Source organism: Pseudomonas sp. NFACC46-3 (genome assembly GCF_900114515.1).
Taxonomy (GTDB): domain Bacteria; phylum Pseudomonadota; class Gammaproteobacteria; order Pseudomonadales; family Pseudomonadaceae; genus Aquipseudomonas; species Aquipseudomonas fluorescens_Q.
On record NZ_FOTH01000010.1, the window covers coordinates 1 to 56,350 of the forward strand.

General features: G+C 60.9%; 55 protein-coding genes, 2 tRNA genes and 1 pseudogene (1 of these 58 cut by a window edge). 35 read left to right on the forward strand and 23 right to left on the reverse strand.

The annotated features are described in order from the left end of the window. Positions 1 to 115 precede the first annotated feature (115 nt). Both BM300_RS12415 and hutC read right to left on the reverse strand, forming a co-directional pair. Positions 116 to 685 carry a HutD/Ves family protein gene (locus BM300_RS12415; protein WP_092222283.1) on the reverse strand — a complete coding sequence of 190 codons (570 nt, stop codon included), beginning with the start codon at positions 683 to 685 and terminating at the stop codon, positions 116 to 118. Next, on the reverse strand, positions 682 to 1,392 hold the full coding sequence (hutC, locus tag BM300_RS12420) for a histidine utilization repressor (protein WP_170845945.1): 711 nt from the start codon (positions 1,390 to 1,392) through the stop codon (positions 682 to 684). The genes BM300_RS12415 and hutC overlap by 4 nt, the downstream gene beginning before the upstream one ends. A gap of 143 nt (positions 1,393 to 1,535) precedes the next feature. Between hutC and BM300_RS12425 the strand changes: the two genes are divergently transcribed. Beyond that, positions 1,536 to 2,900 (forward strand): formimidoylglutamate deiminase, encoded by a 1,365-nt coding sequence (locus BM300_RS12425; protein WP_092146450.1) that lies wholly within the window; start codon positions 1,536 to 1,538, stop codon positions 2,898 to 2,900. 121 nt (positions 2,901 to 3,021) lie between these two features. Here the strand turns inward: BM300_RS12425 and BM300_RS12430 are convergent, their stop codons facing one another. Next, the gene (locus tag BM300_RS12430; protein WP_072345109.1) at positions 3,022 to 3,591 is read right to left on the reverse strand and encodes a lipocalin family protein; all 570 of its coding nucleotides are present in this window, start codon (positions 3,589 to 3,591) and stop codon (positions 3,022 to 3,024) included. Between the two features lie 106 nt (positions 3,592 to 3,697). Further along, positions 3,698 to 3,952 carry a hypothetical protein gene (locus tag BM300_RS12435; protein ID WP_003196877.1) on the reverse strand — a complete coding sequence of 85 codons (255 nt, stop codon included), beginning with the start codon at positions 3,950 to 3,952 and terminating at the stop codon, positions 3,698 to 3,700. Positions 3,953 to 4,234: 282 nt separating this feature from the next. Between BM300_RS12435 and BM300_RS12440 the strand changes: the two genes are divergently transcribed. After that, positions 4,235 to 6,127 (forward strand): methyl-accepting chemotaxis protein, encoded by a 1,893-nt coding sequence (locus BM300_RS12440; RefSeq protein ID WP_218190627.1) that lies wholly within the window; start codon positions 4,235 to 4,237, stop codon positions 6,125 to 6,127. Between the two features lie 113 nt (positions 6,128 to 6,240). On the opposite strand, the gene BM300_RS12445 is transcribed toward BM300_RS12440, so the two are convergent. From BM300_RS12445 to BM300_RS12465, 5 genes are all read right to left on the reverse strand, one after another. Continuing rightward, the gene (locus BM300_RS12445; protein ID WP_092146454.1) at positions 6,241 to 6,837 is read right to left on the reverse strand and encodes a DUF924 family protein; all 597 of its coding nucleotides are present in this window, start codon (positions 6,835 to 6,837) and stop codon (positions 6,241 to 6,243) included. A gap of 3 nt (positions 6,838 to 6,840) precedes the next feature. Next, entirely contained in the window at positions 6,841 to 7,851 is a 1,011-nt protein-coding gene (locus BM300_RS12450) for a class 1 fructose-bisphosphatase (RefSeq protein WP_014336119.1), read from the reverse strand. 230 nt (positions 7,852 to 8,081) lie between these two features. Continuing rightward, complete coding sequence (locus tag BM300_RS12455; protein ID WP_092463017.1) at positions 8,082 to 9,458, reverse strand: DUF3999 domain-containing protein; 1,377 nt, start codon at positions 9,456 to 9,458, stop codon at positions 8,082 to 8,084. Next, positions 9,455 to 13,078: a DUF2339 domain-containing protein gene (locus BM300_RS12460; protein ID WP_092463018.1), complete on the reverse strand. Its 3,624-nt coding sequence runs from the start codon at positions 13,076 to 13,078 to the stop codon at positions 9,455 to 9,457. Before BM300_RS12460 ends, BM300_RS12455 begins: the two co-directional genes overlap by 4 nt. Before the next feature lie 229 nt (positions 13,079 to 13,307). After that, a complete protein-coding gene (locus BM300_RS12465; RefSeq protein ID WP_092345432.1) occupies positions 13,308 to 15,758 on the reverse strand; it encodes a glycogen/starch/alpha-glucan phosphorylase in 2,451 nt (816 codons plus the stop codon). Between the two features lie 106 nt (positions 15,759 to 15,864). On the opposite strand from BM300_RS12465, the gene BM300_RS31050 reads away from it, so the two are divergent. Continuing rightward, the gene (locus BM300_RS31050) at positions 15,865 to 16,005 is read left to right on the forward strand and encodes a hypothetical protein (RefSeq protein ID WP_155767778.1); all 141 of its coding nucleotides are present in this window, start codon (positions 15,865 to 15,867) and stop codon (positions 16,003 to 16,005) included. Between the two features lie 6 nt (positions 16,006 to 16,011). After that, positions 16,012 to 16,449, forward strand: coding sequence for a YkgJ family cysteine cluster protein (locus BM300_RS12470; protein ID WP_092146462.1), 438 nt, complete (start codon positions 16,012 to 16,014; stop codon positions 16,447 to 16,449). A gap of 224 nt (positions 16,450 to 16,673) precedes the next feature. On the opposite strand, the gene typA is transcribed toward BM300_RS12470, so the two are convergent. Both typA and thiI read right to left on the reverse strand, forming a co-directional pair. Then, entirely contained in the window at positions 16,674 to 18,494 is a 1,821-nt protein-coding gene (gene typA, locus BM300_RS12475; RefSeq protein WP_047226918.1) for a translational GTPase TypA, read from the reverse strand. Positions 18,495 to 18,632: 138 nt separating this feature from the next. Continuing rightward, positions 18,633 to 20,087, reverse strand: coding sequence for a tRNA uracil 4-sulfurtransferase ThiI (gene thiI / locus BM300_RS12480; RefSeq protein WP_092146464.1), 1,455 nt, complete (start codon positions 20,085 to 20,087; stop codon positions 18,633 to 18,635). A gap of 328 nt (positions 20,088 to 20,415) precedes the next feature. On the opposite strand from thiI, the gene glnA reads away from it, so the two are divergent. The 6 genes from glnA to ntrC all read left to right on the forward strand — a co-directional run bounded on the left by glnA (position 20,416) and on the right by ntrC (position 26,607). Beyond that, entirely contained in the window at positions 20,416 to 21,822 is a 1,407-nt protein-coding gene (glnA, locus tag BM300_RS12490; protein WP_003196860.1) for a type I glutamate--ammonia ligase, read from the forward strand. Positions 21,823 to 21,943: 121 nt separating this feature from the next. Continuing rightward, complete coding sequence (locus BM300_RS12495; RefSeq protein ID WP_092146466.1) at positions 21,944 to 22,507, forward strand: chorismate mutase; 564 nt, start codon at positions 21,944 to 21,946, stop codon at positions 22,505 to 22,507. 188 nt (positions 22,508 to 22,695) lie between these two features. Continuing rightward, a complete protein-coding gene (locus tag BM300_RS12500; RefSeq protein ID WP_092146468.1) occupies positions 22,696 to 23,214 on the forward strand; it encodes a DUF4124 domain-containing protein in 519 nt (172 codons plus the stop codon). Next, positions 23,211 to 23,834, forward strand: coding sequence for a DUF4124 domain-containing protein (locus BM300_RS12505; RefSeq protein WP_092146470.1), 624 nt, complete (start codon positions 23,211 to 23,213; stop codon positions 23,832 to 23,834). Before BM300_RS12500 ends, BM300_RS12505 begins: the two co-directional genes overlap by 4 nt. Before the next feature lie 254 nt (positions 23,835 to 24,088). After that, positions 24,089 to 25,174: a nitrogen regulation protein NR(II) gene (gene glnL, locus BM300_RS12510; RefSeq protein ID WP_053117539.1), complete on the forward strand. Its 1,086-nt coding sequence runs from the start codon at positions 24,089 to 24,091 to the stop codon at positions 25,172 to 25,174. Further along, positions 25,171 to 26,607 (forward strand): nitrogen regulation protein NR(I), encoded by a 1,437-nt coding sequence (gene ntrC / locus BM300_RS12515; RefSeq protein ID WP_013692071.1) that lies wholly within the window; start codon positions 25,171 to 25,173, stop codon positions 26,605 to 26,607. The genes glnL and ntrC overlap by 4 nt, the downstream gene beginning before the upstream one ends. Positions 26,608 to 27,098: 491 nt before the next feature. Here the strand turns inward: ntrC and BM300_RS12520 are convergent, their stop codons facing one another. Beyond that, positions 27,099 to 27,539, reverse strand: a complete 441-nt coding sequence (locus BM300_RS12520) for a hypothetical protein (protein WP_086936680.1) — start codon at positions 27,537 to 27,539, stop codon at positions 27,099 to 27,101. Between BM300_RS12520 and trmL the strand changes: the two genes are divergently transcribed. Continuing rightward, entirely contained in the window at positions 27,538 to 27,993 is a 456-nt protein-coding gene (trmL, locus tag BM300_RS12525) for a tRNA (uridine(34)/cytosine(34)/5-carboxymethylaminomethyluridine(34)-2'-O)-methyltransferase TrmL (protein WP_092463019.1), read from the forward strand. The genes BM300_RS12520 and trmL overlap by 2 nt on opposite strands. A 118-nt stretch (positions 27,994 to 28,111) precedes the next feature. On the opposite strand, the gene secB is transcribed toward trmL, so the two are convergent. Genes secB through BM300_RS12540 form a run of 3 tightly spaced genes read right to left on the reverse strand, consistent with a single transcriptional unit; the run spans position 28,112 to position 29,303 of the window. Further along, a complete protein-coding gene (secB, locus tag BM300_RS12530; protein ID WP_063323358.1) occupies positions 28,112 to 28,594 on the reverse strand; it encodes a protein-export chaperone SecB in 483 nt (160 codons plus the stop codon). A gap of 39 nt (positions 28,595 to 28,633) precedes the next feature. Next, positions 28,634 to 28,888, reverse strand: coding sequence for a glutaredoxin 3 (gene grxC, locus BM300_RS12535; RefSeq protein ID WP_063323359.1), 255 nt, complete (start codon positions 28,886 to 28,888; stop codon positions 28,634 to 28,636). 1 nt (position 28,889) lies between these two features. Beyond that, a complete protein-coding gene (locus BM300_RS12540) occupies positions 28,890 to 29,303 on the reverse strand; it encodes a rhodanese-like domain-containing protein (RefSeq protein WP_092146476.1) in 414 nt (137 codons plus the stop codon). Positions 29,304 to 29,455: 152 nt separating this feature from the next. Between BM300_RS12540 and gpmI the strand changes: the two genes are divergently transcribed. The 4 genes from gpmI (at position 29,456) to BM300_RS12560 (ending at position 34,741) form a co-directional block, all read left to right on the forward strand. After that, positions 29,456 to 30,985, forward strand: a complete 1,530-nt coding sequence (gene gpmI, locus BM300_RS12545; RefSeq protein WP_092146478.1) for a 2,3-bisphosphoglycerate-independent phosphoglycerate mutase — start codon at positions 29,456 to 29,458, stop codon at positions 30,983 to 30,985. Between the two features lie 333 nt (positions 30,986 to 31,318). After that, positions 31,319 to 32,611: a murein hydrolase activator EnvC family protein gene (locus BM300_RS12550; RefSeq protein WP_092345424.1), complete on the forward strand. Its 1,293-nt coding sequence runs from the start codon at positions 31,319 to 31,321 to the stop codon at positions 32,609 to 32,611. Positions 32,612 to 32,643: 32 nt separating this feature from the next. Then, positions 32,644 to 33,960 (forward strand): S41 family peptidase, encoded by a 1,317-nt coding sequence (locus BM300_RS12555; protein ID WP_063323363.1) that lies wholly within the window; start codon positions 32,644 to 32,646, stop codon positions 33,958 to 33,960. A gap of 1 nt (position 33,961) precedes the next feature. Next, a complete protein-coding gene (locus BM300_RS12560) occupies positions 33,962 to 34,741 on the forward strand; it encodes a divergent polysaccharide deacetylase family protein (protein ID WP_092146482.1) in 780 nt (259 codons plus the stop codon). A 78-nt stretch (positions 34,742 to 34,819) separates the two neighbouring features. Here the strand turns inward: BM300_RS12560 and BM300_RS12565 are convergent, their stop codons facing one another. The 7 genes from BM300_RS12565 to BM300_RS12595 all read right to left on the reverse strand — a co-directional run bounded on the left by BM300_RS12565 (position 34,820) and on the right by BM300_RS12595 (position 40,618). Beyond that, positions 34,820 to 35,566, reverse strand: coding sequence for a substrate-binding periplasmic protein (locus BM300_RS12565; protein ID WP_092146484.1), 747 nt, complete (start codon positions 35,564 to 35,566; stop codon positions 34,820 to 34,822). A 63-nt stretch (positions 35,567 to 35,629) separates the two neighbouring features. Beyond that, complete coding sequence (gene hisF, locus BM300_RS12570; protein WP_003196830.1) at positions 35,630 to 36,400, reverse strand: imidazole glycerol phosphate synthase subunit HisF; 771 nt, start codon at positions 36,398 to 36,400, stop codon at positions 35,630 to 35,632. 9 nt (positions 36,401 to 36,409) lie between these two features. Continuing rightward, positions 36,410 to 37,147, reverse strand: coding sequence for a 1-(5-phosphoribosyl)-5-[(5-phosphoribosylamino)methylideneamino]imidazole-4-carboxamide isomerase (gene hisA, locus BM300_RS12575; protein ID WP_063323366.1), 738 nt, complete (start codon positions 37,145 to 37,147; stop codon positions 36,410 to 36,412). 42 nt (positions 37,148 to 37,189) lie between these two features. Further along, positions 37,190 to 37,444: a DUF2164 domain-containing protein gene (locus tag BM300_RS12580; RefSeq protein WP_003186749.1), complete on the reverse strand. Its 255-nt coding sequence runs from the start codon at positions 37,442 to 37,444 to the stop codon at positions 37,190 to 37,192. After that, entirely contained in the window at positions 37,444 to 38,082 is a 639-nt protein-coding gene (hisH, locus tag BM300_RS12585) for an imidazole glycerol phosphate synthase subunit HisH (RefSeq protein ID WP_018606318.1), read from the reverse strand. The genes BM300_RS12580 and hisH overlap by 1 nt, the downstream gene beginning before the upstream one ends. Further along, the gene (hisB, locus tag BM300_RS12590) at positions 38,082 to 38,675 is read right to left on the reverse strand and encodes an imidazoleglycerol-phosphate dehydratase HisB (RefSeq protein WP_003186751.1); all 594 of its coding nucleotides are present in this window, start codon (positions 38,673 to 38,675) and stop codon (positions 38,082 to 38,084) included. Before hisB ends, hisH begins: the two co-directional genes overlap by 1 nt. A 281-nt stretch (positions 38,676 to 38,956) precedes the next feature. Further along, positions 38,957 to 40,618 (reverse strand): OFA family MFS transporter, encoded by a 1,662-nt coding sequence (locus BM300_RS12595; protein WP_092146486.1) that lies wholly within the window; start codon positions 40,616 to 40,618, stop codon positions 38,957 to 38,959. 261 nt (positions 40,619 to 40,879) lie between these two features. Between BM300_RS12595 and panM the strand changes: the two genes are divergently transcribed. From panM to BM300_RS12640, 9 genes are all read left to right on the forward strand, one after another. After that, positions 40,880 to 41,278, forward strand: coding sequence for an aspartate 1-decarboxylase autocleavage activator PanM (gene panM, locus BM300_RS12600; RefSeq protein WP_092146488.1), 399 nt, complete (start codon positions 40,880 to 40,882; stop codon positions 41,276 to 41,278). A 273-nt stretch (positions 41,279 to 41,551) separates the two neighbouring features. Continuing rightward, entirely contained in the window at positions 41,552 to 43,783 is a 2,232-nt protein-coding gene (locus BM300_RS12605) for an AsmA family protein (protein ID WP_092463020.1), read from the forward strand. Continuing rightward, positions 43,780 to 44,847, forward strand: coding sequence for an A/G-specific adenine glycosylase (mutY, locus tag BM300_RS12610; protein ID WP_092146490.1), 1,068 nt, complete (start codon positions 43,780 to 43,782; stop codon positions 44,845 to 44,847). Before BM300_RS12605 ends, mutY begins: the two co-directional genes overlap by 4 nt. Next, positions 44,844 to 45,116 carry an oxidative damage protection protein gene (locus BM300_RS12615; protein WP_003196814.1) on the forward strand — a complete coding sequence of 91 codons (273 nt, stop codon included), beginning with the start codon at positions 44,844 to 44,846 and terminating at the stop codon, positions 45,114 to 45,116. Before mutY ends, BM300_RS12615 begins: the two co-directional genes overlap by 4 nt. Positions 45,117 to 45,218: 102 nt before the next feature. After that, positions 45,219 to 45,294, forward strand: a tRNA-Phe gene (locus BM300_RS12620). A gap of 116 nt (positions 45,295 to 45,410) precedes the next feature. Next, complete coding sequence (locus tag BM300_RS12625) at positions 45,411 to 45,740, forward strand: DHCW motif cupin fold protein (RefSeq protein WP_063323371.1); 330 nt, start codon at positions 45,411 to 45,413, stop codon at positions 45,738 to 45,740. 61 nt (positions 45,741 to 45,801) lie between these two features. After that, positions 45,802 to 46,209, forward strand: coding sequence for a hypothetical protein (locus BM300_RS12630; protein WP_063323372.1), 408 nt, complete (start codon positions 45,802 to 45,804; stop codon positions 46,207 to 46,209). A 223-nt stretch (positions 46,210 to 46,432) separates the two neighbouring features. After that, the gene (locus tag BM300_RS12635; protein ID WP_092463022.1) at positions 46,433 to 47,482 is read left to right on the forward strand and encodes a PDDEXK nuclease domain-containing protein; all 1,050 of its coding nucleotides are present in this window, start codon (positions 46,433 to 46,435) and stop codon (positions 47,480 to 47,482) included. Between the two features lie 176 nt (positions 47,483 to 47,658). Then, entirely contained in the window at positions 47,659 to 48,105 is a 447-nt protein-coding gene (locus tag BM300_RS12640) for a hypothetical protein (protein WP_092146494.1), read from the forward strand. 9 nt (positions 48,106 to 48,114) lie between these two features. Here the strand turns inward: BM300_RS12640 and BM300_RS12645 are convergent, their stop codons facing one another. Further along, positions 48,115 to 48,564 carry a peptidase associated/transthyretin-like domain-containing protein gene (locus tag BM300_RS12645; RefSeq protein ID WP_092463024.1) on the reverse strand — a complete coding sequence of 150 codons (450 nt, stop codon included), beginning with the start codon at positions 48,562 to 48,564 and terminating at the stop codon, positions 48,115 to 48,117. Between the two features lie 241 nt (positions 48,565 to 48,805). Here BM300_RS12645 and vapB point away from each other — a divergent pair, with 241 nt between their 5' ends. The 11 genes and pseudogenes from vapB to BM300_RS12700 form a co-directional block, all read left to right on the forward strand. Then, positions 48,806 to 48,988 (forward strand): type II toxin-antitoxin system VapB family antitoxin, encoded by a 183-nt coding sequence (vapB, locus tag BM300_RS12650; RefSeq protein WP_371914661.1) that lies wholly within the window; start codon positions 48,806 to 48,808, stop codon positions 48,986 to 48,988. Further along, a pseudogene (locus BM300_RS12655) lies at positions 48,957 to 49,199 on the forward strand (PIN domain-containing protein); the annotation flags it as partial. The gene vapB and the pseudogene BM300_RS12655, both read left to right, overlap by 32 nt. A 258-nt stretch (positions 49,200 to 49,457) precedes the next feature. Further along, entirely contained in the window at positions 49,458 to 49,868 is a 411-nt protein-coding gene (locus BM300_RS12660) for a hypothetical protein (RefSeq protein ID WP_177344947.1), read from the forward strand. A gap of 301 nt (positions 49,869 to 50,169) precedes the next feature. Next, positions 50,170 to 50,943, forward strand: coding sequence for an ABC transporter ATP-binding protein (locus BM300_RS12665; RefSeq protein ID WP_014336086.1), 774 nt, complete (start codon positions 50,170 to 50,172; stop codon positions 50,941 to 50,943). 13 nt (positions 50,944 to 50,956) lie between these two features. Continuing rightward, positions 50,957 to 51,712 (forward strand): ABC transporter substrate-binding protein, encoded by a 756-nt coding sequence (locus BM300_RS12670; RefSeq protein WP_072342838.1) that lies wholly within the window; start codon positions 50,957 to 50,959, stop codon positions 51,710 to 51,712. Positions 51,713 to 51,790: 78 nt separating this feature from the next. Continuing rightward, entirely contained in the window at positions 51,791 to 52,486 is a 696-nt protein-coding gene (locus tag BM300_RS12675; RefSeq protein ID WP_063323379.1) for an ABC transporter permease, read from the forward strand. Continuing rightward, complete coding sequence (locus BM300_RS12680) at positions 52,483 to 53,172, forward strand: ABC transporter permease (protein ID WP_092146498.1); 690 nt, start codon at positions 52,483 to 52,485, stop codon at positions 53,170 to 53,172. Before BM300_RS12675 ends, BM300_RS12680 begins: the two co-directional genes overlap by 4 nt. Continuing rightward, positions 53,153 to 54,406, forward strand: a complete 1,254-nt coding sequence (locus tag BM300_RS12685; protein WP_092463027.1) for a methyltransferase — start codon at positions 53,153 to 53,155, stop codon at positions 54,404 to 54,406. Before BM300_RS12680 ends, BM300_RS12685 begins: the two co-directional genes overlap by 20 nt. Before the next feature lie 310 nt (positions 54,407 to 54,716). Next, positions 54,717 to 55,541, forward strand: a complete 825-nt coding sequence (locus BM300_RS12690) for an FkbM family methyltransferase (RefSeq protein WP_092463029.1) — start codon at positions 54,717 to 54,719, stop codon at positions 55,539 to 55,541. Positions 55,542 to 55,616: 75 nt separating this feature from the next. Continuing rightward, positions 55,617 to 55,692 (forward strand) — tRNA-Thr (locus BM300_RS12695). A gap of 208 nt (positions 55,693 to 55,900) precedes the next feature. Further along, positions 55,901 to 56,350: the start of an AAA family ATPase gene (locus BM300_RS12700; RefSeq protein WP_092463030.1), read on the forward strand. 708 nt of this gene lie beyond the right edge of the window; the window shows 450 of its 1,158 coding nt (coding positions 1–450); its start codon is at positions 55,901 to 55,903; its stop codon lies off the right edge, out of view.

A 56,350-nucleotide genomic window follows, 5' to 3' on the forward strand; every position in this document is an offset into this window, starting at 1 on the left:
AGCCCCCTCTCAAGCTCACTCAATCAACCTGATCCACCGCGTCGCCGGGTTTTAGGGCCGCTGCGCGCCCCAGCGGGAGCAAGCTCCCTCGCCACAAGAGTGTGTTAGCCGGAAATCAATGGGCCGTCAGCTCAATCACGCAGCATTGACCGTGAGTGGAGACATCCACCAACCCGGTGTTACCGCTCAGTTGCAAACAGTCGTAGAGACCCAAGTCCACAGCGGACTCACCAATCTTGATAGCCAGCCCCGGGGCGGCACTGAACACCAGCAGCGTTTCCGCGTCACTGAAAAACCGCTGCTGGCCGCCCAACCACTGCAACCGCGTCCGGTAACGTTGCGGCGCGTAGATCAGGTTGAAGTCACGAATCGGTCCGCCCAGCAGCGTACAAAACACATGGCTCTCGCCGCTGAATGCAAAAGGGTCCAGCGGATGCAGAGGTCGCGTGGCCTGGCCATCGACGTTCAGCGTCATGCCGCTCCCCTGCAAGACACTGATGACCCGCTCGTAACCGGCGAAGGTGGAGAAACCGCCCGACTCACCGATGTCGGCAATCGACAGCCGCCAGCCGAAACCTTCCAGGCCGGTGCCGGCATCGCGAGTGATTTCTTCGGTGCTGCCGCCACCGTTTTTCCAGGGCATGCGTGGGTAGTCTGCCGCGCGTAAAACCTTCAAATGGCTCATTTATGAAAGCGCCCTTCCAGACTGTGACGGGAACCCGGATGGATCAGGCGCGCAGCGGTCACCGGCTGGCGCCCGGACCAGGTACGGCGGCGGATCAATAGACACGGCTCGCCCCTTTCGATCTGCAACAGCTTGCATTCACTTGGCTCGGCCAGGATCGCCTCGACCACATGCTCGCCCTCGGTCAGCGGCGCGACCTGGTTCAGATAGGCGTAGGGCGTTTGCACGGTGAAGTCCTGCTTGAGGTAGTCAGGCGCCACCAGCGCGTTGACGAAACGGTCCTCGATTTGCACGGGGATGTCGTTCTCGAAATGCACGATCAGCGAATGGAACACTTTCTGGCCTTCGCGCATATCCAGGGCCAGTGCCCGCTCGGAACCGGCCGCCTCTTCTTCCAGGGTGATGACCTTGCACGTGTGGCGATGACCGCGAGAGGCGATTTCGTCGGCGATGTTATGCACTTCGAACAACGCGGACTGGCTCTTGGGCTCGGCCACGAAGGTGCCGACACCCTGCATGCGCACCAACAGGCCGTCGGCGGTCATTTCCCGCAGCGCACGGTTGATGGTCATGCGACTGAAGCCCAGTTGGCTGACCAGTTCGCTTTCCGACGGCACGCGGTAATGCGGCGGCCAGTTTCCACTGTCGATCTGCTGGGTGATCATCTGTTTGACGCGGGCGTACAGGGGTGCCGGACTGTCACCCATGTTTGCGGCCAGCGGCGGTTTGGCAGGCGGAGTCGACACGGCGGTTCCTTGTTCTGCGGATAAGAATGCTAGCTTGCCGGAGTTTACCGGCCAGGCAAACGTCTGTATATGTATATACAAATTACGCACGATGAGGTTGAACCATGTCCGCCTTCTTTGCCGAACGCGCGCTGCTGCCTAGTGGATGGGCCCATGATGTACGTCTTGAGGTCGATGCCGAAGGCGTCCTGACCCATATCCAGGCCGGTTCCCACGCAGACGGCGCCGAACGGCTGGGCGGCCCGCTGTTGCCGGGTATGCCGAACCTGCACTCCCATGCCTTCCAACGGGCCATGGCCGGGCTGGCGGAAGTGGCGGGCAATCCCAACGACAGTTTCTGGACATGGCGCGACTTGATGTACCGCCTCGTCGGAAAAATCAGTCCCGACCAACTCGGCATCATTGCCCGCCAGCTGTACATCGAAATGCTCAAGGCCGGCTACACCTCAGTCGCCGAATTCCACTATGTGCACCACGACACCGATGGCGCGCCCTACGCCGACCCGGCGGAGCTGGCCCTGCGCATCAGCCACGCCGCCAGCGCTGCTGGCATCGGCCTGACGCTGCTGCCGGTGCTTTACAGCCACTCCGGTTTTGGTGGCCAGGCACCCAATGACGGGCAGCGCCGGTTCATCAACAGCACCGAAAACTACTTGAAGCTTCAGTCGCGCTTGCAGCCGATCCTGGCCGGGCAGCCGTCCCAGGCGCTGGGTCTGTGCTTCCACTCGCTGCGTGCCGTGACGCCCGGGCAGATCCAGGATGTGCTGGCCGCCAGTGACCGCGAGTGCCCGGTGCACATTCACATTGCCGAGCAGCAGAAGGAAGTCGACGACTGTCTGAGCTGGAGCGGCGCCCGTCCGCTGCAATGGCTGTACGAAAACACCGAAGTCGACCAGCGCTGGTGCCTGGTCCACGCTACCCACGCCAACACCCAGGAAGTCAGCCTCATGGCCAGGAGCCGGGCGATTGCCGGCCTGTGCCTGACCACCGAAGCCAACCTGGGGGACGGGATTTTCCCCGCCGTGGATTTCCTCGCCCAGGGCGGGCGCCTGGGAATCGGCTCTGACAGTCATGTATCGCTAAGCGTGGTCGAAGAATTGCGCTGGCTGGAATATGGCCAGCGCCTGCGGGATCAACGGCGCAACCGCTTGTATCGGGCGGATCAGCCGATGGTCGGTCGCACCTTGTTCGATGCGGCGCTGGCAGGCGGCGCCCAGGCCCTGGGGCAACCGATCGGCGCCCTCGACATCGGCAAGCGCGCCGACTGGCTGGTTCTCGATGGCAGCGACCCGTATTTGGCCACGGCCCAGGGCGACGCAATCCTCAATCGCTGGCTGTTTGCCGGTGGCGATCGCCAGGTACGCGATGTGATGGTCGGCGGCCGGTGGGTGGTGCGCGATGGGCGGCATGCCGGCGAAGAAGAAAGCGCCCGCGCGTTTACCCAGGTATTGCGCGAGCTCTTAGGCTGACGCAGATAAAAAGTGTGGGAGCGGGCTTGCTCGCGAAGGCGGTTTGTCAGCTAACGATTATGTCGGCTGATACACCGAATTCGCGAGCAAGCCCGCTCCCACATTGAATACTTGCAGGCAGTCAGTCCGAAGTCTTGGCCATCTGCCGATCCGACGCGCGCCAGATCAGTCGGGTCGTGTCATAACCCTGCTGGCGTGCCTTGCTCAGCAGTTCCTCGCGCACGACGCTATTGACGGTCGGTGTACGGGACAGCAGCCACATGTAGCGACGGCTTGGGTCGCCGACGATGGCGGTCTTGTAGTCATCGCTGACGTACAACACCCAGTATTGCCCTTTCGCCACGCCCGGCACGATCCGCGAAAACCAGTTGTCGAACTCGACCCAGAGCTTGTCGGTCTTGCCCGGCACCTGCGGCGTGGCGGTGCCCCTGGCTTCTTCCCACTGCCAGTCCGAGGTCAGGCAGCGATTGAGCACGCCCACGTTGCCGTCTGGCTTGAGGGTGTAGTGAGCTTCCGATTGCGCGCAATTGCGCTGGAAATACATGGGCAGGCGGGCCAACTCATACCAGGTGCCTTGGTAGCGCTTGAGATTGACGCTGTTGACCGTCTTGGGTGCCAGCGGATCTTCGCCAGAAGTGGCACAGCCAGCCAAAATCAGGCCAGCCAAAAGCACAAAAACTAACCGCATCATTATTTTTCTCCCGCGGGCACTGTGGCCAGCATGGTTAGTTCGTCAGTTCTACTTCTGGCGCCGAAGTAGAACTGACGAACTAACCATACTGGCCACCTTCCCCGGTTTACTTCAGGCCTTGGCCGGAAAACATCAACACTTTGTCACCGGCGTACTGCACGCTGATAAAGCTTTTCTGGTCGCCCCAGGTGCAACTGGACATGCCGAGCGCGCCCGAGCAATCGGTCGGTTTCCCCAGTAACGTTTCGACTTCGGACTTGGGCATGCCAGCCGACAGCTTCGAATAGTTTTCCTGGTTGACCTTGCTGCATGCAGTCAATACGACACACACAAACAACAAGGCGATAGATCGCAGCGACATGGTGTACTCCTGGAACGGAAGGGGGGTGGCAGGTGCCAACCAGAAGCTTAGAAGAGAAAACCCCTATCTGGTTCCCCGACACCCCCGGTATTTATTGGGTCTGGCCTGGTGTTTCATCGGTGAAACACTCACTTTGTGACAGCGTCGTGCATTTCGTCGGAATTGAACCGCTATCGGCTGATGGGGCGCTCTGGCACGCCGATAAAAAGAAACAGCGCAAAGGAACGCGTTATGGCAAATTGACAGCCCGTCCTGACCCGTCCCTCCGCGGTAGTGTTATTAATGACCAGAAACATGAAATTCAGCCATAAAATCCTATTGGCTGCCGCCCTCGTGGTGGCCGTTGCATTCGCCTGTTTCATCCTGTTCAACGACTATCGTCAACGCCAGAGCTTGAACGCCAGCACCGAAACCTCCATGCAGGAACTCGGCAGCCTGACCAGTCGCAATATCCAGACGTGGGTCGAGGGCCGCATCCAGCTGCTGCAATCGCTGGCCCAGCAGATTGCCGTGGACGGCAGCAGTGCCGACAGCCTCAAGCGCGCCGTGGGCTTGCCGGCCTACACCAGCAATTTCCAGCTCAGTTATTTTGGTGGCACCGACGGCGTGATGTTCTCGGTACCGGCCGGCAATCGCGCTGCCGATTACGACCCGCGCGCCCGTGGCTGGTACAAGGCCGCCAACAGCGCGCAGCAAACCATCGTCACCGAACCCTACATCGCCGCCTCGTCGGGCAAGCTGGTGATCACCGTCGCCACCCCGGTGCAGCACCAGAACCAGATGATCGGCGTGGCCGGTGCGGACATCGACCTGTCCAGCGTCAGCGCCATCATCAATTCGCTGAACTTCGGCGGCCACGGCCACGCGTTCATCGTCAGTGCCGACGGCAAGATCCTGATCCACCCCGACAGCAAGCGCGTGCTCAAGACCCTGGCCGAGGCCTACCCTAACGGCGCGCCTCAAATCAGCCCGGGCGTGAAAGAAGTCGACCTCGACGGCAAGACCCAATTCATCTCCTTCACCCACGTCAACGGCGTGCCGGGAGCCGACTGGTACGTGGCGCTGGTGCTCGACAAGGACACCGCGCTGGCGATGCTCAGTGAGTTCCGCACTTCGGCGCTGATCGCCATGGTCATCGCGGTGGTGTTCATCATCGCCCTGCTTGGCATGTTGATCCGCGTGCTGATGCAACCGCTGCTGACCATGGGCCGCGCCATGCACGACATCGCCGAAGGCGAAGGCGACCTGACTCGGCGCCTGGTCATCCACGGCCACGACGAATTCGGCGCGCTGGGGACGTCGTTCAACCGCTTTGTCGAACGCATTCATACCTCGATCCGTGAAGTGGCCTCGGCCACCGGCCAGGTCAACGAAGTCGCCCTGCGCGTGGTCAGCGCGTCCAACTCGTCGATGTTCAACTCCGACCAGCAGGCTTCACGCACCAGCAGCGTAGCCGCGGCCATCAACCAGCTCGGTGCCGCCGCCCAGGAGATCGCCCAGAACGCCGCCCTCGCCTCGCAGCATTCCAGCGATGCGCGCAGCCTGGCTGAAGATGGCCAGCACGTGGTGGATAAAACCATCGCGGCCATGCAGCAGTTGTCGGCCAAGATCAGCGATTCGTGCGGCAACATCGAAACCTTGAACAGCAACACGGTGAACATCGGCCAGATTCTTGAGGTGATCACCAGCATTTCCCAGCAGACCAACCTGCTCGCCCTCAACGCGGCCATCGAAGCGGCCCGTGCCGGTGAAGCCGGGCGCGGCTTCGCGGTGGTCGCCGATGAAGTGCGCAACCTGGCCCACCGCACCCAGGATTCGGCGCAGCAAGTGCAGAAGATGATCGAAGAACTGCAAGTCGGCGCCCGGGAAGCGGTGCTGACCATGACCGACAGCCAGCGCCAGAGCGAAAGCAGCGTCGGCATCGCCAACCAAGCCGGCGAACGCCTGGGCAGCGTGACCCAGCGTATTGGTGAAATCGACGGCATGAACCAGTCCGTGGCCACCGCCACCGAAGAACAGACCGCCGTGGTGGAGTCGATCAACGTCGACATCACCGAGATCAACACCCTGAACCAGGAAGGCGTGGAAAACCTGCAAGCCACCTTGCGCGCCTGTGCCGATCTTGAGCAGCAGGCGGCGCGGTTGAAGCAGTTGGTGGGTAGTTTCCGGATCTAGTGCCTGGACTGGCCCCGTCGCGAGCAAGCTCGCTCCCACATTAATGATTGCGAACGGGGTCAAATGTGGGAGCGAGCTTGCTCGCGATAGCGGCGTCAGCTACACCGAAAGAATCAGAACCTGGACCCAGGCCTGTTCAAAAACTCCATTTCCTCAGCCGTGGACTCGCGCCCCAACACCGCATTGCGATGGGGAAACCGTCCAAACCGCGCAATGATCTTCTGGTGCCGCTCGGCATAATCCAGGTTGTCTTCAAACACCGCCCGCTGCGCCTCCGGTTGCTCTCGAACCAGGTCGATGAAGCGCGACACGGCCTCGTTCTGTACCGCAAGGTTTTCGCAGTGTTCAAGCACGAGGTAGATGAATACGCGCTGGATCGGTTTGAGTTGCCGGTCGAAACCCGCTGCCATGCCCTGGGCTACCAGCGCTTGGGCACGCAGGTCACCGGAGAAGGCTTTGGGGGTGTCGCGAAAGATCATTCGCGGGAGTTGGTCGAGGAGCAGCACCAGGGCCAGCCAACCTTCCGGGCGTTGCGCCCAGTCGGACAATTCGCCAGCCAGTGCCAGCTCGACCTGATCGCCGAAGCGCTCGTTGGCCTGGCGATCATGGCGTTTGCCGAACCACAGCTTGCCTCTGTCAGCCGATATTTCGTCCGGTGTCTTGGCTGAACCAAACCACCAATCGAGCAACGGCTGCCAGGGCTCGGCCATGATTTATTCCTTGTGGTAGGCCGTAACGCGCGCCACTTCTTCCTTCGAGCCGAGGAACACCGCCACGCGCTGGTGCAGGCCGTCGGGCTTGATATCAAGGATGCGCTGGTGGCCGTCGGTGGAAGCGCCGCCCGCCTGTTCCACCAGGAACGACATCGGGTTGGCTTCGTACATCAGGCGCAGTTTGCCCGGCTTGGACGGCTCACGGCTGTCGCGCGGGTACATGAACAGACCGCCACGGGTCAGGATACGGTGCACATCGGCAACCATCGCGGCGACCCAACGCATGTTGTAGTTCTTCTTCAGAGGGCCTTCTTCGCCTGCCAGCAATTCTTCGACGTAGCGTTTTACCGGGGCTTCCCAGTGACGCTGGTTGGACATGTTGATGGCGAATTCCTGGGTGGTTTCAGGAATGGTGATGTCTTCGTGGGTCAATACGAAGCTGCCCATCTCGCGGTCCAGGGTGAAGCCTTTGACGCCGTCGCCCAGGGTCAGCACCAGCATGGTCTGAGGGCCGTAGATGGCATAACCGGCGGCAACCTGTTCGGTGCCTGGCTGCAGGAAGGCCTTTTCATTCAAGGCTTCGTTCTGGCTCAGGTATTCGTTCGGGCAACGCAGTACCGAGAAGATGGTGCCAACCGGTGCGTTGATGTCGATGTTCGACGAACCGTCCAGTGGGTCGAACACCAGCAGGTAGGCACCCTTGGGGTATTTGCCCGGGATCTGGTAGGCATTGTCCATTTCCTCGGACGCCATGCCGGCCAGGTGACCGCCCCATTCGTTGGCTTCGAGCAGGATTTCGTTGGACAGCACGTCGAGCTTCTTCTGCACTTCGCCCTGCACGTTTTCGGTGCCCATGCTGCCCAGGACACCACCCAGCGCGCCTTTGGAGACGGCGTGGCTGATTTCCTTGCACGCACGCGCCACCACTTCGATCAAAAAGCGCAGATCGGCAGGGGTGTTGTTGCTGCGGGTCTGCTCAATCAAATAGCGACTCAAGGTAACGCGGGACATGGACGGCTCCGAAGAATAGGGGACGGAAAAACCAGCGCAGTTTAGCGCGAGTCGGGACTTAATTCCTCCTATGAGACGGGGAATGGCGGATTGAGTTCACGGGGTGGCGGCTCGCTTGTGGATTTTGGGTCGCTGGGAGACCGAATCGCGAGCAAACTCCCACAGTTTGACCGAGTTGTTTCGACGAACGCGGCCTACTGTTGTGCGAGCTTGCTCGCGATGAATTCACCTCAACCCTTGACCGGTGGCTTGCGCAGCAAGCTGAACGCCATCGCCGCGAGGAACAGTACGCTGAGCAGCAGCACCGCCCACAAGCCGATTTTCTTCCAGTTGGTCCCGACCGTCGCAGGCGTGGTTGCCGTGGCCGCAACCGGGGTCGACGTGGCCACGCCGTTCACCGTCGCCGTACCCAGCGTCGCCAGGCGCGACGGCTTGTAATCGGGCACCAGCGTGGTCAAGGGCAAGCTGGCCGCTTTCACTGTCGCGTTGCCCAGGGCCAGGCGGTAAGGCCCTTCGCCGCGCGCCAGGAACACCACCTGCGTCGGACGCACGGCAAAGCGCAGGGCCGGGGCTTCGCTACCCAGGCCACCGCCACGCTCGTCCACGGTCAATTTCAATTGCTGCACGGTCTGGCCGGACAGTTGCAATTGGTTTTGCAGCACATCCTGGCCGTTCTGGGTCAGGCGATAGAGCAAGCCACTGCCCAGCGGTTGCCACGGATGGCTGCTTTCACGGCGACCGGCCAGGGTCACCGGCGCCAGGCTGTTGGCCTGGCTCAGCTCGACCTGCACCTGCTCGATGTTCAGCCCCATGGGCAACTGCCAGGTGTATTCACCGGCCTTCGTGATGCTGCCGGCCAACGGCTGCGACCAGGCCAGCGGCAACGGCAGGCTTTCGCGGCTGGCGCTTTGCAACTGGGCCGCGGTCAGGATCGGCGCGGAGGACGGCGAATCCCACAACAATCGCAGGTAACGCGCCGATTGCCCCGGCAAGCTCACTTCATGCTGCTCGACTCGCTCATCGGCAAAGGTCAAGCGCGCCACCTGGCCTTCACCCCACGACTGCCAGTGTTGCAAGTCATCACTGGCTTCGATGGTGAACCGCTGGAAGCCGTCGCGCTCACTGGTCCAGTCGAGGACCAACTGCTGCAACGGCGCCTTGATCGCACTGGCATCCAACAACCAGCCACGCAGCTCCTCCTCCCCAGCTTCGAGCCGGCTGGAGGGTTGGACTTCCACCAAGGTGCCGTTGGCGTTCGATTGCACCCGCACACTGGGCGCGCGTTCATTGTCATCGGCGGCGTTGTACAGCGGGAACCACTTCACGTCGGTGAGGGTGCGGTTTTCCCGGCTCTGGGCCGACTCACGTACCAGGGCGTAGGCCTGGGCCTGACCGGCCGCGTTGAAGACCCGCAAATCACTCAGGTCGGTCTGCCGCGCCTGCAACTGCACGTCCAGCGGCAACGGGAGGCGATACCACGGCCCCTCGCCGCTCAAGGCCAATGGCACCTGATGGGCGAAATCCGCCGGTTGCTCCTGGGCCACGGCCGACAATGCCGCCCATAACCCCGCCACGCCCAGTCCGATCCGACTCAACTTGCGACTCAAGACGACACTCCCTCACTGACAGGCATAGGCGGCTCATCCTGGGCGACCGTCTCCGGGCGCTTGGGTGGCAGCGGCGCAAAATAGCCCACTACCAGCAGCAACACGCCTACACCGATAAACGAAACAATCCGCGCCAGACCGCCACGGTTACTCAATTCGACAAAGAACAGCTTGGCCACGACCACGGCGATCAATGCCGCGCCGATCAGCCACACTTCACGGCGATGGCGCAAATGCCCACCGATCATCAGCCCCAGGGCGATCAAGGTCCAGACAATGGACAACCCGGCCTGCACGAACATCGACTCGAGCAGCACGTCCAGCGCGTATGGCACCCCCATCCACTGGTGGGCCGTGCGCATCACCAGGGCGGTGAAGAACGCGAACAGCGACACACCGGCGATCAACTGGGCGATGTGCCCGACGCGATTCCAACGGTTCGTCGATTGCTCCACGGCGTTGCGAGCCCACACATAGATACCGAACAAGGCGAACAGCAGGCCCAGCTCCAAGGGGTTGAGCAACGGCACATAAGGCAGTGGCTCTGAGTTGCCATCGCTGAAGGTGTTGGTCAGCCAGAACCAACCGAGCATCAACAGCGCCATGGGTGCCGCCGCGTAGACCCGATATTCCCGTGGTTGTGCCGAAACCGGCCATGGCAGGGTACGCGGCGTGGCCATCAGCACCAGGTAAAGGCCTGGCAGGATCGCCCAGCCCAGCCAGCGCCAAGCGTTGTACTGCTCGGACAGCAATAGCAGACCGTAACGCAACTCCAGCATCAACACCGCCATCAGCAACCAGCAACCGAGCACATGGGCCGTACTGCGCGCCGGGGCCGGCAGCATCGGCGCCAGGCGCTTGAGCGAGAGGAAGTGCACGGCAAATACCGCCAGCCAGGCCAGCCAGCCGAAATTCGCGGCCGGATGATACTGGCTGTGCCACGTCGCCACCAGCACGCAGCCCGCCGCCGGAATCAGCAAGGTGCACAGCAGCCCCAGCGCCGGCCATTTCAACCGCAGCGACAAAAGGCTCCACACCGCCACGCTGATGGCCGCGACCAACAACAGCAAGCTGCCTTGCAGGTTCTCCGGGGCAAAACGCAGCACTTCGCTGACCCACGCCAGCGCCCACCAACCCGCGCCCCAGATCAGCAACAGCTCGGACAGGCGCTGCAAGCTCAAGGCGTCCAGCTCCTGCGCCGCGTGCGCCCGTTGCAGGCGCCATGCGCCCACCAGCGCTGCCAGCCCCAGGACCAGCGGCGTCCAGAACCCGCTATGGGCCAGCGGTCGCAGTCCCTCGGCGTTGAGCGGCCCCAACAGTGCTGGCCCTGCCATCAGGAACGACGCGCCGCCGAGCAGTTGCAGCAGCAGACCGAAGACAAAGCTCACGCGCTGCTTCAGGTACAGGCTCAACCAGATGATCAACAACCCGCTGGCCGCCCACACACCACTCGCGGTTTGCCAGGGCAGGACGAACAGCACCGCGAGGTTGATCAGCACCAGCCCCGCCAGCAGCACCACCGACAAGCCGCGCAGCAACCGGACATCGTTGCGCACCATATCGTCGCGCGCCGCCAGCAACATGCCGCCGATCAACGCCAGACCGATCAGAGAAGCACTGAGCAAACCGCTCCAGCCCGCGCTGAACACCGCCGCCGAATCGCCCTCCGCACCTTGCAAGCGCAACAGGAACAGGGCTCCGCCGAGCAATTGCACCGCGAACGCCGTGAACAGGAAACTGCGCGATTGCAGGCGCAGGCCGACAAACAACGTCGCCAATCCGGCCAAGGCCCAAGCGATGGCCGTGCCGTGAGTGAAGAAGAACAACGGTGCCAGCAGATAGAGGAAACTCAAGCCCAGCACTGCCAGCACCGGCAGGCCTTGGCGCTCCCAAGCCGCCGTGTGTTCAGGGGCTGCCTTGCGCAGTTGGTAGAACGTGAACAACAAAGCGCCGCCGAGCATCAACGCCCCCAACGGTGAGCCGTCGAGCAGGCTGCTTTCGCCAGATCGCAATTCGCTGAGGAAGGCCAGCGCCGAACCCAATTGCAGCAACAAAGCAAAGGCTCGTGCGAAAGGTCGTTGCTGACGCAGGCCCAGCCAGAAGATCCCCGCACCCTCCACGGCCCACGCAGCGGCGGTCCAGCGGGCGTCGAGCCCCAAGGGAATCGCCAGGCTGGAAAAAATCACCCCCAGGGCCAGGCAGGTTTCCGCCAGCAACAAGGCGCGGCCGCCCATCAATAGCCGCGCCAGGCCCATGTAGATCATGCCCAGGGCCAGGGCGCTGAAGGCAGCGGCGAACTCCAGGTGCTGCACCAACGCGAACTGCAAGCCGAAGCCCACCAGCGGCGGGGCGAACAGCATCGTGCCGTCGACGTAATCGCCTTTGCGCGCCGACCAGCGCAACAACGCGTCGCGGCTGCCCTCTTCGGGGGCGTCGGTCATTTCCAGCAACTTGCGCCGGGTGAACAGCAAGCCAATCACCAGGTAGATAAGAAAGAACAGGATCAGGAACGGCTCGGTACTCCAAAGCAGCTCCGGTGTGTAGGAACGCATGCCCCAGGCGAAACCGATACCGAAGGTGCCGACAAAGCCGATCAGGTTGAGCAGGCGCCAGGCCTTGAACCAGGCAATCGCGAGGATGCCGGCATTGAGCAGGATGAAATAGCTGAACAGGGCAACGTGGTTGCCGCTGCCGGTGGAAGTCAGGATCGGCGCGGCAAACCCGCCCAGCGCCGCAGCCGCGGCCAGGCCCAGGGCGTTCTGGGTAATCGCCAGGATTGCCGAGAACACCGTCACCGCGACCAGCAAGCCCAGGGCCGCCTTGGAGTCGAGCAACGGATGCAGGCGCATGGCCGCGAACACCGTCAGGTACAGCACCGCGATGCCAGTCCCCTGGAGCATAAGCGCATAGTTACTGTTGCGTTGGCGCAACCACCAGCCCAGGCCCAACAGGCCCAACGCACTGGCCGCGACGCCGGCGTAACGCAACTCGATCGGCACCACCATGCCTTCGGTGGCATAGCGCAGCAAAAACGCCAGGCCGAGGAACAACAGCACCACGCCGACCCGCAGTACCGTGTTGCCGCCGAACAGCCAGTTGCGCGCGCCGATGATGGCGCGGTCGAACAGATTCGGACCACGCGGGGCCGCCGGCTCCGCAATCACTGGTTCCAGAGGCAAAGGGGCAAAATCACGCTCGGCACGTCGACTGGACGTCTCTGGTGCGGGCTTCCAAATGTCATCGGGCAACGGCTGGCTGGCCTGGGTGGCCATAGCGGGTGCGGGTTCGAGGTCTGACGGTAGTTCCCAGACGAGCTCCGGTTCGGTGCGCGTCGCGGGCTTCGCGGCCTGGGGCGCGACAACCTCGGGCACAGGGGCCGGATCACTCGGTTCGGCCACCTTGCCGCGTTCGAGTACCGCCAGGCGGCCCTCCAACGTGAGCAAGCTCTGCTGGGCCTCTTGCAACAAGATCTGTTGCTTGGCCGCCTGGACACCCAGGCGCCCCAATCGAAACGCCTGGGCGATGCCAAGCCCCACCAAAGCGCCTATCAGCGCATCGGCGAACGACTCGTCCACCACCCAGCCGAGTGCCAGGCCCAACAGCGTCAAGATCCATTGCATGGTCGATATCCCTAAGCGGCCCGTTGCGGGCATGACCGGGGTGATGCGGTGCCTGGATCAGTCTAGTGGAACCCCCCAAACCCTGTGGGAGCGAGCAAGCTCGCTCCCACATTGGATTGTTGGCACTTCCAGTGCTGAGCCCGGCTACACAGCCCGGCGAAACTGGCGCCTAGTATATCGACGAAGCCCAACCGCCGTTGGGCTTCGCTCACATTTCTTACAGTAAATGCTACTCCAGGGCTTTCCAGATATCGGTGGCGTACTCACGAATGGTCCGGTCCGAGGAGAACCAGCCCATGCGCGCGGTGTTGAGCACCGCCGAACGCCACCATTGCTTGGAGTCGTGCCAACGCTCTTCGACCTTGGCCTGGGCGTTCCAGTACGAGTCGAAGTCGGCGCAGACCAGGAAGCGGTCGTAATCGACCAACGAGTCCACGAGCCCGGCGTAGCGCATCGGATCATCCGGCGAAAACACTCCGCCGCGAATCGCCTGCAGCACGTCGTTGAGCCGATGGGACGCGGCGATGTCCGGCGCGGCGCTGAACTCACCGTTTTGCTTGCGGGCCTCCACCTGCTCGGCGGTCAGGCCGAAGATGAACATGTGCTCACCGCCGACGCGCTCATGCATCTCCACGTTGGCGCCGTCCATGGTACCGATGGTCAGTGCGCCGTTGAGGCCGAACTTCATGTTGCTGGTGCCCGACGCTTCGAAACCGGCCGTGGAGATCTGCTCCGACAGGTCCGCCGCCGGAATGATGCTTTCGGCCAGGCTGACGTTGTAGTTGGGCAGGAACACCACTTTGAGCAAGCCGCGCACGGTCGGGTCGTTGTTGACCACCCGGGCGATGTCGTTGGTCAGCTTGATGATCAGCTTGGCCTGGTGGTAACTGGCAGCGGCCTTGCCGGCGAAGATCTTCACCCGCGGCACCCAGTCCACCTCCGGCTCGGCGCGGATCGCCTGGTACAGCGCCACAGTGTGCATCAAGTTGAGCAACTGGCGCTTGTACTCGTGGATCCGCTTGACCTGCACGTCGAACATCGCCGCCGGGTTCACCGCGATGCCCAGGCGCTCGTGGATCAGATAAGCCAGGGCCTTCTTGCTGTGCAGGCGCTGCTCGGCGAACAGCTTGCGAAACGCTGGTTTGTCGGCAAACGGCTCCAGTTCGATCAAGCGCTCCTCGGGGTTGTCGAGCACGCTCGGGCCGAGGGCATCGACCATCATCGAGGTCAATTCGGCGTTGGCCTGGAACAGCCAGCGGCGGAAGGTGATGCCGTTGGTCTTGTTGTTGATCCGCTCCGGATAGAGTTTGTGCAGCTCGGAAAACACCGTGCTGCGCATCAACTGGGTATGCAACCCGGACACCCCGTTGACGCTGTGGGAACCGAGGAACGCCAGGTTGCCCATGCGCACCCGGCGGCCATTGTCTTCTTCGATCAGCGAAACCGAACGCAGCACATCGAAATCGTGCACGCCCTTGGCCCGCAGTGAATCGATGTGCTGGGCGTTGATCAGGTAGATGATCTGCATGTGCCGGGGCAACATGCGCTCCATCAGCCCCACCGGCCAGGTTTCCAGGGCTTCGGGCAGCAACGTGTGGTTGGTGTAGGACAGCGTGTCCTGGGTGATCTGCCAGGCCGCGTCCCACGCCACGTCGTAGACGTCCACCAGTTGCCGCATCAGCTCGGCCACGGCAATGGATGGGTGAGTGTCGTTGAGCTGGATCGCCGCGTGATCGCCCAGGGTCAGCACCGAGGTGTGCATGTTGCGATGGCGACGCAGCAGGTCCTGCAGCGAGGCGGCCACGAAGAAGTATTCCTGGCGCAGACGCAGTTCCTGGCCAGCCTCGGTGCTGTCGGCCGGGTACAGCACGCGGGAAATACTTTCGGCCCGGGCCACTTCGGCTACCGCGCCCAAGTGGTCGCCGGCGTTGAAGCGTTCCAGGTGCAGGTCTTCCACAGCGCGGGCGCGCCACAGGCGCAGGGTATTGACGCTGGCACCGCGCCAGCCCACCACCGGCGTGTCGTAGGCAATGGCCCGCACGGTTTCGGCCGGGGACCAGACTTGCCGGGTCTTGCCGGCCTCATCGGTGACGGTTTCGACGCTGCCGCCAAAACCGATCGGGTAGACCACCTCCGGGCGCTCGAACTCCCACGGGTTGCCGAAATCCAGCCAATGCTCGGTCTGCTCCTGCTGCCAGCCGTCAACGATGGCCTGACGGAACAGGCCGTGCTCATAACGGATGCCGTAGCCATGGCCGGCAATCCCCAGGGTCGACATGCTTTCCATGAAGCACGCGGCCAAACGGCCAAGACCGCCGTTGCCCAATGCTGCATCCGGCTCGAGCAGACGAATGCGCTCCAGGTCCACACCCAGTTCGGTCAGCGCCTCGCGCGCCGTATCCAGCAGGCCCAGGTTGCTCAGGCTGTCGTAGAGCAAGCGGCCGATGAGGAATTCCAGGGAGAGGTAATAGACGCGCTTCTGGCCCTTGCGGTAGATCTGTCTCGTGTGGTCCATCCAGTGTTCGACCATGTGGTCGCGGGCGGCAAGGGCGATGGCTTCGAACCAATCGTGATCAAACGCATGATCCGGGTCCTTGCCGACGGCATAAGTGAGTTTGGTCAACACGGCGTCGCGAAATGCGGCAACTTCAGCTTCGCGAACAAGTGGTTCTTGAGTCATTGATAAGACCTCGAACGAGCATGGAATTGTCTGAGCCTAGACGGTCTGACAGACGGTACAGGCTCTTGGTTCGGTGGATTTCCCCGAGTGTCGGAGAATCGCCGCCATGGAATTGCCGGATGGTCGAATGAATGCAGGGGCCGTGCCGATCCGGGCGGGTTTGGCCGGGATGAAAAAAAACTGGCGGATGGTCGTTCAAAATTTCACCAGTCCCGGTATGATCGCGCGCCCTGATGCATGCTGGTAAACCGTGATGATGAAGCCCAACCTGATCGCCGCCGCGGAGATCGACCGACTCGATACCTGGGCCAAATACTCCGCCCCGATGTGCGGTTCCTGCGTGTCGAGCTGCTGCACGCTACCGGTGGAGGTCAAGATCAAGGACCTGATCCGCATCGGCATCGTCGATGAGTTCGAACTGGGCGACCCGCCGAAGAACATCGCCAAGCGCCTGCAAAAGGAAGGGATCGTCGAGCGCTACAACCAGAAGTCGGAAATCTTCACGCTCCAGCGCATGAGCAACAACGATTGCCTTTATCTGGACCGCAAGAGCCGGTTGTGCACCATTTACGAGAAACGCCCGGACACCTGCCGCAACCATCCGCGGGTCGGGCCACGGCCGGGGTATTGTGCCTACAAGCCCAAGGAAGTGGAGCGCGAGCGCAATCTGCGGACGTTGGATAAATTCTGATCGGCAGCTGGTTCAGCGGTGCCTGAGCCGACGCCATCGCGAGCAAGCTCGCTCCCACAGGGGACTCCTGTCGGATACAACATCTGCATCCACTGCCAATCCACTGTGGGAGCGAGCTTGCTCGCGATAGGGCCCTGACAGCCGCCACATAACTTCCAGGCATAAAAAAACGCCCCCGATCTAACGACCGGGGGCGTTTTTTTAGCTGCTAACTAAGTCGAAACTCAGTTGCCGCTTTTCTTGGCAGCGCGGGTACGCTCGCTTTCGCCCAGGATCTTCTTGCGAAGACGGATGGACTTCGGCGTCACTTCGCACAGTTCGTCTTCCTGCACGAACTCCAGCGCTTGCTCCAGGGTGAACTTGACCGGCGGAACCAGGGCGATGGTTTCGTCTTTGCCCGAAGCACGCATGTTGTCGAGCTTCTTGCCTTTGGTTGGGTTCACGCCCAGGTCGTTGTCGCGGCTGTTCAGGCCGACGATTTGACCTTCGTAGATATCCTGGCCGTGCTCGACAAACAGCTTGCCGCGCGCTTGCAGGGTTTCCAGCGAGTAGGTCAGTGCCTTGCCGGTCGCAACCGATACCAGCACGCCGTTCTGACGGCCGGACATGTCACCGGACTTCATCACGTCGTAACGATCGAAGATCGAAGTCAGGATGCCGCCACCGGAGGTCAGGGTCAGGAACTCGTTACGGAAACCGATCAGGCCACGAGCCGGGATGTTGTACTCAAGGCGCACACGGCCCTTGCCATCCGGAACCATGTTGGTCAGGTCGCCTTTACGCAGGCCCATTTGCTCCATGATCGCGCCCTGGGATTCTTCCGGCAGGTCGATGGTCACGTTTTCGTACGGTTCGTGCTTGACGCCATCAACCATGCGGATGATCACTTCAGGACGGCCCACGCCCATTTCGAAGCCTTCGCGACGCATGGTTTCGATCAGTACCGAGAGGTGCAGCTCACCACGGCCGGAGACCTTGAACTTGTCAGCCGAGTCGCCTTCTTCAACGCGCAGTGCAACGTTGTAGAGCAGCTCTTTGTCCAGGCGTTCCTTGATGTTACGGCTGGTCACGAACTTGCCTTCTTTACCGCAGAATGGCGAGTCGTTGACCTGGAAGGTCATGGAAACGGTTGGCTCGTCGACGGTCAACGGCTTCATCGCTTCGACGTTCAGTGGGTCGCACAGGGTGTCGGAGATGAACAGTTGCTCGAAGCCGCTGATGCAGACGATGTCACCGGCCGCTGCTTCTTCAACGTCGATGCGGTGCAGGCCGTGGTGACCCATCAGCTTGAGGATACGACCGTTGCGCTTCTTGCCGTCGGCGTCGATGGCAACCACCGGGGTGTTCGGCTTGATGCGACCACGGGCGATACGGCCAACACCGATCACACCCAGGAAGCTGTTGTAGTCCAGTGCCGAGATCTGCATCTGGAACGGACCGTCACGGTCGACTTTCGGCGCCGGTACGTCGTCGACGATCGACTGGTACAGCGGGGTCATGTCTTCAGCCATGTTGGTGTGGTCCAGACCGGCAATACCGTTCAGGGCCGAGGCGTAGACGACTTTGAAGTCCAGCTGTTCTTCGGTGGCGCCCAGGTTGTCGAACAGGTCGAAGATCTGGTCCAGGACCCAGTCCGGACGCGCGCCTGGACGGTCAACCTTGTTGATCACCACGATCGGACGCAGGCCGGCTTCGAAAGCCTTCTTGGTCACGAAACGGGTTTGCGGCATAGGGCCGTCCTGGGCGTCAACCAGCAGCAGCACGGAGTCGACCATCGACATCACGCGCTCTACTTCACCACCGAAGTCGGCGTGGCCCGGGGTGTCCACGATGTTGATGTGGTAGCCATTCCAGTTGATGGCGGTGTTTTTCGCCAGGATGGTAATACCGCGCTCTTTTTCCTGGTCGTTGGAGTCCATCACGCGCTCGTCGTTGAGCTCGTTGCGCTCCAGGGTGCCGGATTGACGCAAGAGTTTGTCTACCAGGGTGGTCTTACCATGGTCAACGTGAGCAATGATGGCGATGTTGCGTAGATTTTCGATCACTTGTGTATCTCGATCAGAGGATTCGGTGTGCTGACAGGTCGTGGCAGCGATTTACGTTGAGTCCGACAAGGCCGTTACAGCCTGTCGGCGGCGTCGGGGGGCCGGTGACGCAGGCCACAGGCAAACAGCCCCGGGCACTTAGCTCGGTCGATAAACGCGCACATTGGCATGCCCCTCACTGAGCAAATGGTGGGCATGCAGGCGACTCATCACGCCTTTGTCGCAATACAGCAGGTACTGGCGAGTAGGGTCCAGTTCCTTGAAACGCGCGTTCACGGCATAGAACGGCATCGTTTTTACCTCGATGCCGGCGATGTCCAGCGGGTCGTCTTCAGCGTCGTCCGGGTGACGGATGTCGATGATGATCTGACCGGCCAGCGCTTCGCCGACTTCTTCAATCTGAATGTCCTGGCCCAACTCATCGATGACTCGATCGATCGGCACCAGCCTGGCGTTTTCGAGCGCACGCTCGAGCACCGCCATGTCGAATTCTTTCTCTTCGTGCTCCACCCGCCCGCGCTTGGCCGCCGTCTTCGGATTGACCGAGATGACGCCGCAGTACTCCGGCATGTGCCGGGCAAACTCGGCGGTGCCGATTTCATTGGCCTGGTCGATGATGTCCTGCTTGTGGCTGGCGATCAGTGGACGCAAGACCAGTTTCTCGGTCACGCAGTCGATCACCGACAGGTTCGGCAACGTCTGGCTCGACACCTGGGAAATCGCCTCGCCGGTCACCAGCGCATCGATCTGCAGGCGATCAGCAATTCGAGAAGCGGCGCGCAACATCATACGCTTCAAAATGACGCCCATATGACTGTTATCGACTTTGCCGAGAATCTCGCCCAGGACTTCTTCGAATGGCACGCTCACAAATAACACGCGTTGGGAGCTGCCGTACTTCTTCCAGATGAAGTGCGCCACTTCCATCACGCCCAGTTCGTGGGCACGTCCGCCGAGGTTGAAGAAGCAGAAATGGCTCATCAACCCGCGACGCATGATCTGGTAGGCGGCCACCGTGGAGTCGAAACCGCCGGACATCAGCACCAGGGTCTGCTCCAGCGAACCCAGCGGATAACCGCCGATGCTGTTGTGCTGGCTGTGGATCACGAACAGCCGTTGGTCGCGAATTTCGATGCGCACTTCGATCTGCGGATCTTTCAGCGAAATACCGGCCGCGCCGCACTGTCGGCGCAACTGGCTGCCGACGTACTTCTCCACATCCATCGAACTGAACGGGTGCTTGCCGGCACGCTTGCAGCGCACCGAAAAAATCTTGCCGGCCAGGGCATCACCATAATGGAGCATGCACTTGGCAAGGATGTCGTCGAAATCCCCCAGCGGGTATTCATCGACTTGCAGGAAATGCGCGATGCCCGGCATGCAGCTCAGGCGCTCGGTCATTTCCTTCAGGACCTTGGGTTCACTGACACGGGTTTCCAGCTCGAGGTTGTCCCACACGCCATTCACCACCACGGCCGGGTCCAGGTCTCGGAGCACGGCACGGATGTTCTTGGCCAACTGGCGGATGAAACGCATCCGTACCGGGCGGCTCTTGATGGTGATCTCGGGGAAGACTTTTACGATTAGTTTCATGAAAACAGCGCGCGAACGGCCAGCCGAAAAAGGGGGGCGCGGATTATAGCGGAAATTGCTCAAGGTTTAACCAGTTTATGTGCAGATGGTTTTGCATGCACCAAAACAGGTCATTATCGATTGACGGCGCCACATTGCAGTGCGTTATTGTCTGACAATCTTTGATTTACGCCTTTAAAAGCGTGGATTTGGTGCAAAAAACCCATGCTGGGGCACTGGCATGCAATTTGCTCCCTTGTGAGGCAGGTTGCCTTGGCAGAGTATTCGCGCCGGCATCACCCATATCTAAGGGCACTCCACTACCCGCCCGAAGCCACCCGGAGGACATATGTCGAAGTCGGTTCAACTCATCAAAGATCATGACGTCAAGTGGATTGATCTGCGCTTCACTGACACCAAAGGTACTCAACATCACGTGACCATGCCGGCCCGTGATGCGCTGGACGACGAATTCTTTGAAATCGGGAAAATGTTCGACGGTTCCTCCATCTCCGGCTGGAAAGGCATCGAAGCCTCCGACATGATCCTGATGCCGGACGACGAAACCGCCGTCCTGGACCCGTTCACCGAAGAGCCGACCCTGATCCTGGTCTGCGACATCATCGAACCTTCGACCATGCAAGGCTATGACCGCGACCCACGCGCCATCGCCCACCGCGCCGAGGAATACCTGAAGTCCACCGGTATCGGCGACACCGCTTTCTTCGGTCCTGAGCCTGAGTTCTTCATCTTCGACTCGGTCAAATTCAAGTCCGACATCTCCGGCTCCATGTTCAAGATCTTCTCCGAACAAGGTTCGTGGATGTCCGACCAGGACGTGGAAGGCGGCAACAAAGGTCACCGTCCAGGCATCAAGGGCGGCTACTTCCCGGTTCCACCGTTCGACCACGACCACGAAATCCGTACCTCCATGTGCAACGCACTGGAAGAGATGGGCCAGACCGTCGAAGTTCACCACCACGAAGTGGCAACTGCCGGCCAGAACGAAATCGGCGTGAAGTTCAACACGCTGGTCAAGAAGGCTGACGAAGTCCAGACCCTGAAGTACTGCGTACACAACGTTGCCGACGCCTACGGTCGCACCGCGACCTTCATGCCTAAGCCACTGTATGGCGACAACGGTTCGGGCATGCACGTTCACATGTCGATCTCCAAAGACGGCAAGAACACCTTCGCAGGCGAAGGCTATGCCGGCCTGTCGGACACCGCCCTGTACTTCATCGGCGGTATCATCAAGCACGGTAAGGCGTTGAACGGCTTCACCAACCCGTCGACCAACTCCTACAAGCGTCTGGTACCCGGCTTCGAAGCACCGGTCATGCTGGCCTACTCGGCTCGCAACCGTTCCGCCTCGATCCGTATTCCTTACGTGAACAGCCCTAAAGCCCGCCGTATCGAAGCGCGCTTCCCGGATCCGGCTGCCAACCCATACCTGGCCTTCGCTGCTCTGATGATGGCCGGCCTGGACGGTATCCAGAACAAGATCCACCCTGGCGATGCCGCTGACAAAAACCTGTATGACCTGCCGCCTGAAGAGGCCAAGGAAATCCCACAGGTTTGCGGCAGCCTGAAAGAAGCCCTGGAAGAGCTGGACAAGGGCCGTGCGTTCCTGACCAAGGGCGGCGTCTTCAGCGATGACTTCATCGACGCTTACATCGCACTGAAAAGCGAAGAAGAAATCAAGGTTCGCACCTTCGTACACCCACTGGAATACGAGCTGTACTACAGCTGCTGATCCAGTAAACGCCGCCACGCACGGCGTGAATAAAGAGAGGCCTCCTTCGGGAGGCCTTTTTTATGGGTGCAGGTTACGTGCATGATGCCTCGTCGCTCCCCCATAGAAGACGAGACTGCCCATGACTTTGCGCTTCAAGCTCTGCCTTGCCCTGTCTGCCGCACTGCTGGCCTCCACCGCCGAAGCCGCCTCGGCTCGCGCCCCCGAGGCCCTTACCCCGTTGCTTAACGCCATTGGCGAACGCCTGGCCCTTGGCGATCAAGTGGCGTTGAGCAAATGGGACAGCCACAAACCGGTAGAAGACCGTCAGCGCGAGCGTGAAGTCATTGCCGCCGCCGTCGCCCAGGCACCGGCCTACAAGCTGAGTGGCGAAACCGTGGAAGCGTTTTTCGCCGCCCAGATAGAAGCCAACAAAATGGTGCAGTACATCAACCTGTCCGACTGGGCCCTGGAAGGCAAGGCCCCGGACCTCCCACGCCCGGACCTGGTGGGAGAGATCCGCCCGCAACTCGATCGCCTGCAAAAACGCCTGCTGCAACAACTGGCCGACTTCGCCCCCTACCGCACAGACCCGCAGTGCCCGCAATGGCTGGCCCGGGCCACCCACCACAACAAGCAGCACCCGGTGCACCGCCTCGCCCTGATCCGAGCGACCGGTGAGCTGTGCATCTCCCCAAAAGCCTAAGACAGCCCTCCTCCCCCTGTGGGAGCGAGCCTGCTCGCGATGAAGCCTGCACATTCAACATCTCAGCGTCTGACACACTGCTTTCGCGAGCAAGCCCGCTCCCCCAGGGTTTGGGTGCAACAACTTGGGCCAACCATCCGCCCTGGCCTATGCTGCACCCATCACTTTTCGTTTTCGGTCGATTTTCCATGGGTCGTGGTTTTTCAATCATCCTGTTGTTGCTGCTGGCACTGCCCGCCGCCGCGCAGATCTACAAGTACACCGACGCCGACGGCAACACCGCCTACAGCAACCAGCCGCCCCAAGGCGTGCCGGCCCAGGCGGTGGAGTTGCCGCCGCTCAACAGCATCGAACGCCAAACCCCGGCCAGCCCGAAAACACCGCCAGCCCCCGCCAACAGCGACGAGCCGCGCAATGCCTACGAGATATTGGAACTGACGGACATCCCCACCGACGAGGCCCTGCGCGCCAACAATGGCACCTTCACCGTTGGCGTCCGGGCGCAACCACGCCTGCAGAGCCCGCATCTGTTCCGGCTGTTGCTGGACGGCCAACCCTACGGCCAGGCGTCCAACGTGCCGCGCCTGCAATTGGTGAATATCGATCGGGGCGAGCACAGCCTGGCGGTTCAAGTCATCGACGGGGACAATCTCGTGCAACAGAGTGAAACCGTGACGTTCACCGTGCAGCGGGTGCACCAGCCGTGATCCGCTGGCTGATCGCCCTAGGCCTTTCGCTGGCCGCGCTGCCGGGCATGGCACAGGTCTATACCTACATCGACGCCCAGGGCAATCGCGTCTTCACCGATCAACCGCGCCCCGGCAATGCGAAGAAGGTACAGCTGCCCCCCGCCAACCGCCTGCCAACGCCGCCCGCCAGCACAAACCCTCCGCCCGCGGCAGAAGTCCCGTCCAAGCCACTGTTCCATTACGAAATGCTCCGGCTGCTGATCCCGGAGCCGGACGCGACGATACGCAGCACCGCAGGCGAACTGATCGTCAGCGTCACCAGCGAACCCGGCCTGAAAAAAGGCCACCGCTATCGCTTGTTGCTCGACGGCCAGCCAACAGGCGCGCCGGGGCCAAGCCCGGTGTTTGCCTTGAGCAACATCGATCGAGGCACCCATCAACTGGCGGTAGAAATCCTCGATGAGCAGGACCACATCGTCGAACGCACCGCCAACCAGCCCTTCCATATGCAACGCATGTCCCTGGCGCAAAAGCGCCGCATCAAACCCTGCGCCACGGCCGATTACGGTCAACGCCCCGAGTGCCCCCTCGCCGAAAAGCCTGAAGAAGAAAAAAGCAGCATCTTGCCGTTCTTCTGATGCCGTTCAGGTTGGCGCACTATATTGGTGCAAACACTTGCACGCTACTCAGTTTCCAAACCCATTTTGGTTCGAAAGTACCCGAAAAAGCTGGCAGAACGCCACGCAACTGGGCGAAAAACACCCTTTTGAGGCTCTAAACGCTTCTTTTCGGAGCCTTGGTTTGGTTTTTGCATTTTCCTTTGTAACAGCGCATTAATCGCGCGCGCAATTTGGGACCGGTCCCGAGTTGCTACGCTCCAAAAGAGGTCCTGATGACCATTAGCGACGCACTACACCGCTTGCTGCTCGACAACCTCACCACCGCGACCATCCTGCTCGACGCCGAACTGCGCCTCGAGTACATGAACCCGGCGGCCGAGATGCTCCTGGCCGTCAGTGGCCAGCGCAGCCACGGGCAGTTCATCAGCGAGTTGTTCACCGAGTCCGCCGAAGCGCTCAACTCCTTGCGCCAGGCGGTGGAACAGGCCCATCCGTTCACCAAGCGCGAAGCGATGCTCACCGCGCTGACCGGCCAGACCCTGACCGTGGACTACGCGGTTACGCCGATCCTGAACAATGGCGCCACCCTGCTCTTGCTGGAAGTCCACCCGCGTGATCGCTTGCTGCGTATCACCAAGGAAGAAGCACAATTGTCCAAGCAGGAAACCAGCAAGATGCTGGTGCGCGGCCTGGCCCACGAGATCAAGAACCCCCTCGGCGGGATTCGTGGCGCGGCGCAGTTGCTCGCCCGCGAACTGCCGGAAGAAAGCCTCAAGGACTACACCAACGTCATCATCGAAGAAGCCGACCGCCTGCGGAACCTGGTGGACCGCATGCTCGGCTCGAACAAGCTGCCATCGCTGGCGATGTGCAACGTCCATGAGGTGCTGGAGCGGGTCAGCAGCCTGGTGGAAGCCGAAAGCCAGGGCTGCATCACCTTGGTGCGCGACTATGACCCGAGCATTCCCGACGTCTTGATCGACCGCGAGCAAATGATCCAGGCAGTGCTGAACATCGTGCGCAATGCGATGCAGGCCATCAGCAGCCAGAACGAGCTGCGCCTGGGCCGCATCAGCCTGCGTACCCGGGCCATGCGCCAGTTCACCATCGGTCATGTGCGCCATCGCCTGGTGACCAAGATCGAAATCATCGACAACGGCCCGGGCATCCCTGCCGAGCTGCAGGAAACCATCTTTTTTCCCATGGTCAGCGGCCGTCCGGACGGTACCGGGCTGGGCCTGGCCATTACCCAGAACATCATCAGTCAGCATCAGGGCTTGATCGAGTGTGAAAGCCACCCCGGCCACACCACCTTCTCGATCTTCCTGCCACTGGAACAAGGAGCCACATCGACATGAGCCGTAGTGAAACCGTGTGGATCGTCGATGACGACCGTTCTATCCGTTGGGTCCTGGAAAAAGCCTTGCAACAGGAAGGCATGACCACCCAGAGCTTCGACAGCGCCGATGGGGTGATGAGCCGCCTGGCGCGTCAGCAACCGGACGTCATCATCTCCGACATCCGCATGCCTGGCGCCAGCGGCCTGGACCTGCTGGCGCGGATTCGCGAACAGCATCCACGGCTGCCGGTGATCATCATGACCGCCCATTCCGACCTGGACAGCGCCGTGGCGTCCTACCAGGGCGGCGCTTTCGAATACCTGCCCAAACCATTCGACGTCGATGAAGCCGTGTCGCTGGTCAAACGCGCCAATCAACATGCCCAGGAACAACAGGGCATGGAAGAGGTGCCGGCCCTGGCCCGCACACCGGAAATCATCGGTGAAGCGCCGGCGATGCAGGAAGTGTTTCGCGCCATCGGGCGCCTGAGCCACTCCAACATCACCGTGCTGATCAACGGCGAGTCGGGCACCGGTAAAGAACTGGTGGCCCACGCCTTGCACCGTCACAGTCCACGAGCGGCATCGCCGTTCATCGCGCTGAACATGGCGGCGATTCCCAAGGACCTGATGGAGTCCGAGCTGTTCGGCCACGAAAAAGGTGCGTTCACCGGCGCGGCCAACCTGCGGCGCGGGCGCTTCGAGCAAGCTGACGGCGGCACGTTGTTCCTCGATGAAATCGGCGACATGCCTGCGGACACCCAGACCCGCTTGCTGCGCGTGCTGGCCGATGGCGAGTTCTATCGGGTGGGCGGGCATACGCCGGTCAAGGTGGACGTGCGCATCATCGCCGCGACCCACCAGAACCTGGAAACCCTGGTTCATGCCGGCAAATTCCGTGAGGACTTGTTCCACCGCCTGAACGTGATCCGCATTCATATCCCGCGCCTGGCGGATCGTCGCGAAGACATCCCGACCCTGGCCAGGCACTTCCTCAGCCGCGCGGCCCAGGAATTGGCGGTCGAGCCAAAGCTGCTCAAGAGCGAAACCGAGGAATACCTCAAGAACTTGCCGTGGCCGGGCAACGTGCGTCAGTTGGAGAACACCTGCCGCTGGATCACGGTGATGGCTTCGGGTCGCGAAGTGCACATCAGCGACCTGCCGCCAGAGCTGTTGAGCCTGCCGCAGGATTCGGCTCCAGTGACCAACTGGGAGCAAGCCCTGCGCCAGTGGGCCGACCAGGCCCTGTCCCGTGGCCAGTCGAGCCTGCTGGACAGCGCGGTGCCGAGTTTCGAGCGGATCATGATCGAGACCGCCCTCAAGCACACCGCTGGCCGCCGCCGCGACGCCGCGGTGCTGCTGGGTTGGGGCCGCAATACCTTGACCCGCAAGATCAAGGAATTGGGGATGAAGGTCGATGGCGGGGATGATGATGACGGGGATGAGGGCTGAAAGGCCTTAGTTCTTCGCTGATCAGTAGGGCCAATCGCGAGCAAGCTCGCTCCCACAGGGGAAACAATTCCTGTGGGAGCGAGTTTGCTCGCGATGCTTTTAAAGGCTTCATGCACCGCATCAATGCACTGCGAACCGCAATGGCACATGCACCACCGGCCAAAACCAATCGGCCCAGCTCGAAAAAAACCGCACAAACAAGACAAAAGCCCCGGAATACGGGGCTTCTCGACTCAGCAGCAGTTTTTTTGTGACAAGCCATTTAAAACTGGCACGCCCCCTGCAATAGCTCAATCACTACCCAGTTTCGGGGACCTTGGTACAGGCAGGCCGGGGATTCCCCATTTTATACCGGGCTCATCGAGCCCACTGTTTTGGGGGCCTTGATACAGGCAGGTCAAGGTTTCCCTTCTTTACACCAGGGCTGGACCTTCGCGGTAAGCCCTCCCGTTTTGGGGACCTTGGTACAGGCAGGCCGGGGATTCCCTCTTTTATTGCTCCTGGAGACGGACCTCCAGCCGCCAGCGGTCATCGACCTCGCTGCCGGTCCACGCCCCGCGTAATGGACGCGCCGCCACCAACGTCAGCAACAACCCCTTGTCACTCAACCGCACCCGCCAGTTCACGTCCTTGCCGTTGAGCTTTAACTGGCCGTTCTGCGATCGCCCTTCTGCTTCGAACAACAGCGCCACCGAGCCGTCGATGACTTCCCCGTGCAGCTTGGGTTCAGTGTTGAACCAAGCCACCACCCCACCGTCTATCACCTCGACCTGCTGCAGCACGCTCGGTTCAGGCGTGGTCAGGCGTCCGATCATCAATCCGACCATCATGCCGAAGATCGCCAACGAACCCATCACCCGAGGCATTAGCTTCGAACGTCGGTCGGTTTGCAGCGTAGAATGCCGCTCATCTTCATCTGCGGAGCCGTGCATGTTTCACGTCATCCTTTTTCAACCGGAAATTCCGCCGAATACCGGCAATGTCATCAGGCTGTGCGCCAACAGCGGCTGCCACCTGCATTTGATCGAACCGCTGGGCTTCGAGATGGACGACAAGCGCCTGCGCCGTGCCGGCCTCGACTACCACGAGTATGCCACCTTGCAGCGCCATGCAGACCTCGCCAGTTGTCTGGAAAGCCTCGGGCATCCGCGCCTGTTCGCCTTTACCACCAAGGGTTCGCGGCCGTTCCATGACGCCCGCTTCGTCGCCGGTGATGCGTTCCTGTTCGGCCCGGAAAGCCGTGGCCTGCCGGCCGAGGTGCTGGACGCCTTGCCCGCCGACCAGCGCTTGCGCCTGCCAATGCGCGAAGGCTGTCGCAGCCTGAACCTGTCCAATACCGTGGCAGTGGCGGTTTATGAGGCGTGGCGGCAGAACGGCTTTCAATAACACCTGATAACAAATGTGGGAGCGGGCTTGCTCGCGAATAGGGAGAGTCAGTTGACATCAATGTCGCCTGACACACCGCTTTCGCGGGCAAGCCCGCTCCCACAGGGTTTGCGTCGAATTACTGAACGGTCGCGCCGCCTTCTTGCTGCATGCGCTGCAGTTCTTGCGCGTACAGGGCATCGAAGTTCACCGGAGCCAGCATCAGGGCCGGGAACGAACCGCGGGTCACCAGGCTGTCCAGGGTTTCGCGGGCGTAGGGGAACAGGATGTTCGGGCAGAACGCACCCAGGGTATGACTCATCGAAGCCGCATCCAGGTTCTTGATCAGGAAGATCCCGGCCTGCTGCACTTCGGCGATGAACGCCACTTCTTCACCGTTCTTCACGGTCACCGACAGGGTCAGCACCACTTCATGGAAGTCGTCTTCCAGGGCCTTCTGGCGGGTGTTCAGGTCCAGGCCGACGCTCGGCTCCCACTGCTGGCGAAAGATCGCCGGGCTTTTCGGGGCCTCGAAGGACAGGTCACGGACATAAATGCGCTGCAAGGAGAATTGCGGTGCGGCTTCTTCTTCGCTGGCAGCTGTGTTCTGTTGGTCAGTCATCGCAGATCCTTCTTACTTTCAGGTTCTTGAGTGGGAAATTCAGGCCTTGAGCATCGCGTCGAGCTTGCCGGCGCGCTCCAGGGCGAACAGATCATCGCAGCCGCCCACGTGGGTGCTGCCGATCCAGATCTGCGGCACGGAGGTGCGTCCGGCCTTTTGGGTCATTTCGGCGCGCAGTTGCGGCTTGCCGTCGACCTTGATCTCTTCGAAAGCCACGCCTTTGTTCTGGAGCAGGTACTTGGCTCGAGAGCAATAGGGGCAGTAATCGCTGGAATAGACAACGACGTGGGCCATCTCACTTCACCAGGGGCAGGTTGTCGGCTTTCCAGCTCGTAACGCCACCGGAGAGCTTGGCGGCGGTGAAACCGGATTTCATCAACTCGCGGGCAAGGGTACCGGCGTGCTGGCCTTGGGCATCCACCAGGATCAGCGTCTTGGCCTTGTGCTTTTCCAGTTCGCCGATGCGCGCGATCAGTTTGTCCTGGGGAATGTTCAATGCCCCGACAATGTGACCGGCGGCGTAATCCTTGCTCGGGCGGATGTCCACCACCACACCGGCATCCTTGTTGACCAGCGCCGTCAGCTCGCCGGTGCTCAGGCTACGACCGCCACCCTGCATCGTATGGGCGACCAGCAACGCCAGCAGTACGACGAAGATACCGACGAGAATGTAGTGGTTAGTGGCAAATTCAATCAGGTGAGCAACCATCGAAGGAGGTTCCAGGGCGTTAAAATGTCGGCCAGTATACACAGCACGCAAGGCCGGCCAAACCCCGCCCGGCGGTGACGCCGTCGGAACTTACCTTTAAACTGCCCGTCCCTTTTCCATCGTCTTCTTTTAACCCGCCACGAGTGGATTCCATGACTACCACGCCTAAACCTTTGGTCCTGATGATTCTCGACGGCTTCGGTCACAGTGACAGCCACGAATCCAATGCCGTGTATTCGGCCAACAAGCCCGTGCTGGACCGCCTGTGGGCCACCGTGCCGAACGGCCTGATTTCCGGCAGCGGCATGGACGTCGGCCTGCCGGACGGGCAGATGGGCAACTCCGAAGTCGGCCACATGAACCTCGGCGCAGGCCGCGTGGTGTATCAGGACTTCACCCGTGTGACCAAATCGATCCGCGACGGTGAGTTCTTCGAAAACCCGACCATCTGCGCCGCCGTGGATAAAGCCGTGGCCGCCGGCAAGGCCGTGCACTTCATGGGCCTGCTGTCCGACGGTGGCGTGCACAGCCATCAGGACCACCTGATCGCCATGGCCGAACTGGCCTTCAAGCGCGGCGCCGAGCAGATCTACCTGCACGCGTTCCTCGATGGCCGCGACACCCCGCCGAAAAGCGCCACCTCGTCGATCGAACTGCTGGACGCCACCTTCCAGGCCCTCGGCAAGGGGCGCATCGCCAGCCTCATTGGCCGCTATTACGCCATGGACCGTGACAACCGTTGGGACCGTGTGTCCCAGGCCTACAACCTGATCGTCGACGGCAGCGCCGAATTCAACGCCGCCACCGCCCAGGAAGGCCTGCAGGCCGCCTACGAGCGCGGCGAAAGCGACGAGTTCGTCAAGGCCACCACCATTGGCGAACCGGTCAAGGTCGAGGACGGCGATGCCGTGGTGTTCATGAACTTCCGCGCCGACCGTGCTCGCGAACTGACCCGCGTGTTTGTCGAAGACGATTTCAAGGAATTCGAACGCGCCCGCCAGCCGAAACTGGCCGGTTTCGTCATGCTGACCCAATACGCCGCCAGCATCCCCGCACCATCGGCCTTCGCCGCCGGCAGCCTGGAAAACGTGCTGGGTGACTACCTGGCGAAAAACGGCAAGACCCAACTGCGCATCGCCGAGACCGAAAAGTACGCCCACGTGACGTTCTTTTTCTCCGGCGGCCGCGAAGAACCCTTCCCGGGCGAAGAACGCATCCTGATCCCCTCGCCGAAAGTCGCCACCTACGACCTGCAACCGGAGATGAGCGCGCCGGAAGTGACCGACCGCATCGTCGAGGCCATTGAAAACCAGCGTTACGACGTGATCGTGGTCAACTACGCCAACGGCGACATGGTCGGCCACAGCGGCGTGTTCGAGGCGGCGGTCAAGGCCGTGGAATGCCTGGACACCTGCGTTGGCCGCATCGTCGAAGCCCTGGAAAAGGTCGGCGGCGAAGCATTGATCACGGCTGACCACGGCAACGTCGAGCAGATGTCCGACGAATCCACCGGCCAGGCCCACACCGCTCACACCACCGAGCCGGTGCCGTTCATTTATGTCGGCAAGCGTGACTTCAAGGTCCGCGAGGGCGGCGTGCTGGCTGATGTGGCGCCAACCATGCTGATGTTGCTGGGCATGGAAAAGCCGGCGGAGATGACCGGGACTTCGATTCTGGTTTGATTCAACACAACCCCCTTGTGGGGCTTGGTGCTCCTCACTTAAGGAAGTAGATGAACCTGTGGCGAGGGGATTTATCCCCGCTGGGGCGCGAAGCGCCCCCAAAACCCGAGCATGCGGTGTGTCAGATGGGTTGGGAGGGACTGCTTCGCAGTCCAACGGGGATAAATCCCCTCGCCACAATGAATCGGGCAATCCTTAAGTAAGCATTGCGCCCCCACAGAGGGGTTTGCAGTGTTTTTCAGGCCAGTTATCACACAGCCCCAAATGGGCGTTTTTTTTGCAGCGTGGGGCGGGCATACTAGGCCGTCCCTTTCCCTGGTGTCGCCCGCCTCTATGCTTCGCGTCCTGATAGCCCTCGCTCTGACTTGCCTGCTCCAACCGGCCTTTGCCGACGAGCGCGCGCAAACCCAACAACAGTTGGAAGCCACGCGCCAGGACATTGCCGAGCTGAAAAAACTGCTGGGCAAGTTGCAGGAAGAGAAATCCAGCGTGCAGAAAGACCTGCGCGGCACCGAAACCGAGATGGGCAATCTGGAGAAACAGGTCGACGCGCTGCAAAAAGAGCTGAAGAAAAGCGAATCCGAGCTGCAACGACTCGATGGAGAGAAAAAAAAACTCCAGAGCGCGCGCACTGAACAGCAAAAGCTGATCGCCATCCAGGCCCGGGCCGCCTACCAGAACGGTCGCCAGGAATACCTCAAGCTGCTGCTCAACCAGCAGAATCCCGAGAAGTTCGCCCGCACCCTCACCTATTACGATTACCTGAGCCAGGCCCGCCTGGAACAACTCAAGAACTTCAACGAAACCCTGCGCCAACTGGCCAATGTCGAAAAAGACATCGAATTGCAGCAAGCCCAGTTGTTGGTGCAGAAAAGCAGCCTCGACACCCAGCGCGAAGAACTCGAGAAAGTTCGCAAGGAACGCCAGGTGGCCCTGGCCAAGCTCAATGAAGACGTGAAAGCCCGCGACAGCAAGCTCAAGGCCCGCGAGCAGGACCAGGCCGAGCTGGCAAACGTGTTGAAAACTATCGAGCAAACCCTGGCCCGCCAGGCCCGAGAGGCAGAAGAAGCGCGCCAGAAAGCGCTGATCGCCCAGCAGGAAGCCGAAAAAAAGCGTTTGCGTGAAGCCCAGGCCGACGCAGACGCCGGCGACGCACCGCGCAAACCGGCAAAATCCAGCCCCGGCGCACTGGTTTCCAGTGACGGCGAAACCTTTGGCGGCGCTTTTGCTTCAGCCCGAGGCAAACTTCCATGGCCGGTCAATGGTCGATTACTAGCGCGCTTCGGTGAAACCCGTGGCGACGACACCCGCACCAAGTGGGACGGCGTGATGATCAGCGCCTCCGCTGGCAGCCAGGTGCATGCGGTTCATGGCGGGCGCGTGGTATTCGCCGACTGGCTACGCGGCGCCGGCCTGCTGGTGATCCTGGATCACGGCAACGGTTATTTGAGCCTGTACGGCCACAACCAGACGCTGCTCAAGTCGGCGGGGGATGTGGTCAAGGCCGGTGAGTCCATCTCCACGGTCGGCAACAGTGGCGGGCAGGATACGCCAGCACTGTATTTCGCTATTCGTCAGCAGGGTCGCCCCAGTGACCCGGCCCAATGGTGTCGTGCGCAAGGATAAGCGCGCCCATCCTATTAAGGAGTTCGTTCGACATGCTGCATTTGTCCCGCCTTACCTCGCTGGCCCTGACGATCGCCCTGGTGATCGGCGCGCCCCTGGCTTTCGCCGCCGAACCGGCCCCGTCGGCACCCGCCGCCACAGCCGCGACTACCAAGGCCCCGCTGCCGCTGGACGAACTGCGCACCTTTGCCGAGGTCATGGACCGGATCAAGGCCGCCTACGTGGAACCTGTGGATGACAAGATGCTGCTGGAGAACGCCATCAAAGGCATGCTCAGCAACCTTGACCCGCACTCGGCCTACCTGGGGCCGGACGACTTTGCCGAACTGCAGGAAAGCACCAGCGGCGAATTCGGCGGCCTGGGCATCGAGGTCGGCAGCGAAGACGGTTTCGTCAAAGTGGTTTCGCCGATCGACGACACGCCCGCTTCCAAGGCCGGCATCCAGGCCGGCGACTTCATCGTCAAGATCAATGGCCAGCCAACGCGCGGCCAGAGCATGACCGAAGCCGTGGACAAGATGCGCGGCAAGATCGGCCAGAAGATCACCCTGACCCTGGTGCGCGACGGCGGTACGCCATTCGACGTGACCCTGACCCGTGCGGTCATCCAGGTCAAAAGCGTGAAGAGCCAACTGCTGGAGTCGGGCTACGGCTACATCCGCATCACCCAGTTCCAGGTCAAGACCGGCGAAGAAGTCGCCAAGGCCCTGGCCAAGATGCGCAAGGACAACGGCAAGAAGCTCAACGGCCTGGTCCTGGACCTGCGCAACAACCCCGGCGGCGTGCTGCAATCGGCGGTGGAAGTGGTGGACCACTTCATCACCAAGGGCCTGATCGTCTACACCAAGGGGCGTATCGCCAATTCCGAGCTGCGCTTCTCGGCCACCGGCAACGACCTGAGCGAAGCCGTGCCATTGGTGGTGCTGATCAACGGCGGCAGCGCCTCGGCCTCGGAAATCGTCGCCGGCGCCCTGCAGGATCAGAAGCGTGGCGTGGTCATGGGCACCACCAGTTTCGGCAAAGGCTCGGTACAGACCGTATTGCCGCTGAACAACGACCGCGCCCTGAAGATCACCACCGCGCTGTACTTCACGCCCAACGGTCGCTCGATCCAGGCCCAGGGTATCGTTCCGGACATCGAGGTGCGCAAGGCCAAGATCACCAACGAGCAGGACAGCGAATACTTCAAGGAAGCCGACCTGCAAGGCCACCTGGGCAATGGCAACGGCGGCGCCGACAAACCGACCGGTTCCGGTGGCAAGGCCAAGCCAATGCCGCAGGATGACGACTATCAGTTGGCCCAGGCCTTGAGCCTGCTCAAAGGGTTGAACATCACGTCCGGCCGCTGAGATGGGCCTGCGCTTCACCTTCGTCCTGCTGTGCCTGCTAGCGGGAGCCGTTAACGCGGCGCCCGCCACGCCTTCTTCGCCGCACAAGGCCTACCTGAGCCTGATCATCGACGACCTGGGGCAAAACCTGCCCCGGGATCGCCGGGTACTGGCCCTCCCCGGCCCGGTCACCACCGCGATCATGCCTGACACGCCCCACGCCGCCGAATTCGCCCGCGAAGCCCATCGCGCCGGCAAACTGGTCATGCTGCACATGCCCATGGACCCGGCCACCGGGCCGTTCGCCTGGCATCCGGAGCTGCCCATCGAAGAACTGGGCAAGCGCCTCGACGCCGCGTTCGCTGCCGTGCCTTATACCAGCGGGATCAACAATCACATGGGCAGCCGCATGACTGCCCAGCCCCAGGCCATGGCGTGGCTGATGGCGAACTTGCAGCAGCGACACAAGTTTTTCGTCGACAGCCGCACCAGCGCCCAGACAGTCGCCGCCGCCGAGGCCCAGAAGATCGGCCTCGCCAGTGTCTCGCGGGACGTGTTCCTGGACGACGAGCGCACCGAAGCGGCCATTGCCCGCCAGCTCCAGACCGCCATCGATTTGGCCCGCCGGCAAGGCTCGGCCGTAATGATCGGGCACCCCTACCCACAGACCCTGGCAGTGCTCGAACGCGAACTACCCAAGCTCAAGGCCCAGGGCATCGAGTGGATCGACATCAAGTCGATGATCAGCCTGCGCAGCAATCGGGCGATGGTCGGGCATGGGAAGGATGGGGTTTATCGGTAGCGGCTGGGCTCTATCTCAAACCGCGTCGCCTTCATCGCGAGCAGGCTCGCGATGGCGGCAATGCGGCGGGTACAGCCCTTAGAGATACCGCGCCATGATCGCGTCCACTTCACCTTCCTTGCGCAATTCATCCAGGGCCTTTTGAAGCCGGGCAACCACATCGTCAGGCACGTCCTTGTTCAAGGCCAGGTACAACTCGGCACTGTTGAATCGCAGCACGGTCTTGAGATCGGTCACCCCTTCCTGACGCGCCAGATAACGCCCGGCAGGATCTCCTGTGGCCCACAGATCGATCTGGCCGTTGACCAGTTTCCGGGCGTTGTCCTGATCGCGCAACACGACCATCGGCTTCAGTCCCTGCTTGGCCAGCGTCTCGGCAATCGCGTCGCCCTTGTAGGCACCGATCTTGTACTGACGCGCCTGCTCCAACGAGTCGAGAGCGATCTTGCTGTCGGCCTTGGCGAGCATGATCCAGTCGTCCGGACCGATGGGGCCGACCCATTTGAAAAGCTTTTCACGCTCCGGCAACCGCGCCATGACAAACACACCGTAACCCGGATTTTCCAGGGCAAGTTTGTAGATGCGCTCCCAAGGGAAACGTAGCGTCAGACTGTAGGAGATATCGGCACGTTTGAATATTTCACGGACGACGTCCACGGCAATGCCATGGATGTTCTCGTCCTGGGCGAAGTTCTTGCCGTTCTTGGCCATGTTGTACGGTGGGAAGTTTTCCGTCAGCAACACCAGCGATGTATCAGCGGCGCGGACGGTACCTGCGAGCAACAGCGTGGCACCGGCAAAGGCAAGAACGAGGCGTTTGAGCATGTCGGGCTACCGCAATCCATGGTGTGCCCAAGAGTGCCTTGGGCCCGCCATGGTGTCCAGCGATCAGCGAATGCAGATACCGCGATGCGCCATGTAGGCCTTGGCTTCCGGCACGGTGTACTCGCCAAAGTGGAAAATGCTCGCCGCCAGCACCGCGCTGGCATGGCCCTCCAGGATGCCGTCGGCCAGGTGTTGCAGGTTGCCGACACCGCCGGAGGCGATGACCGGAATGCCCAGGGCATCGCTGATGGCGCGGGTGACGCCCAGGTCGAAGCCGTTTTTCATGCCGTCCTGGTCCATGCTGGTCAGCAGGATTTCACCGGCGCCCAGGCCTTCCATCTTCTTCGCCCACTCCACGGCATCGAGGCCCGTGGGCTTGCGGCCGCCGTGGGTGAAGATTTCCCAGCGCGGGGTTTCGCCCGGGCCGGAGACCTTCTTCGCGTCGATGGCGACGACGATGCATTGCGAGCCGAAGTGCTGGGCCGCTTCGCCGACGAATTCCGGGTTGAACACCGCCGCGGTGTTGATAGACACCTTGTCGGCACCGGCATTGAGCAGGTTGCGGATGTCCTGCACGGTGCGCACGCCACCGCCCACGGTCAGCGGGATGAACACCTGGCTGGCCATGCGCTCGACGGTATGGAGCGTGGTATCGCGGCCATCGACGCTGGCTGTGATGTCGAGGAAGGTGATCTCGTCCGCACCCTGTTCGTCGTAGCGACGGGCGATTTCCACCGGGTCGCCGGCATCACGGATGTTCTCGAACTTGACGCCCTTGACCACCCGGCCGTTGTCCACGTCCAGGCAAGGGATGATGCGTTTGGCCAGCGCCATGATGAGTCCTCAGCCTTTGTAGGAATCGCAGAAGGCCTGGGCCTCGGCGACGTCCAGGGTGCCTTCGTAGATCGCGCGACCGGTGATCGCACCTATGATGCCCGGCGCCTTGGCGTCGAGCAGTGCCTTGATGTCACCCAGGTTGTGGATGCCACCGGAGGCGATCACCGGAATCCTGGTGGCGGCAGCCAGAGCGGCGGTGAACGGGACATTGCAGCCCTGCATCATGCCGTCTTTGGCGATGTCGGTGTAGACAATGGCAGACACGCCATCGGCCTCGAAACGCTTGGCCAGGTCGATCACCTGCACGGTGCTGACTTCAGCCCAGCCGTCGGTGGCGACGAAACCGTCTTTTGCGTCGAGGCCAACGATAACCTTGCCCGGGAAGGCGCGGCAGGCTTCGGCGACGAACTCAGGCTCCTTCACCGCCTTGGTGCCGATGATCACGTAGCTCACGCCGGCCTTGACGTAGTGCTCGATGGTTTCCAGCGAGCGAATGCCACCGCCGATCTGGATCGGCAGGTTCGGATAACGCTTGGCGATGGCCGTGACCACTTCACCGTTGACCGGCTGCCCTTCGAAGGCGCCATTGAGGTCGACCAGATGCAGGCGACGGCAGCCGCCCTCCACCCACTTGGCGGCCATGCTCACCGGGTCATCGGAAAACACCGTGGAGTCTTCCATGCGGCCCTGACGCAGACGTACGCAAGCGCCGTCCTTGAGATCGATAGCGGGGATAATCAGCATCTGGCAAACCTTCAAATACGAATATTCAGCTTGGCTCGAAAATCAATTTTTCTCGAGCGCCCACAAGTCGCTTTCAATGCTTTCGAACCTTTCTTTAAGGTGCGTCTGCACATCGAAAATCGCCCTGTTGTAATAGTGCGGAGCAATTTCGCGGGTAAACAGGTCAAGAATTTCCGCCGCTTCGAACGAGCCCAGGTCCAGCTCGAAACGCTCCTCCATGAACCGCTGGATCTTGCGGTTCGCCTCGCTCTCCTGCTCGGGCGTGAGGGTGAGGATCGGCGGTTTCTTGCGGGCCATTACCAGCGCCCGTCCCACGCTGCGAAGTTCTGCAACAGTTGCAGGCCATGGGTATGGCTCTTCTCGGGGTGGAACTGCACGGCGAAGCGCGAGCCATCGGCCAGGGCTGCGGCGAAATCGACGCCATAGTGACCGCTGCCCACCACCTGCCGCGCATTACCGGCGGCGATATAGTAGCTATGCACGAAGTAGAAGCGCGCCAGGTCCGGGATGTTGTGCCACAACGGGTGATCCACCGTCTGTTTCACTTCGTTCCAGCCCATGTGCGGGACTTTCAGGTGCTCGCCGTCTTCATGCAGGCCCTTGCCGAAAAACTTCACCTGGCCTGGAAACATGGAGATGCAATCGACGCCGTCGTTCTCTTCGCTGCGCTCGAGCAAGGCTTGCATGCCCACGCAGATGCCAAGGAACGGACGGTCCTGGCTGACTTCGTGCACCAGCTTGTCGAAGCCCAGGCGACGAATCTCGGCCATGCAATCGCGAATCGCACCGACGCCTGGAAACACCACCCGGTCAGCTTCGCGAATCACGTCGGCATCGCTGGTGATCAGCACCTTGCCGGCACCCACGTGCTCGAGGGCCTTGGCCACCGAGTGCAGGTTGCCCATGCCGTAGTCGATAACCGCGACCGTCTGCATTACAGGACGCCCTTGGTGGAAGGCATCTGGCCGGCCATGCGGTCATCGAGCTCCACAGCCATGCGCAGGGCGCGGCCGAAAGCCTTGAACACGGTTTCGATCTGGTGGTGGGTGTTGTGCCCGCGCAGGTTGTCGATGTGCAAGGTCACGTTGGCGTGGTTGACGAAGCCCTGGAAGAATTCCTGGAACAGGTCGACGTCGAAGCCGCCGACGGTGGCACGGGTGTACGGCACATGCATCTGCAGGCCCGGACGGCCAGAGAAGTCGATGACCACACGCGACAGCGCCTCATCGAGCGGCACGTAGGCATGGCCGTAGCGACGGATGCCCTTCTTGTCGCCGATGGCTTTGGTAAAGGCCTGGCCCAAGGTGATACCGACGTCTTCCACCGTGTGGTGGTCGTCGATATGCAGGTCGCCCTTGCTGACAATGTCCAGGTCGATCAGCCCGTGACGGGCGATCTGGTCCAGCATGTGCTCAAGAAAAGGCACGCCGATATCAAACCGGGCCTTTCCGGTGCCATCCAGGTTGATCGAGGCTTTGATCTGGGTTTCCAGAGTGTCGCGCTCGACAGACGCCTTACGTTCGGCCATCACCAGCTCCGCAAAATCATTGGGCGAAAAAGGCAGCCATTATAGGGGCGCGAGCGGCAAACAGAAACACGGGAGGTGATATCCCTGACGGGTTGTCTCCCGCGCTGTCGGCGATAGACATGTCCATACAAGTCTTTGCCATCACCCAAAACGACTGTGGGAGCGAACTTGCTCGCGATGGCGGTGGGTCAGCAGACAATGATGTCGACTGACACGCCCCCATCGCGAGCAGGCTCGCTCCCACAAGGGTTGCCCTGAGCCGATGACACAGGGCAACGGTCTTAGCGGAACAACACCGCTGTCTTCTGCAGGGTCACCCACACACCCCACGCCAACGGAATGCCCACCACCAGCCAGGCGGCGATCGCCAGGGGCTTGGTGCCCGGCGCGGCTTTCCATTCCAGCGAAGTGCTGCTGTCGGCGCCCTTGTCATGGCCCAGCGCCTGTTCGGCGGCCAGTTCGGCGTCGGTCATGAAGTACTTGTCGGCGACCGGGCGGACCAGCAGGTTGCACAGGAAGCCCAGCACCAGCAGGCCGGCGAGGATATACAAGGTGATGTCATAGGCCGCGGCACGTTCGACGCCGATGCTCAGCTGATATTCACGCAGGTAGTTCACCAGGACCGGACCCAGCACGCCTGCCGCCGCCCAGGCGGTCAACAGCCGACCGTGGATCGCGCCGACCATTTGCGTACCGAACAGGTCCGCCAGGTACGCCGGCACAGTGGCGAAACCGCCGCCGTACATCGACAGGATGATGCAGAACGCCGCCACGAACAGCGCCACGCTGCCCAGGTGACCCAGGTTCGGGATCAGCGCGTACAGGGCAAAGCCCAGGGCGAAGAACACGAAATAGGTGTTTTTGCGACCCAGGTAATCCGAGAAGGATGCCCAGAAGAACCGGCCGCCGATGTTGAACAAGCTCAACAGACCGGTGAAGCCGGCCGCGATGGCCGCGATCTGGCCCAGTTGCGTAGCGTCCAGTTGGCCAAACGGCAGGTCGTTGCCGAGCAACTTGCCACCGAACACTTCCTGCAACAGAGGCGAAGCCATGCCGAGGATGCCGATACCGGCGGATACATTCAGGCACAGCACCAGCCATACCAGACGGAACTGCGGGGTTTTCCAGGCCACGTTCACGTGAACGTGGCGATGGGTGATCATCGCGTTCGCGGCTTTCTTCGGTGCCGGGGTCCAGCCTTCAGGCTTCCAACCGGTTGGCGGGACGCGGTACGACAAGGCGCCACCGATCATGAACACAAAGTAGATCGCGGCCATGACCAGGAAGCTCTGCCATACGCCCACGCCGGTTGGCGAAGCGAAATGGCTCATCAGCGCGGCGGCCAGCGGAGCACCGACCATCGCACCGCCGCCAAAGCCCATGATCGCCATGCCAGTGGCCATGCCGCGCTTGTCCGGGAACCACTTGATCAGGGTCGACACTGGGGAGATATAGCCCAGACCCAGGCCGATACCGCCGATCACACCGGAACCGACCCACATCAGCCAGATCTGGTGGGTATAGATACCCAGCGCGGAAATCAGCAGGCCACCGCACCAGCACAAGGCCGATACAACGCCGGCCTTGCGTGGCCCGGCGTGTTCCAGCCAGCCGCCCCAGATGGCTGCCGAGCAACCCAGGAAGATGAAGAACAGGGTGTAGATCCAACCGAGCATCGAGATCGGCCAGTCACATTGGGACGAAAAGACTTGCGAGATGAAGCTCATATCCGGTGCACAGGCCACAGGCTTGGTGATACCCAAGGCTTTGGACAGTGGCAGCCAGAACACCGAGAAGCCGTAGGCCATGCCGATGCAGAGGTGAATAGCCAGTGCGGCCGGTGGAACCAACCACCGGTTGAAACCGGGCTTGGCGATGATGCGCTCTTTGGAGAGGAACGCTGGCTGGTCGGCGATGCCGCCAGCCGTGATGCTCGTGCTCATTGTGTATCCCCCAGTTATTGGAATGGTCCGTCAGCCACGCGTCACCCTCAGCCTTCATTGCACGCAGGCATGGCTGTATTTTCTGGTGAAGCTCCATAGTGTGCGACATCAAGTCGCAGAAGGACGGACGAACGGGCAAAGGTTACCATTTGCTCGCGGCAGAAAAACCAAAGTGATATCACCTTTTTCCTGCCATCTGTCTTATCGCACGCCCGCCGACTTTCTATAGGGGGCTAACGATTTATTTTTTCAGGAATTTCCATGCCCATCGTTGTCGAGCTCATTACAGACGCCAGCTGTCAGGACCAACAGGACCTGCAGAAAATCTACCGGGATGCCCCGGCCTGGCTGTTCGAACCGTTTAGCGATGCCACGCAACTGATCAAGCAATGCCTTGAGGAAGGCTCGCTGATCGCGGCACGCTTCAATGACCGACTGCTCGGCGCAGCACGCCTGCAACGGCACCAGAACGCCTGGCGCTTGTCCCACCTGTGCGTACGAAACGTTACCCGTCGCCGTGGCGTGGCTGAACGGCTGGTGAGCGAAGCTCGGCGAATGGCCGCACCAAGCGGTGCCGAGCTGCACTTGTTGGCCCCGGCCGGGCATCTGCAAACCCAGGCGCTGGCGGCCAAATTGAGATTGCCGCTGGACGAATGCTAGTTAAAGCCGAACACAAATCCCTGTGGCGAGGGAGCTTGCTCCCGCTGGGGGGCGCAGCCCCCCCCAAAAAACCCAACGCCTCGGTGTGTTCAGGCACACCGATTCGCCTGGTTTGGGGCTGCTTCGCAGCCCAGCGGGAGCAAGCTCCCTCGCCACAGGATCACACCTGCCGGCCTGACTGCGAGGGAGTGAGACACGATCACCCAACGCGCCACTAATTCGGGGCGTTATACTCCCGGCTAAATTTTGAACTCAACCTACAAGGATTCGCCCATGAAAGCGTTCGGCAAAATCCTGGGTCTGGTACTTCTCGGGCTGTTGCTGATCATTGTGGCCCTGGGCTTTGCCCTGACCCACCTGTTCGATCCCAACGACTACAAAGAAGAGATCCGCCAGATAGCCCGCGACAAGGCCCACATCGAGCTGACCCTCAATGGCGACATCGGCTGGAGCCTGTTTCCGTGGCTGGGCCTTGAGTTGCACGATGCCAGCGTCGCGACCTTGGCCAGTCCGACCCAGCCTTTCGCTGACCTGCAGATGCTCGGCCTTTCGGTCCGGGTAATACCGCTGCTGCGCCGGGAAGTACAAATGAGCGATGTGCGGGTCGAAGGCCTGAACCTGCGGCTCAATCGTGACAAGAACGGGCACGGCAACTGGGAAGACATCGGCAAGGTGCCGGCCTCTGCGTCGACGGCGAACGCGCCGGCCCCCGTGCCATCCCAACAACCGACCCCGCCCGTCAGTACCCCGGCAGAAAAACCTGCCCAGCCGACCCGACTGGATATCGATAGCCTGACCGTGAACAACGCCCGGGTCGAATACACCGACGAGCAGACCGGCAAGCTGTTCACGGCCGAGAGCATCCAACTGAGCACCGGCCCGGTTCACGATTCCACCAACATTCCAGTCACCCTGACCGCATTCCTGTCCAGCAACCAGCCGGCCGTACGCGTACGCACCGAAGTGACGGGGGAACTGCGCTTCGAACGTGCCTTGAAGCGCTACAAGTTCGAAGACCTGAAACTGTCCGGCGAAGCCACCGGCGATCCCTTGCAGGGCAAGACCCTGAACTTCGCCGTCCAAGGCCAACTGTTCCTGGACAAAGCCGCAAACGTCGCCGAGTGGACCGGCATCAAGCTGTCGCTCAATCAACTGCGCGCCCTGGGTGAACTGAAGGTCAACGACCTCGACAAGACCCCGCAATTGAATGGCGGCGTGTCCATCGCCCAGTTCGACTTGGCGAAGTTCGTCGAAAGCATCGGCCAGAAACTCCCAGCCATGGCCGAAGGCAGCCTGAGCAAGGTCGAGCTGTCCAGCCGCATTGCCGGTACGCCAACCAGTGTCGAGCTCAACGACATCAACCTGAAAGTGGACGACAGCAACTTCAGCGGTCGCATCGCCGTGGAGGACTTCGCCAAGCAGTCCCTGCGCGCGCAGCTCAAGGCCGACACGCTCAACGTCGACCGCTACCTGGCGCCAAAGTCCGCCGAAGCCGACAGTTCCAAGGCGGCCCGTGAGGCTGAAGTCAGCAACACCGAAGCCAGCGCCATGGCCGGTGCCGGCAGTACACCGCTGCCAAGCGCCCCGACCCAGGGCGCCTGGAGTAACGATCGACTGTTTCCAGTGGAACGCCTGAGCAAGCTGGACCTCGATGCTGACCTGGCCTTCGGGCAACTGACCCTCGATAAACTGCCAATCCAGAACGCTGCGCTCAAGGCCACCGGCCGAGGCGGCCTGCTGACCCTGGAGAACCTGCGAGGCGACCTGTACAGCGGCAACTTCGAAACCAAGGGCACCCTGGACGTGCGCCAGCCTACGCCGCAACTGAGCCTGCAAACGCGCATCAATCGGGTCCCTGCCGAGAAGATCATCGAAAGCCAAGGCAAGAATCCGCCGGTCAAAGGCCTCGTCACCGTCAACAGCGCGATCACCGCCAGCGGCAATAGCCAGAAAGCCCTGATCGACAGCCTCAACGGCACCGCCGGGTTCGTCATCAACGATGGCGTGCTGCTCAATGCCAACCTCGAACAGCAATTGTGCAAAGGCATCGCCACCCTCAATCGCAAGAGCCTCAGCGGCGAACCCCGGGGCAAGGACACGCCGTTCCAGCAACTCAACGGCAATCTCACCTTCAACAATGGCGTTGCCAACAACCCGGACCTGAAAGTCCGCATCCCCGGCATGACCGTCAACGGCAACGGCGACATCGACCTGCGTGTACTGGGCATGGATTATCGCGTCGGCGTCATCGTCGAAGGCGACAAGAGCGATATGCCCGACCCGGCCTGCCAGGTCAACGAACGCTACGTCGACGTCGAATGGCCATTGCGCTGCCGCGGCCCGCTGGAACTCGGCGCCAAGGCCTGTCGCCTGGACAACGACGGGCTGGGCAAGGTCGCGGCGAAACTGGCCGGCGACCGTCTCGGCGACAAGATCGATGAGAAGCTGGGCGACAAGGTCAGCCCCGAACTCAAAGATGCGCTCAAGGGGCTGTTCAAGCGATGAGAGCCGAGCAGTTTTCCACCGCCGTACTGGACTGGTTCGACCGCCACGGGCGCCACGATTTGCCCTGGCAGCAGGCCATCTCGCCCTATCGGGTATGGGTCTCGGAAATCATGCTGCAGCAGACCCAGGTCAGTACCGTGCTCAACTACTTCGACCGGTTCATGGCCTCGCTGCCTACCGTTCAAGCCCTGGCCGCCGCGCCGGAGGACGAAGTGCTGCACCTGTGGACCGGGCTGGGCTATTACACCCGTGCACGCAACTTGCAGAAAACCGCGAAAATCGTCGTCGAGCAGTACGACGGGGAATTCCCCCGGGACGTGGAAAAACTCACCGAGCTGCCGGGGATCGGCCTGTCCACCGCCGGCGCCATCGCCAGCATCAGCATGGGCCTGCGGGCACCGATCCTCGATGGCAATGTCAAGCGGGTACTGGCGCGCTTCACCGCCCAGGAAGGCTACCCAGGCGAACCCAAGGTGGCGAAACAGCTGTGGGCCACCGCCGAGCGCTTCACGCCGCAAGACCGGGTCAACGCCTACACCCAGGCGATGATGGACCTGGGCGCCACACTCTGTACCCGCAGCAAGCCCAGTTGCCTGCTCTGCCCGCTGAAGCAAGGCTGCGAGGCCCACATGCTGGGCCTGGAAACCCGCTACCCGATTCCCAAGCCTCGCAAGGAAGTGCCCAAGAAGCGTACCTTGATGCCGATGCTGGCGAACAACGAAGGCGCAATCCTGCTTTACCGTCGCCCTTCCACGGGGCTGTGGGGCGGTCTGTGGAGCCTGCCGGAACTCGACGACCTCGACGACCTGCAGCATCTGGCCCTGCAACACTCGCTGGAGTTGGGCAGCCAACAGGAAATGCCAAGCCTGGTGCACACCTTCAGCCACTTCCAGTTGGCGATCGAACCCTGGCTGGTCCGGGTCCGGGAAACCGGCCATCACGTGGCCGAGGCCGACTGGCTCTGGTATAACCTCGCCACCCCGCCGCGCCTGGGCCTTGCCGCCCCGGTCAAAACCTTGCTCGAACGCGCGGCCGCCGTAATGAACGCAGGAGAGTTGCAATGACCCGCACCATCATGTGCCGCAAGTACAAAGAAGAACTGGAAGGCCTGGAACGTGCACCGTTCCCGGGTGCCAAGGGCCAGGACATCTACGACCATGTCTCGGCCAAGGCCTGGGCCGACTGGCAGAAACACCAGACCCTGCTGATCAATGAAAAACGCCTGAACATGATGAACGCTGAAGATCGCAAATACCTTCAGGGCGAGATGGACAAGTACTTTTCCGGCGAAGATTACGCCAAGGCCGAAGGCTACGTACCGCCGTCCGAATAAGCTGTCCCGCGTGGGGGCGGATCGTAAGCGACGGTAATAATTAAATATTTTTTGAAAACGTGCTTGACGCCCCCCTGAAAAACCCGTTTAATGCGCCCCGTTGCCCAGATAGCTCAGTCGGTAGAGCAGGGGATTGAAAATCCCCGTGTCGGCGGTTCGATTCCGTCTCTGGGCACCAAATACCGAAAACCCCGATCAAGAAATTGATCGGGGTTTTTTATTGTCCGGGATTTTCTTTCTCCGCCTGATCGACTCGGCTACATTCGTCCACTCCCCTCCAGCAAGCGAGTCGACATGGACATCACCGGCATCCCCTTTGGCACCACCGATTGGTCAACCATCGAACCCACCGAGCACAAAGGCGTCACCGGAACCGCTTATTGGCGCACCCAACAGTTCGGGAGCATTCGCGTGCGGATGGTGGAATATACGCCGGGGTACCTAGCCGACCATTGGTGCACCAAAGGCCACATCCTGTTTTGCCTCAAGGGCGAACTCAATACTGAACTTGAAGATGGCCGGCAATTCTTGCTCAGGCCCGGCATGAGCTACCAAGTAGCAGACCAGGCCGAGCCTCATCGATCCTCCACTTCATCGGGAGCTACGCTCTTCATAGTGGATTGAGATTCGAAGCGTCGGCGTTGAAGCTGTAGGATAGATGGCCTTATCCATCAGGAATCCGGCCATGTCATCGGCGAACAAACAGCACAAGCGCAGCCAGCGCGCCAAGGCGAAAGCCAAGCAGAACCGCACCCGGCGTGCTGCTGCGCCGAACGATTTCCTCGACCCGAACGACGAGCGCATCGATCTGGAAACCGTGGACCTGACGGAGTTGTTCCAACTCATGAGTGCCGCCGAAAAGGTCAGCCAGAAAGCGATGTGCGAAGCGTTCCTGGCCCATCCACTGCTGGCGCTGGTTTTGGAACAGGAAGGCGAGGAAGAAGCGACCGACTTCATCATTACCGCATTGATCGAATACCGCCGTCTGACCACGGGCGTGGATGAACAGACCGCGCTGGACTGGGTGGAAAGCAAGCCATTCCAGGCCGATTATGTGGCCGCGTCCCAGGCGCTGGCCCAAGGCTCGATCTGACCGTCATCCCGCCAAGCGCTTTTGTGATGAAAGCGTCTGCGATGGACGACAACCCTCAGAGAAAGCTCCTACAAGCCAGGGTCAATCGACATAGGGCGGCGTCAAATCCGTCCTGCATGAATCAGCTTTTAATCCTCCAGGCCAATCAGCCCGGTCCTGCATCATCAAAACTTCCTCTGGAGCATGCTTTGGGTCCACCCCTTCTCAATGGCTGGACACATCGATGACTTCAATTTCACCTCAAGACGACCCGCAGCTCGCGCCACTGATCAGTGAACTCGGCCAATTGATCCAGCAGGCACGCCAGAAGGTCTTGCGCGCCATCGATACACTGCAGGTGCAAACGTGCTGGCAAATCGGGCGACATATCATTGAGTTCGAGCAAGGAGGCGCCGAACGAGCGGCTTATGGAAAACGTCTGCTGCCGTCGCTGGCGAAAGTGCTGACGGCGCGGTTTGGCAAGGGGTTTGATGAACGCAACCTGCGACACATGCGAGACTTTTATCAGAAGTTCCCGATTTGGAACGCAGTGCGTACCGAATTGAGCTGGACCCATTACCGCACGCTTTTGCGCGTAGAAAACGACAACGCCCGACATTGGTACATGAACGAAGTGGCCATCCAAAGCTGGTCCACCCGCGCCCTGGAACGCCAGATCGGCACCTTCTATTACGAACGCCTACTGGCCAGCCGCGACAGGCCGGCGGTGGAGCAGGAGGCCCTCGTCAATCTCAAGGAACTGAACCTCGGCCCCAGGGATATCGTCAGGGATCCGGTGGTCCTGGAGTTCCTCGGGCTGCCCAATGCCGGCACGCTCCTGGAAACAGAACTGGAACAGGCCCTGATTGACCAATTACAGGGATTCCTGCTTGAGTTGGGCAAGGGCTTCGCCTTCATCGCCCGCCAGCAACGCATCAGTACCGAAAGCAAAGACTTCTACCTCGACCTGGTCTTCTACAACTATCTGCTCAAGTGTTTTGTAATCGTCGACCTGAAACGTGGTGAGCTGAGCCATCAGGACATCGGGCAAATGGACATGTATGTGCGCCTCTACGACGACCTCAAGCGCGGCCCCGATGACAAACCCACCGTCGGCATCATTCTGTGCGCCCAGAAAGACGAATCGGTGGTGCGTTATTCCGTGCTGCAAGGTAACGAACAGCTATTCGCCAGCCAGTACCAGCTGGTACTGCCCACCGAGCAAGAGCTGAGCAGAGAACTGGATCGTGAACGCGCCCGACTTGAGGAAATGGCAACCGGGCCTGGCGTCTGAGGGGAAGACAGTCGCTATCAGGATGGCGTTGCAAATTGGCAGGGGCATCATCCAGGCCCATGGCGGTAAACTGCACGCCGAAAGCCAGCCAGGCCAGGGCAGCGAATTGCGCTTTAGCGTGCCGAAAATCGACTGAGCCGGGCACTGTCCCCTAACGAATTGGAAACCGAAGCCCAATGGCCTCACTGAACAAGCAGCAAAAACGCGCCAAGCGCGCCAAAGACAAAGCCAAGCAGATCCGCATGAGCGGGCGCAAATCGATCCCAATGTATGGCGACCCGGCCCACGCCACCGCCCAGCCACCGGTCTACGTGCTGGAACTGTTCGCCAAGCTGCGCGAAGCCGAGGCCATCAGCCGCAGTGAAATGCTCGATACGTTGCTCGCGTCCCTGAGCGTGATGATCATCGAACGCCCAGGTCTGCTCGACCTGAAAAACGCCGAAAACGAAAGCATGGCCGCCACCAACCTGGCGGCCGACATGCTGGTGGACTACCGCATGTGGGTCGATGACATGGACCGCGAGACGGCACAGCGCTGGCTCAGCACCCCGGAGTTCATCCAGGACTTCAGCGAGGCGCTGGACCGTTATCGCCAGTCGATGGAAGAACCAGCCAGCGAATAAACCGGCCGGTTATTCGTCACCGTTCCAATGGAACACCAGGTTGCGCGCGGCGCCGCTGCCGACGTCGGCGGTGTCGCGCCGCGCCTCGCCGTTGCGTGTCGCCACCACGGTGTACTTGCCCGGCGGCAACTGTACGTAAACCAGCGGTCCCGCCTCGTCCAGCGTCAGCAGCGCTTGCCCCGCCGCGTTCTGGACGACGACATGCACATCCGGGATGTATTTGTTTTCCGGGCCGACCGCGAACGTCATGTGCAGGTTGTAACCCTGGGCCTGTCCGATGGACCGGGCTTCATCCTCGCCAATGCCACCGGACAAGTAGGTGATGCCGTTCTGTTGCTGCGGCTGGGCCTGCACGCCGGCACTGTCTATCGGGGCCAGGCTGGTGGCGTTGAGCATGATCGGGAACAACAGCATGCCGAGCAGAAGGAAGGGCAGCAAAAAGTAATGGTTATGCTTCATGGCGAGGACTCCAGGTACTGGAAACAGCTCATGAGTTCTCTTTTGATTGTGGTTACACGCCAAGGTTTAGATCTATTGGCGATGAACGGAATCAGAAAACCATTCATCGCAACGCTATATATCCGGCTGACATATCCCCGCATGGTTCTATGCTTAGTTTGAATTTCCAAGAGGGGCTGCACATCGAACAAACCACCCTTTTCATGAGCAATTGCAGCCCGGCCGTCCTGGCTACGTTGCGATGCCAAACGATGTAAAGCGTGTAGACGTGATTGCCATAGGAAGAGCACGCGTCATCACACCAGTTGGCGAAGCGTGGGATAGCGGGTTCGATGGAGACTCCGTGACAGCAGATTTTATGGCAGAGCGTGAACAGCCTGCCGATCAGGAGCGCGAGCCTGCCTGGGTTCTGTGCCCGGCTTGAAGTTTTTGATTATGAAGGCGCAGCGCATACCTGAATGATCCGAGCCGAGCTGGCAAAAATTGGCAAGCCGATCGGTCCCTATGACCAAATGATCGCAGGCCATGCCCGTTCTCGCGGGCTGATCGTAGTGACCAACAATCTAAGGGAGTTTGAAAGAGTCCCGGGCCTGCGCATCGCGGACTGGACCACAGCGACGACGCCAGGGTTGTAACTTCGGGGGCTTGAAGTTAAAAACCACTCCATTGAGACTCCTGTGGAGGTAGCTCGCGATGCGGCCATCACCCCCTCATCTTTGTTGGCTCCTCTACCGCCATCGCGAGCAAGCTCGCTTCCACAGATTTCATGACTCTTTTTTCAACAAAATAACGGAACCACGCCCACGGCCTCCGCCAACAAGCAACAAAAACGCGCCAAGCGTGCAAAAACAAAAGCCAAGCAACTACGCGTCAGTCGTACAAAGCCTGCTGCCGTGGCGTTTGATCTTCCTGAGTACGACGATCCGTACTTCCTGGATGCCCTGCAAGACGAACTCGCAGAACGCCCAAGAGACTTCTTGTCACTGTTTTATGAGATGCATGACGCCGAAGAAGAGTCGGGGCGCATTGACATGATGATCAGGATGCTCGGATTAATCCTTGCGATGACGAATGAACAGCCCGAACTTCTGAATCGTGAAAATGCCGAAAACGAAGCCACGGCCGTCCAAAACCTGGTCGAAAATAGCCTGATCACTTATCGAATGTGGGCTGACGATATCGATCGGGAAGCAGCGGAGCGTTGGCTTCACAGCCCTGAAGTACAGGCGGATTTCGAAATTGCACGAGCCAGCTTCAAAGAGGTTCTCAAAGTACTGTGGGATCTCGAGGACGCTCCCGAGTAACCCAACAGACTTTTGATCGCGGCAACGCTCATCCGATTAACCCTTCCAACCCCCGCCCAAAGCTGGCACCATCGCGCCTTTTTTTACGCGAATCCCCGGACTTTTCACCGGTAAACCAGGTTCAAACGGCCGTTCGGTTGTTGAAGGCGCGACAGTCTGCTGTGCCGATGCGACAACCTGCCGCACATCATTGGTTTACCCCCCGTAGCGCTGTTGGCTGCCATTCGGACGCATGCTAGCTTGGCCGCCTCGCCAAGGAAGGCAGCCAACAGCAAGGGAGCACATACCATGAGGACCGCACATGGCCCAGGCCACGCCCGCGCTTGAAATCCGCAACCTGCACAAACGCTACGGACAGTTGGAGGTGCTCAAAGGCGTCTCGCTGACCGCCCGCGACGGCGATGTGATCTCGATCCTCGGATCCTCCGGGTCCGGCAAATCCACATTCCTGCGCTGCATCAACCTGCTGGAAAACCCCAACCAGGGCCAGATCCTGGTGGCCGGCGAAGAGCTCAAGCTCAAGGCCGCGAAAAACGGTGAACTGGTCGCCGCCGACGGCAAACAGATCAACCGCCTGCGCAGCGAGATCGGTTTTGTCTTCCAGAACTTCAACCTTTGGCCGCACATGAGCGTGCTCGATAACATCATCGAAGCGCCGCGCCGGGTGCTTGGCCAAAGCAAGGCCGAAGCCGTCGAAGTGGCCGAAGCCCTGCTGGCCAAGGTCGGTATCGCCGACAAGCGTCACGCCTACCCGGCCGAACTGTCTGGCGGCCAGCAACAACGCGCGGCCATTGCTCGCACACTGGCGATGCAGCCCAAGGTGATTCTGTTCGACGAACCCACCTCCGCCCTTGACCCGGAAATGGTCCAGGAAGTACTTAGTGTGATCCGCGCCCTGGCCGAAGAAGGACGCACCATGCTGCTGGTCACCCATGAAATGGGCTTCGCCCGCCAGGTTTCCAGCGAAGTCGTGTTCCTTCATCAAGGCTTGGTCGAGGAGCAAGGATCGCCACAGCAGGTCTTCGAGAACCCGCTTTCGGCGCGCTGCAAACAATTCATGTCCAGCAACCGCTAACGGAGCAGTACACATGCAGAGCTACAAGAAATTCCTCCTGGCCGCAGCGGCCGGCCTGGTCTTCTCGGCCAGCGCCATGGCGGCCGAAAAAATGAAGATGGGCATCGAAGCGGCCTATCCGCCATTCAACAACAAGGACGCCAGCGGCCAGGTCGTGGGGTTCGATAAAGACATCGGCGACGCCCTGTGCGCCAAGATGAAAGTCGAGTGTGAAGTCGTCACTTCCAACTGGGACGGCATCATTCCCGCCCTGATGGCCAAGAAGTTCGACTTCCTGATTTCTTCGCTGTCGGTCAACGACGAGCGCAAGCAAGCCGTGGACTTCACCGATCCGTACTACTCCAACAAACTGCAATTCATCGCACCGAAAAACGTCGATTTCAAAGTCGATAAAGAGTCTCTCAAGGGCAAGGTCATCGGGGCCCAGCGCTCTACCCTCGCCGGCACCTGGCTGGAAGACGAACTGGGCAGCGACATCACCGCCAAGCTCTACGACACCCAGGAAAACGCCTACCTGGACCTGACCTCCGGCCGCGTCGACGCGATCCTGGCCGACAAATACGTGAACTACGACTGGCTGAAAACCGAAGCTGGCCGTGCTTACGAATTCAAGGGGGATCCGGTAGTGGAAGGTGACAAGATCGCCATTGCGGTGCGCAAGGGTAACGACGAACTGCGCAACAAGCTGAACGCCGCACTCAAGGAAATCCTTGCCGACGGTACCTATAAAAAGATCAACGACAAGTACTTCCCGTTCAGTATCTATTGATACTGACGTGCCTGGCCGGCGCAGCCGTCTGGCAGCGCCGGCCCTTAGCAAAGCCTGCCGCGATATGAATTCTTACCCATGATGATCGATCTCTACGGATTCGGCCCGGCGCTTGCCGCCGGCGCGCTGATGACCGTCAAATTGGCACTCACGGCCCTCTGCCTGGGGCTGGTGCTCGGCCTGCTCGGCGCCTTGGCCAAGACCTCGCCGTACAAGCCGCTGCAGTGGCTGGGCGGCACCTATTCGACGCTGGTTCGCGGCATCCCGGAATTGCTCTGGGTGCTGCTGATCTATTTCGGCACCGTCAACCTGCTGCGTGCCCTGGGTGAGTATTTCGGCAACCCCGATCTCACCCTCGATGCCTTCGCCGCTGGTGTCATTGCCCTGGGCCTGTGCTTTGGCGCCTACGCCACGGAAGTGTTTCGCGGTGCGATCCTGGCGATTCCCAAGGGCCACCGTGAGGCCGGCGTCGCCCTGGGCCTGTCGAAGTGGCGGATCTTCACTCGGTTGATCATGCCGCAGATGTGGCGCATCGCCCTGCCCGGCCTGGGCAACCTGTTCATGATCCTGATGAAGGACACCGCGCTGGTCTCGGTGATCGGCCTGGAAGAAATCATGCGCCATGCGGAAATCGGCGTGACCGTGTCCAAGCAACCGTTCACCTTCTATATGGTCGCAGCATTCATGTACCTGGGCCTGACGGTGCTCGCCATGATCGGCATGCACCTGCTGGAACGACGCGCCGCCCGTGGATTTACCAGGAGTACCCAATGAACTGGGACGTCATCATCAAGTGGCTGCCCAAGCTGGCCCAAGGCGCGACACTGACCCTGGAGCTGGTGGCCATCGCCGTGATCGCCGGGCTGCTGCTGGCGATTCCACTGGGCATCGCGCGCTCTTCGCGCCTGTGGCAAGTGCGGGCATTGCCCTATGCCTACATCTTCTTTTTCCGTGGCACGCCGCTGTTGGTCCAGCTGTTTTTGGTCTACTACGGCCTGGCGCAATTCGAAGCCGTGCGCAGCAGTGCAATGTGGCCGTACCTGCGGGACCCGTTCTGGTGCGCCACGGCCACCATGACCCTGCACACCGCTGCCTACATCGCCGAGATCCTGCGCGGTGCGATCCAGGCCATCCCCCGTGGCGAGATCGAAGCCGCACGGGCCCTGGGCATGTCGCGGCCCAAGGCGTTGTTCTACATCATGCTTCCCCGTGCCGCGCGCATCGGCCTGCCGGCCTACAGCAACGAAGTGATCCTGATGCTCAAGGCCAGTGCCCTGGCGAGTACCGTGACCTTGCTGGAACTCACCGGCATGGCCCGCACCATCATTGCCCGGACCTACTTGCCGGTGGAGATTTTCTTTGCAGCCGGCATGTTCTACCTGCTGATGTCCTACCTACTGGTGCAAGGCTTCAAGCAGCTGGAGCGCTGGTTGCGCGTCGATGCCTGCCAAGGACGCTGACTGCGGCGTGCTGACGGGCGAGGCTCTGCTCGCCCGCTTCACGGCGCTGGATACTTTTCTCACGGCGCACCAGGCACTGTGGAAACCGCGTCCGTTCACCCATCTGCAACTGCCTTGGGAAACGTCCCACCCGGAATTGTCCCGATGGCTACGCCAGCGCTCGCTGGAAGCTGCGGAAAACGACCATCATCAGCCGTGGTTGATGGAAGATGCGCCTGCGCCATTCCCGGAATTGGCCGCTATCTCCCGAGCATTGAGCGCTGTCGCAGAATTGCCGGCCAGCACGCTCGAAGCGCCAAGCCATCTCCTCAACGTCGACGTGCCCGGGCGCAAATGGCAGCAGATCGAAGCCTTCGCCAGCCGCCTGCACTTCACCACCCAACCGACCCATTGGCTCGATTGGTGCGCCGGCAAAGGCCACCTCGGTCGACGTCTGCTGCAGGGTGAGCAACAACTGACTTGCCTGGAGTATGACCCCGCACTGGTCGCCAGCGGCCAACAACTGAGCCTGCGCCATCACCTGCACGCCACGCACCTGCAACAAGACGTACTGGCGGCTGACGCAATCCAGGCGCTCCATTCCGGACACACGCCTGTGGCCCTGCACGCCTGCGGCGACTTGCATGTGCGCTTGATACACCTGGCCAGCGCCGCTGGCTGTGCACAACTGGCGATCGCGCCCTGCTGTTACAACCGCATCAGCAGCGAGCGTTATCAAGCACTGTCCGACGCGGCCAAGGGCTCAGCCCTACAGCTGTCGCTAGACGATCTCAGCCTGCCGCTGACCGAAACCGTCACCGCTGGCGCGCGCGTCAGAAGACAACGGGACCAATCCATGGCCCGGCGCCTGGGCTTCGACCTGCTGCAACGGCACATCAGGGGGTGCGACGACTACTTGTCCACCCCCTCACTGCCCAGCGCCTGGCTGGAAAAATCCTTCGCCCAGTACTGCACCGATCTGGCGATCCTGAAAGACTTATCCACAGTTGGTACGCCTGATTGGGTCGCCCTGGAAGCAGCGGGCCATCAACGTCTGGCCGAGGTGCGCAACCTGGAGTTGCTGCGAGGCCTTTTCCGCCGACCGCTAGAGCTTTGGCTGGTACTGGACCGGGCGCTTTTCCTCACTCAAAAAGGCTACGACGTTCGCCTCGGCACCTTCTGCGAAACCCCGCTGACGCCGCGCAACCTGCTGTTGCTGGCAGAGCGTTGCCGAGACGAAACAGCCTGTGGATAACTCTGTTGATGAAATAAACTCGGATCCAAGAAATCCGTGATTTCCTGAGCGAATCAGCATTGGTCATTTTTTGTTCATATGGATAAAAAACCATGAAAACAGGCATTTGCGACGAAACGCGAAGGCGGTCACAAAATCGCAAGATGCGCTGCGTCTCATCCTGCCCGTTGTGCATAAGCGTCTAAGCAAAACGACATAACCGCCGAATTCAGTGCTGCTCCGCGCCAACAATTGCGTCCACCGCGCCCGTGCTATACAACAGCCAAACGTATCGTGATTGACACAACGCCGACACACTCAAGGACTGGCCGTGACGTTCATTTCCTACGCACAAAACTTCGAAGACATACGCCTGTGGCGCGCCCTCAAATCGGTGGAAAACGGCTTTTACCTCGACGTCGGCGCCAACCATCCGACAGATGATTCAGTCACCCGAGCGTTTTACGACCGCGGCTGGCGCGGCATCAACATCGAACCCGTACCGGCCTACTACGACGCCCTCTGCCAACAACGCCCCCACGACATCAACCTGCAATGCGTGGCCGGCGACAACGCCGAAAGCCTGACCTTCTACACCATCGCCAACACCGGCCTGTCCACGGTAGAAGCCAGCGTCGCCCAACAACACCGCGACGCCGGCATGGACGTGGGCACCCAGACCGTCCAGTCCCGCACCCTGGCCTCCATCTGCGAGCAATACGCCCAGGATCGTCCTATCCACTTCCTGAAAATAGACGTCGAAGGCCACGAAGAAACCGTGCTGCGTGGCATGGACTTCGGCCGCTGGCGCCCCTGGATCATCCTCATCGAAACCCCATGGGCCCGCGACCAGACCTGGGAAACCCTGGTGACCGACGCCGGCTACCAGTCCATCCTGTTCGACGGCATCAACACCTACTACCTCGCCGAAGAACACCTGGCCCTCAAACCCGCCTTCGACATCCCCCCGTGCAACCTCGACGGCTTCCAACTCTGCAAAGGCCACAAATTCAGCCACCCCATCGACGACACCGACCAACAACTCAGCGCCGCCCTGCAACGCGCCGAACAGGCCGAAGCCCAACTCCACGCCATGCAAAACAGCCGCACCTGGCGCGCCCTGAACAAACTGCGCAACCTGCTGCACCGCGCTTGAGTATGGGCAGTGCAAAAATAGTCAGAATTCAGGGGTTTACAGAACGCACCCAATCGCTATAATCGTCGCCCACACGCCGGTATAGCTCAGTTGGTAGAGCAACTGACTTGTAATCAGTAGGTCCCGGGTTCGACTCCTGGTGCCGGCACCATACAAAACAAAGCCCTCGCAGAAATGCGAGGGCTTTGTTGTTTCTGGGGTATTGATGTTCCTACCCCCCGCCTCCGTCGACCAACTCGTAGTCCCCCGCTTCGCTACTCCTCAAAGCATCGATTCTCTCCCAAGGCTCACAATCCGATCTTTATGCTAAATTATGAATTGGCAATAATTATGGCTTATCCATAAAAAGGGATAATTGCATGAGCAGCATATTTCAACGCCCTGAACTGGCTGAATCGATGGCAAATCAGCTGCTCCATCCAGGCGTGCTCGATGAAGGCCTACGCTCAGGTCTATTCCTGTCTGGCTTACGCCGTACAGGCAAAACGACTTTTCTGAGAAATGACCTCATCCCAGCCCTGGAAGAGGCTGGGGCTCTGGTCATCTACGTTGATCTATGGAGCGACACCTTGGCCAACCCGGCCACGCTCGTGCATAACGCCATACATAAAACGCTGAAAGATCTGCAAACGCCGGGCTCCTCTGCCTTGGAAATACTCAAGCGCGTCAGTAATGTCGAGGCAGGCGCCGCAGGGTTCAAATTCGGCTTCAAACTCGACAACATCGGTAACCCCGACGGCCCGACACTGGCGCAAGCACTGACAGAAGTCGTCGACCAAGCCAAGACCGACTTGGTCTTGATCATTGAC

Coding starts and splice junctions, on each gene's coding strand:
- BM300_RS12550 (WP_092345424.1), top strand. CDS start 31,319: ATGCTTCGCGTCCTGATAGCCCTCGCTCTGACTTGCCTGCTCCAACCG.
- BM300_RS12635 (WP_092463022.1), top strand. CDS start 46,433: ATGACTTCAATTTCACCTCAAGACGACCCGCAGCTCGCGCCACTGATC.
- BM300_RS12470 (WP_092146462.1), top strand. CDS start 16,012: ATGATGAAGCCCAACCTGATCGCCGCCGCGGAGATCGACCGACTCGAT.
- BM300_RS12430 (WP_072345109.1), bottom strand. CDS start 3,591: ATGATGCGGTTAGTTTTTGTGCTTTTGGCTGGCCTGATTTTGGCTGGC.
- BM300_RS12680 (WP_092146498.1), top strand. CDS start 52,483: ATGAACTGGGACGTCATCATCAAGTGGCTGCCCAAGCTGGCCCAAGGC.
- BM300_RS12640 (WP_092146494.1), top strand. CDS start 47,659: ATGGCCTCACTGAACAAGCAGCAAAAACGCGCCAAGCGCGCCAAAGAC.
- BM300_RS12625 (WP_063323371.1), top strand. CDS start 45,411: ATGGACATCACCGGCATCCCCTTTGGCACCACCGATTGGTCAACCATC.
- hutC (WP_170845945.1), bottom strand. CDS start 1,392: ATGGGTGACAGTCCGGCACCCCTGTACGCCCGCGTCAAACAGATGATC.
- BM300_RS12670 (WP_072342838.1), top strand. CDS start 50,957: ATGCAGAGCTACAAGAAATTCCTCCTGGCCGCAGCGGCCGGCCTGGTC.
- trmL (WP_092463019.1), top strand. CDS start 27,538: ATGTTTCACGTCATCCTTTTTCAACCGGAAATTCCGCCGAATACCGGC.
- BM300_RS12685 (WP_092463027.1), top strand. CDS start 53,153: ATGCCTGCCAAGGACGCTGACTGCGGCGTGCTGACGGGCGAGGCTCTG.
- grxC (WP_063323359.1), bottom strand. CDS start 28,888: ATGGCCCACGTCGTTGTCTATTCCAGCGATTACTGCCCCTATTGCTCT.
- BM300_RS31050 (WP_155767778.1), top strand. CDS start 15,865: ATGGAATTGCCGGATGGTCGAATGAATGCAGGGGCCGTGCCGATCCGG.
- BM300_RS12645 (WP_092463024.1), bottom strand. CDS start 48,564: ATGAAGCATAACCATTACTTTTTGCTGCCCTTCCTTCTGCTCGGCATG.
- BM300_RS12565 (WP_092146484.1), bottom strand. CDS start 35,566: ATGCTCAAACGCCTCGTTCTTGCCTTTGCCGGTGCCACGCTGTTGCTC.
- BM300_RS12540 (WP_092146476.1), bottom strand. CDS start 29,303: ATGGTTGCTCACCTGATTGAATTTGCCACTAACCACTACATTCTCGTC.
- BM300_RS12460 (WP_092463018.1), bottom strand. CDS start 13,078: ATGCAATGGATCTTGACGCTGTTGGGCCTGGCACTCGGCTGGGTGGTG.
- hisF (WP_003196830.1), bottom strand. CDS start 36,400: ATGGCGCTGGCCAAACGCATCATCCCTTGCCTGGACGTGGACAACGGC.
- BM300_RS12465 (WP_092345432.1), bottom strand. CDS start 15,758: ATGACTCAAGAACCACTTGTTCGCGAAGCTGAAGTTGCCGCATTTCGC.
- BM300_RS12520 (WP_086936680.1), bottom strand. CDS start 27,539: ATGCACGGCTCCGCAGATGAAGATGAGCGGCATTCTACGCTGCAAACC.
- BM300_RS12450 (WP_014336119.1), bottom strand. CDS start 7,851: ATGTCCCGCGTTACCTTGAGTCGCTATTTGATTGAGCAGACCCGCAGC.
- hisB (WP_003186751.1), bottom strand. CDS start 38,675: ATGGCCGAACGTAAGGCGTCTGTCGAGCGCGACACTCTGGAAACCCAG.
- BM300_RS12675 (WP_063323379.1), top strand. CDS start 51,791: ATGATGATCGATCTCTACGGATTCGGCCCGGCGCTTGCCGCCGGCGCG.
- BM300_RS12415 (WP_092222283.1), bottom strand. CDS start 685: ATGAGCCATTTGAAGGTTTTACGCGCGGCAGACTACCCACGCATGCCC.
- glnL (WP_053117539.1), top strand. CDS start 24,089: ATGACCATTAGCGACGCACTACACCGCTTGCTGCTCGACAACCTCACC.
- BM300_RS12595 (WP_092146486.1), bottom strand. CDS start 40,618: ATGAGCACGAGCATCACGGCTGGCGGCATCGCCGACCAGCCAGCGTTC.
- vapB (WP_371914661.1), top strand. CDS start 48,806: ATGCCAAACGATGTAAAGCGTGTAGACGTGATTGCCATAGGAAGAGCA.
- BM300_RS12440 (WP_218190627.1), top strand. CDS start 4,235: ATGACCAGAAACATGAAATTCAGCCATAAAATCCTATTGGCTGCCGCC.
- BM300_RS12555 (WP_063323363.1), top strand. CDS start 32,644: ATGCTGCATTTGTCCCGCCTTACCTCGCTGGCCCTGACGATCGCCCTG.
- BM300_RS12630 (WP_063323372.1), top strand. CDS start 45,802: ATGTCATCGGCGAACAAACAGCACAAGCGCAGCCAGCGCGCCAAGGCG.
- panM (WP_092146488.1), top strand. CDS start 40,880: ATGCCCATCGTTGTCGAGCTCATTACAGACGCCAGCTGTCAGGACCAA.
- gpmI (WP_092146478.1), top strand. CDS start 29,456: ATGACTACCACGCCTAAACCTTTGGTCCTGATGATTCTCGACGGCTTC.
- BM300_RS12605 (WP_092463020.1), top strand. CDS start 41,552: ATGAAAGCGTTCGGCAAAATCCTGGGTCTGGTACTTCTCGGGCTGTTG.
- thiI (WP_092146464.1), bottom strand. CDS start 20,087: ATGAAACTAATCGTAAAAGTCTTCCCCGAGATCACCATCAAGAGCCGC.
- glnA (WP_003196860.1), top strand. CDS start 20,416: ATGTCGAAGTCGGTTCAACTCATCAAAGATCATGACGTCAAGTGGATT.
- BM300_RS12580 (WP_003186749.1), bottom strand. CDS start 37,444: ATGGCCCGCAAGAAACCGCCGATCCTCACCCTCACGCCCGAGCAGGAG.
- BM300_RS12445 (WP_092146454.1), bottom strand. CDS start 6,837: ATGGCCGAGCCCTGGCAGCCGTTGCTCGATTGGTGGTTTGGTTCAGCC.
- ntrC (WP_013692071.1), top strand. CDS start 25,171: ATGAGCCGTAGTGAAACCGTGTGGATCGTCGATGACGACCGTTCTATC.
- BM300_RS12435 (WP_003196877.1), bottom strand. CDS start 3,952: ATGTCGCTGCGATCTATCGCCTTGTTGTTTGTGTGTGTCGTATTGACT.
- BM300_RS12560 (WP_092146482.1), top strand. CDS start 33,962: ATGGGCCTGCGCTTCACCTTCGTCCTGCTGTGCCTGCTAGCGGGAGCC.
- secB (WP_063323358.1), bottom strand. CDS start 28,594: ATGACTGACCAACAGAACACAGCTGCCAGCGAAGAAGAAGCCGCACCG.
- BM300_RS12665 (WP_014336086.1), top strand. CDS start 50,170: ATGGCCCAGGCCACGCCCGCGCTTGAAATCCGCAACCTGCACAAACGC.
- hisH (WP_018606318.1), bottom strand. CDS start 38,082: ATGCAGACGGTCGCGGTTATCGACTACGGCATGGGCAACCTGCACTCG.
- BM300_RS12495 (WP_092146466.1), top strand. CDS start 21,944: ATGACTTTGCGCTTCAAGCTCTGCCTTGCCCTGTCTGCCGCACTGCTG.
- hisA (WP_063323366.1), bottom strand. CDS start 37,147: ATGCTGATTATCCCCGCTATCGATCTCAAGGACGGCGCTTGCGTACGT.
- BM300_RS12425 (WP_092146450.1), top strand. CDS start 1,536: ATGTCCGCCTTCTTTGCCGAACGCGCGCTGCTGCCTAGTGGATGGGCC.
- mutY (WP_092146490.1), top strand. CDS start 43,780: ATGAGAGCCGAGCAGTTTTCCACCGCCGTACTGGACTGGTTCGACCGC.
- BM300_RS12500 (WP_092146468.1), top strand. CDS start 22,696: ATGGGTCGTGGTTTTTCAATCATCCTGTTGTTGCTGCTGGCACTGCCC.
- BM300_RS12615 (WP_003196814.1), top strand. CDS start 44,844: ATGACCCGCACCATCATGTGCCGCAAGTACAAAGAAGAACTGGAAGGC.